A 57,671-nucleotide genomic window follows, 5' to 3' on the forward strand; every position below is an offset into this window, starting at 1 on the left:
ATTCGGGCGTAACGACACGCGTATTATTTTAACGCTACAACTACTCACGCTCGCTTTGTTATGGCAGGTAGGGGAATTAAATGCCTTTGGTTGGCCTTATCAGTTAGCGATGGTAATCGTTGCTGCACTTTTTAGTTATCAACAAATTTTGATAAGAAATAAAGCTCGCGATGCCTGTTTTAAAGCCTTTCTCAATAACCATTGGGTTGGCCTTGTGATTTTCTTTGCTATTGTCATTGAGTACTTATAAAAAAAGCCGCTTAAGCGGCTTTTTGCTTATCTAGCGATACTCTGCAACACTTCGATATCTATCAGGTTGTTCACTATCGTTTTTAGATGACCTAACGATTCTGTAGTGATCAGCTTTCCTTCGTCATTTTGCGCTATTAAGCCTAATTCGCGCATATGACTTATCAACACGGCTTGCGCTTTCTTATCAATGAACTCTGGCGCATTAATATCGTTTAATACAGACAAACGCTTAGCAATAGAAACAACATTCTCTTCAAAGTTTGACTTAGCAACCGGTGAAAGGCGCCCCATCAAATTAATAATAATGGCCAAACGCTGTAATGTTTCGTCACAAACCTCTGCCATAGCACGGGTTTGCGTAACATAGGCATTGGCGCCGACTAGTGACCAAAAGCCTGCTTTCGTGTGTTTAGCTACGCCTAATTCTTCATACCAAGCCAATGTTTGTTTAACTTGTTTTGACACATCTTTGTCTTGTTGCCACAAAAACAAATCTGGCTTTATTAACGCCATCAGCGCTTGTACTTGTTCAATTAATTCAGTTTCCGCAATTTTACTATTACGTAATAAAACTCGCGTCACTAGTGACGGCAATAAATATACTTGCACGATATTGTTGCGATAGTAGCCCATCTCTAATGAAGCTTTCTCGTCGAGCGACACAATATCACCGAAGCTATCTTGCGTCACAGAGACTTTATTAAGCTTAATTACATGCGCGAGCAAATCACGACCTGACTGCTGCGGGAAAACAATTTGCTTGCTATAAGGCGCTTTGTTCAATGTCTCTAAAAAGAAATCAAGCTGCGCTTCAAGTTCTACTTTTGGTAGCGCTTTGTTTTGTGCCTGATGCAGAACCATTGCCACCAAGGCGTTACCGCTCACTGCCGTCGCCTGGTTAATCGATGTCATAACATTGTTCGCTAATTTATTGACCGTTGGCGTTAACCAATTAGGCTTTTGCGGATCAATAGGATCAATCGCACTTTTCCAATCTTCAACATTATCATTTAAAAATTGGTTTAGATTAATCGGCTCGCCAAAGTTTACATAGCCTTTACCGTAGTTACGTAAACTTTTTATCGCCTTTAACACGCCAAATACCGACTCGTTTTTCTTTTGGCTACCACTTAACTCTTTATGGTAAGTGCCCACTTCCATCACGTGTTCATAACCTAAGTAAACAGGTACTAGCGTTAATGGTCTATCGACTCCACGCAGCAAACTTTGAATGGTCATCGCCAACATACCCGTTTTTGGTTGCAATAAGCGACCCGTGCGACTGCGACCGCCTTCGGTGTAGTACTTAACCGAATAACCGCGTTCAAATAACAAGCCGAGGTATTCTCTGAAGATAGTCGAATACAGACGATTGCCTTTAAAACTTCTGCGAATGAAAAACGCACCGGCTTTTCTAAAAATTGGACCTGCTGGCCAAAAATTAAGGTTGATACCTGCAGCGATTCTCGGTGTTACTAGGCCTTCGTGATAAATCACATAGGTCAACAGTAAGTAATCCATATGGCTTCGATGACAAGGCACATAGATGATCTCATGGCCTTCCTGCGCCACTTCTCTCACACGCTGTGCATTGGTCACTTCTATATCGTCATACAAACGATTCCAAAGTTTAGCCAATACTCGCTCACCAAAACGAATCATACTATCGCGATAGTCACCGGCAATTTCATCCATCATTTCCAGTGCTTTCTTTTTCACGCTTTCTTCAGTAACACCTTTACTGCGCGCTTCATCTTCGATGATTTTCTTAACGGCTGGATTAGCAAGTAAGTTATTAAACATCTGATTACGATGCATCAATCGCGGACCTGTGGCTGCAACTGTTTGACGGTGGAAATGAAAACGAGCAACGCGTACTAATTTATGGGCAGTTTCTTCATCGCTACCATGCTTGTCCGCCATATAACGCAGTTGCACCGCTTGGCTAAAACGCACGAAATTATGACGGCCTAAAAATAAGACAATGAAAAATTTTCGTAGCCAGCTTGGTGATTCTTGATCGGCTATCACAGTGCCAACATTAGCGTCGTTTTTCTCTTTGGTTGGCACTCGCCCCCAATTCAAATTAACCGGGACTAACTGTGCATCAAGTGATTCATCTTGTTCATGTGCTTGAAGTAACTCCAACCCCTGTGCAATCGCCGTGGTTTTAGTTTTCTTAAAAAAAGGAAGAACCGGACTTGGATTTTCCAAACAAAGGGTTCTATCAAAGGTCTTGTCACCGATAACCACGGGTGAAAGTGGATCTGGCAGATGAACTGCGCGACACGCTTTTTGTAACGTTAAAAGATCGCTCGCTGACTGGTGGCGAACAATGTAAAAAATAGGTCGTGTTGTGTCTATTGTTCTCGACGTTGCTACGTCGTCAGGCACAATTTTACTGCGTACTAATAACTTTAATGGATATTTAAGCAAAAAATACTGCAATGCTTTTAATAATGACATAAAAGTCTCTCTTCTGAATTCCCCAAAGGTGTTGAGCCGTTTTTTTATTTTAGTTTTTCGGTCATTTTACTGGCGCTCGCATAAAAACTTAAGCTTATGCAGAGCGGAAATAACAGCTAAGTTTAGCATTTATTGAATTAACACTACACGTTTAATCCTTGTATTTGCTGATTTTCTGAGCATACACATGTACGCTGAAATGAATACTAGAAAGGTATAGCACTATGGTAGTACTCCCAAATGACCAAAAAACGCGTATTTTTATAGGAGTAATAAATTAGATAGAGGTTTGTATGCTAAAGGGTAAAACAGCGTTGGTCACAGGTTCTACAAGTGGTATTGGCCTTGCAACGGCACAACATTTAGCAAGCGAAGGGTGTAATATCGTGTTGCACGGTTTAATGCCTGAAGCTGAAGGTAAGGCATTGGCACAGTCTTTTGAACAAGAATACAAGATATCTTGTATGTTCAGTGACGCCAATATTAAGTCAGTTGAAGCGATAAAAACACTGCTAGATAGCGCCATTGAAACATTTGGTGCAATCGATATTTTAGTCAATAACGCTGGGATTCAGCACACCGAAAACATTGTCGATTTCCCAGAAGAAAAGTATCAAGACATTATCGACATTAACTTATCATCGGCGTTTTACACGATGAAATATGCCTTGCCGGGCATGCAGAAAAAAGGCTGGGGGCGTATTATCAATATTGCTTCAGTTCATGGCCTAGTCGCGTCAATTGACAAAGCGGCCTATGTTGCTTCAAAACATGGTTTGGTGGGCATGACAAAAGTCGTTGCTATTGAAAATGCCGCAAACGGCGTCACTGCTAATGCGGTATGCCCAGGCTGGGTTGATACACCACTGATTGGTAATCAAATAGATTCCATCGCTGAGCAAAAAGGGATTTCCGTAGAAGAAGCTAAAGTGGCACTGATAACTGCCAAGCAACCTCGCCCGGAGATGGCCAAGCCAAGTGAAATTGGCGCCTTAATTGGATTTTTGTGTAGCGATGCTGCCCAAGGAATTACGGGCAGTGCAATGCCCATAGATGGTGGCTGGACAGCACAATAAAAAAAAGCGGCTAAGCCGCTTTTTTTTATTTGTTTACGAATCTGGCGATATGCTGATAAAGCTCATCACATTCATCTGTAACCAAGTCTTCAATATTCATAAAGGCATGAATCATACCATCAAACTGATAATGATTAACGTCGACGCCTTGCGCGGTTAATCGTCGCACAAATTGCTGCCCTTCATCTCGTAATGGATCACATCCAGCGGTAAAGATTAACGTCGGTGGTACGTCACTTAAGTCAGCAAATAATGGCGAAGCAACGCGTCTATCCGCGGCCGCATCAAAGTAGTGGTCGAAATACCAAGCGATACGATCTGATTCCAATAAGAAACCTGAACCATTCTCTTTGATTGAATCAGACTGCATGGTGTAGTCCAAACTTGGATAGATCAATATCTGTCCCGCTAATGTCGGCATTTTGCCAACACCACTAGATAACCCTAATGTACTTGAGATTGCACCGCCTGCGCTGTCACCAGCGACATAGAACGTATCAAGATGATTCACGCCCGCAAGTACCTCTCGATGATTCACTAACATCGCCTTACAATCATTCAAGCCAATCGGATACTGAAACTCAGGCGCTAAACGATACTCTGTGCTGACAACAATAGCATTAGCTTCGTTTGCCATGCGTCGGCACATAGGGTCGTATAAATCTACGCTGCCACACATGTGTCCACCACCATGGTAAAAAAAGATCACCGGCAATGCTTTGTCTGGTGCAGGGTGATAAAGTCGAAAAGCAATATCATGTTGAGCCACGGGTAAGACTCTATCCTCACTCCAGGCGATATCACTTTCTCTCGTCAATAAAGCAGACAATTTATCTAAGTTTTCGCGAGCCAGTGCTGGCGTTCGTTGAACATTGTCGGCTTTTGCTTGCGCTAAAGCTTCGTTAACCGTCGCTAAAAATGGCTCTAGTTTTTCGCTCGCTATACCTCGCATAACTATTCCTCTGCCTTATTTGTTTCCGGTAAAAAGAAGCTACCAAAGAAAAATGTACTACTGACGATAGCTATCAACAAGAATGAACTTGCATAGTCACCGTTGCTATCAGCCAGCTTACCAAACAACCACAAGATAAACGTCGCCAGCAAATAGCTGATGGAATAAAACAAACTAAATACAACAGTTAATCGCGCACTGTGCATGCCTTTTAATTCGTAAGGCAAGGTGACCAAAGCGGTGATTGGGAAGAATACAAAGAAGCCAAGTACCATAGCACTAATGGTTTGCATCAACGGATTAGGGGCAAAGGACAACCCAACAACTGAAATAGTAATGACAAGACCTGACCAGCGGATAACAGGAACTCGCTGCGTAATGTATTTACTATAAATAATCCCCGCAATGGTGCCGATAATGCCAAAACCTATTACCCACTTACTTTCACTGATGCCAGCCTTCGGATAAAAGGTAAACAAGCAAATATAGAAAGCCAAAATGCCAGAATAGGTAAGCGCATAAGCCCAATTAAAACGATCTTTTAGGCCTTCTGCGTAGCTATAGGTTTGCGCTTGTTGCTCACCAGATTGATCATCTGCTTTTTCGAATGAAACCAATATCCAAACCATAGCTAACGCTAAAGTGGCGATAGAAAACGCGATCAAGCTCCACTGCCAGTCACCGGTCATGGCGTTAATGTCAGCCATAAACCATAAAATAATTGCGGTACCAACATTAAATGCAACAGCATTTAAACCGTTGACGATAGGACGCTCTTTCGCATCAAACCATTGCATCACGATTGGGTTAAAGTAAACAATCATAAAGGCGCCACCGAGTCCCATTAGAAAGCGACTGACAAGCAACAACTCATAATTTGGCGCTACGGGAGTGATAATGCCGACAAAAATCAACAGACATGACACAAAGAATGCGTACTTCACACCAAGTTTTACCGCGAGCCACGCTGCGGCAAATGTGCCAACTATTTTTGCCAGCGTAACCGCGCCACTGATAAAGCTCGCGCTTGCGAGCGAATCGACGTCCATAGAGCGCATGATCTGATCCATGCTAGCTGTACCGCCGACCCACGCCATGGCAAACAACACGTAGCTTAAAAATACTAATGTCTCTACCAGGTATTTGTTCGTAATTTTCATATGTGATAACTTCATTACATCCTTTTGATTGCTTTCAGATTAACGAATCAGCTGTCAAAAATAAGTACTACCTTAGTGCTATACCCAGTATTCATTGAATCTATAACAATACTAATAACAGTACTTTACTTATCTTTTTATTGAAAAAGTACACTTTTAAATGAGGGCATTATTTTGGGTTGGCTATCTGTTAACGCTTGGCTAATTTCAGCATTAGCTATTGGTTATCTAGCATTGTTGTTTGTTGTCGCCTTTTACGGGCAAAAAATGACAGACAAAGATTGGCAAAAAAGGCCTTGGTTATATAGTTTAGCGCTCGGTGCTAGTTGTACTTCGTGGGCGTTTTACGGCATGGTTGGGCAAGTCGCTGAAAGTGGCGCGATTCTGGCGCCTGTTTATGTCGGCACCATATTACTGTTTGTTTTGATGTGGCCGATTTTGCTCAAAATTATTCGCATTGCCAAACAACAAAACCTAACATCAATTGCCGATTTCATTGCCTGTCGTTACGACCGTTCGACTAAGCTCGCCGCCTTAGTAACCTTGCTAGCATTAATAGCCACCATTCCCTACATCGCGCTGCAACTTCGGGCAATATCAACTAGCTTCGACTTATTAACAGGGAGTTATCGAACAGGTTTAAGTACTACCTTTGTTGTTACCATCGTATTAATTCTATTTAGTGTCTTGGTAGGTACAAGACAAATCGAAATAAGTAAGCAAAACAATGGTCTAATGCTAGCTGTTGCGTTTGCATCAATCATTAAATTAGTCGCGCTATCTGCCGTTGGTATTTTCGTTACCTTTTATTTATATGACGGTTTTGGCGCACTACTTTCACAGCGCGAACATGTCATCCCAACCAGTCAAAGTGGCCTCAATTACTTGGTGTTTGCGCAAGCCATTTTGGGGATTCTAATGATTTTGGTTTCTCCTCAGCAATTCCACTTAATGGTCATAGAAAACCATAGTGAAAATGAACTCAAAAAAGCGCGCTGGCAATATCCACTTTACTTAATTGCCATGAATATTTTTGTACTACCGATTGCAATCGCTGGTCTATTAACCTTTGTTGGCGGTAGTGTCGATGCCGATACCTTTGTATTAAGTTTGCCCCTGTTTTACCAACAAGCATGGCTAGCGGTGATCGTGTTTATCGGTGGATTAGCAGCTGCCACGTCGATGGTAATCGTAGCCACTATTGTATTAAGTTCGATGTTAACCACAGAGGTAATTACGCCTGCACTTCTTAAAATCAATTCTAGTGCCGGCAACAAAACCGATCACTATTCCACCTTCTTACTTTATCTACGTCGAATTACAATTGCCGTAATCTTGTTACTCGCCTTTATTTTTGAATTGCTTATCGGGCAGAAGAGTCACCTCGCGGCAATCGGCTTGTTATCCTTCGTGTTACTCGCCCAATTTGCTCCTGCCGTGCTTGCCGCCTTGTTTTGGCGTAAAGCGACAACAAAGGGTGCATATACTGGCATTATTGTTGGCAGTGTGGTTTGGTTTTATACGCTATTACTACCCGCGATTATGCCCAGCTTACCTTGGTTAGAAACAGGGCCTTTCAACATCGCTTGGTTAAAACCTACGGAGCTTTTTGGTACCGCCACATTAGATATAACAAGCCACGGGTTGTTTTGGAGTTTAGCTGCTAATTTAAGCTGTTTTCTGATTATTTCTGCTTTTACACAGCGAAGTATTGGCGAGAAGTTACAGGCACAAGTGTTTATCGATAAAGAGGCGCATACGCAAACCGCACATCTTTCTATTGCAGATTTATATAAGTTACTTTATCGCTTTACCAACAAGCAAACCGCTGAACAGTTTTTATTAGTTAGTAATAGCCACGAAAAAGACAAAACAGTGGCTAATGAACAACAGCTTATCATGTGCGAAAACTTACTCTCCGGTGTACTAGGCTCGGCATCAACGCGCATGGTAATTAATGCAGCTAGTGCCCGACAGCAAGTACAACTTGAAGATGTCGCTAGTATTGTTGACGAGGCATCACAAGTACTTCAGTTTAACCGCGAATTATTGCAGGCCGGTGTAGAGAACATTGAGCAAGGGATCAGTGTAGTAGACGCGGATATGAACCTTGTTGCTTGGAACAAACGCTATATAGAACTACTTGAATACCCTGGGGAATTAGTTCAAGCCGGCGTACCCATAGCCAAGTTACTCGCCTATAACGTGGAGCGCGGTATTATTCAAGGCGACAATACCCAAGCGTTAATTGATAAACGAATTGCCCACATGCAGTCAGGCCATAGTCATCATTTACAACGTAAACTGCCCAATGGCTTAGTAATTGAAATTCGAGGACAAGCAATGCCAGGAGGCGGCTTTGTATCAACATTTACCGATATCACCGCGCATATTGAAGCCGAACAAGCATTGCAATTAGCCAATGAAAACCTAGAAAAACGGGTGCAACTGCGCACACAAGAGCTACAAACGGCTAAAGCACAAGCAGAAGCAGCTAATAAAAGTAAAACGCGATTTTTAGCCGCAGCAAGTCATGACCTGATGCAGCCCTTTAACGCATTGGCGCTATTTACAGATATGCTTAAACAAAAGGCGACCGATAAGTCGTTGAGTCAACTGGCGGATAACATAGAAAACTCTCTCCATGTTGTTGAAGATTTACTCTCTGACTTAGTAGAAATTTCTAGGCTCGATAGCAACAGCGATAAAATTAAAACCCACGCCTTTGCACTTGCCGATATCCTGCAACCGCTCACTAAAGAATTTGAAGCGTTATCTACCAAGTACAACGTCAGTTTTAACTCGGTTAACAGTAGTAAGTGGACAGACACCGACCCTCGTTTGCTACGACGTGTAATTCAAAACTTTTTGTCGAACGCATTTCATTATTGCGAGCAAGGTAAAGTGGTACTTGGTGTTAGGCATCAAGCGGACAAACTTTGCATCGAGGTATGGGATAATGGTCCCGGCATTGCTGACGACAAAATCAATGCAATCTTTAAGGAATTTGAACGCTTAGAGCACACGCGTGAAATTCCAGGTTTAGGGCTTGGATTAGCAATATCTGAGCGTATCGCCAAACTGTTAAAACTAAAAATAAATGTACGTTCTACTGTGGGTCAGGGTACCTGTTTTAGTATTTCAGTACCCATGATACAACCGGTGAAACAGCCTATCCAACAAGCTGAAAAATTAGATGCGGATAAGTCAGCAGAGCTTTCCAGTAAACATATTCTATTAATCGACAACGATGAGCTTATGCTAACGGCATTGTCGCAACAGTTACGTGATTGGGGATGCGAAGTAGTAGCAATCAAAACACGTGAAGCTGCGCTAACATACGCACAAACTGCAACCCAACAACCCGATTTAATTATTGGTGACTATCATTTGGATAATGACGACAATGGCGTAGATTTAGTCTCAGAATTGCTCGCCACCTACCAGTGGCTTAGCCCATGTGTAATATGCTCGGCAGATCCTTCTGAAGCTGTCAGAAGCCACACTAGTGGCGCGCAATTTCAGTTTGCTCGCAAGCCATTAAAAGCGATTGCGTTAAAACGCATCCTTAAGCAATTGGCGCGCTAATCAAAGAAAGATATCAGTAGTTAAAGCCAGCCCCAAGTACAAAAAATCCCGCTTAACTGCGGGATTTTATTATTGCGTTTATAACTAATGGTTAGGCCGATGGAGTTAACATTAATTGCTGATAAACAAGTCCTGCTTGCGTGCGATTTAACACTTCAAGCTTAAGTAAAATAGCAGACACATGCTTTTTGACAGTGGTTTCTTTTATATCCAAATCGTATGCGATTTGTTTATTTAATTGGCCATCTGCAATTCTCGCGAGCACGGTGTATTGCTGAGGTGTTAATTGTGCAAGTTGCTTCGCTAATTTTTTATGCTCTTTGGCACTGTCATCATTGGCAGCATCAATACCTGAAGGCAACCAAACATCACCATCAAGTACGGTATTAATTGCACTCGAAATGGTTTCCAAATCTGCAGCTTTTGGGATAAAAGCACTAGCACCATAGTTAATCGCTTTTTGCATAATCTCTGGGTTATCGTCTGACGACACCATGATCACCACAATATCAGGATAATGATTTTGCAGCTGAGTGAGGCCGGTAAAGCCATCATTGCCGGGCATATGCAAATCGAGAAATATCATTTCTAGCGCTGGCGTACTTTCAACGATAGTTAATAAATCTTGAAAGTTATCTGCTTCGAGAATGTCTTCTTTGGTCACACACTCTACAACAGCGTGTTTTAATGCGGCGCGAAAAAGCGGGTGATCATCAGCTATCGCTACTTTTGTGGTACTCATGTCTAAATTGCTTTGGGCTAACATGCAAACCTCATTATAGGAATATCTGTTAAAACAAAACAAGCGCTAAATATAGCGCTTGTTTACATTTATAAAAAATGCCACATTGGCCGCTCACCGCAGTGGCACTAGGGAGGATTAGAAACTATAACCTACAGTAAGTGCGATAGTTCTTGGGTCACCGTAGTAACCGATTAACGTTGTATCACCGCCTAGACCAGGTGCAAAGCTACCGTCATCTTGAGGTGTTACGAACGCGTAGTTACCCACTAAGTATTCTTCATCCGTTAAGTTCTTCAAGTGAAGACCTGCAGTCCAACTACCTTCTGGGCTGTACCAGTTAAGACCTAAGTTAGCTAAGCCGTAACCTTCTTGCGTTAACAAGTTACCCGTGGTTGTTAGGTCATACTCACTACGGTAGTAGTAGTTACCGTTGATAACGAAATCACCAATACCTGTGTAGATATCATAACTAAAGCCAATGTTAGCCGTCGTTTCTGGTGTGTAAGTAATAGTAAATTGATCAGTAATATCAATTGGCAAGCCCGTATCAGGGTCAAATGACGTTACTTCTTCAAACGACGAGTCAATTAAGCCCACTGTCGCAAATAGGTTAAAGCTGTCCGTTACCGCCCATTGCGCTTCAAGTTCTAAACCTGATGCTGTTGAGTTACCGATGTTACCTAAACGTTGGTTAAGATCTGTTGAATCTTCACCCGGCAATACGGTTACGTATTGACGGTCTTGGTGGTCAAGATAGAACACAGTCGCATTCAAGCGAAGTGCGTCAAACCATTCACTCTTAACACCAATTTCAAATGAATCTACGATTTCTGGATCCGCTGCCGGCTCTGCTGTAGAAGCACGCGGGTTAAAGGTACCTGATTTGAAACCTTGTGAATAACTTGCATAGAACATCATGTCGTCCGTTGCTTGGTATTCAACGCCAACACGTGGTGTGAAACGAGACCAATCTTCAGAGTCATTTAATACTTCTGGTGTTAATGGACCGCCGTCTCCTGGACGAACATAGCCTGGAATCCAGCCGCTATATGGATAAACCGTTTCAAATAGCAAACCGTTGTTTACATTCGCTTCTTTTTCTTCATTAGTGTAACGAGCACCTAATGTAACAGAAAGCTGTTCAGTGAAGTTGTATGAACCTTGTGCATATACCGCAGTACTTGTACCGTTGTTACAACCACTAACTTCACGTGTTAGGCCAGGTGCACCGAGTGCATTACCTAATACTTCTAGAATTGCTTCGAATTGACCACAAGACTCTGAATCAAAATAGTAAACACCTGATACAAAAGATAAGTCTTCACCATCGTAGTTAAGCTGTAATTCTTGGCTCACCTGTTCATCGTCATAAACCGCTGGAACGTCGAAGATACGTAAGTCTGTGTTATCAAAATCGATATTTGTCGGTGAATAGCTTTCACGCGATGCTGTTACTGATTTTAATGTCCAGTTTTCCGACAAGTAGAATTCAGCCGTAAAACTAATACCTTCTGTTTCTACTTTGTTCCAAGTAGGTAAACTCGTGTAAGAGTCATAAACGCTATCTGGTACAGGCGCTTCCGTTAGGATTGAAGGAAGTAAACGGTAACCACCTTTTGAATTTGAATCATCTTCCGTCTTATCGTAATTCAAACGGAAGAACATGCTATCTGTTGGCGTCGCTTCAATCGTTAAACGATACGCTAGCACGTCTTTGTTATAGTTTTCTAAATCCTGACCATCTAGATCAGATTTTAAATATTCACCAAAACCATCACGATTTAATTTCGCAACAGCAGCACCAATATAAAGTTTGTCATCGATAACAGGAATTTGTGTTGCTACTTTGAAGTCACGACGTGCGTAATCACCAACTGTTGCATCTAAATCAAGTTCAAAGTCACCTGACATCTTCTTGGTAACATACTTGATAGCACCACCAATGGTATTCTTACCATATAGTGTACCTTGTGGGCCACGAAGTACTTCCACTCGCTCAACATCTAAAATGTCTAGTACTGCACCTTGTGGGCGAGCAACATATACATCATCAATGTAAATACCAACGCCTGGCTCATAACCCCATAGCGGATCTTCTTGACCAACACCACGCATGAATGCTGTTAGCGTTGAGTTTGTACCACGGCTAGCTTGAAGCGTTGTATTTGGAGAAAACTGTTGAATCTCAGTTAATACAGCAATACCGTTTTGCTCCATTTGCTGAGCGCCAACTGATGTTACTGATACAGGTACTGATTGTAAGTTCTCAGCGGTTTTACGCGCCGTTACTTCAATCACTTCTAAACCTGAAGATTCTTCTTGTTGTTGCGCTTGTTCTTCCTCTGCAATTGCAAAACCGCTAAATGCTGAAGAAACTGCTATTGCTAGCAAAGTGCGCTTCATACGTTGCTGTCTCATAGAGATACCCTTGTTGTAATTTTGTCACTATTTTTATTGTTCTTATTCACTCTATCGTAAAGTTTCAAAAAAAGAATTTGTACGATAGTAGTATATGGATCGATGACTATTTACCTATTGAAACATCATAATAACCCCATGATTTTTAATTATTTTTTCAAATCCAGCTGCCATCTGCTGACAATATCTTGAGCTGTAGAAAGCGAATTTTCGATAAAAAATGGTCCTGAAGTACCACCCATTTTTTCATCAGGATTGACGAAAATGCCATGCCCCTTTTCGGCAACTTTTATCAAGGTGACTGTCGCTTTATCCGCGGTTGGCCAAAAGGTCATTTTCATATCACCTTGCGCATCACTCGTTGACGTTTTCACTTTGTGTAAGTGCGCCCAGCGTTTTGCAATAACATCGGCATTAACCGCTGCTACTATGGCGTCCTTGGTGCCCGTCCACACAATAATGTTTGGGTAGGAACCTTGATATGTTGCATCGGCTTGAATAACACCTTGTGGATCATTTGGACCTGTTCTCATGCAAGCAATCGCTTTGATTAAATCATTAGCACAGCCAAAAGGTACGCCTGCTATAATTGCCCCTGCAGAAAACATAGAAGGATAATGAGATAACAAGACATCTGCCATTGCACCACCAGCCGAAAGACCGACAATGTACACTTGTTCACTTTCTGTATGTTGTTTCGCCGATAGAATAACGTTTTTCAGCGATAAGGTCTCGCCTTGATCTTTGTTTATATCCGCTTGAGAGAACCAATTAAAACAGCGTTTTACATTGTTTTTGTCGCTTTGCTGCGGTAGCAATAAGTTAAACTGATGCTGTTTTGCTAGCTCTGTGAATCCCGATTGTTCAGCAAACGCCACTGCATCTTGAGCACAGCCATGAAGCAAGACCACCAACGGGGCCTTATTACTGTTAACGATCAAGTTGCTGGTAAGTTCACCAGGGTTATCACCAAAATCATTAAAGGATTGCGCCGATACCTGCATTGCACAGATAAGGGAGATAACTGCAATGAATTGTTGTTTTATTCGCATGTTTGACACTCCATTTATACCCTTACCAGTGTGCACGGGAATTTTTGTTTATCCTATGGTACTTTAGTGCCCATTGGCGCTCGACTGAGACATCAAAGATAATTATGCAAGAATTTGGACAACCACAAATCACCTACGACCAAGGCATTGTTAGCTATACCTTCAATGAAGATTGGCAACAAGAAGATATCGCCCAACTCGCTAGCACGATACTAGGCAAATTAGACGGATTTAATCAGCTCGAACATATCGCTGGCGCTGACAGAGAAGATTTCAGACTAAAGCAAGGTGACATTGTGTTTAAATTAAGTTTTGACATGTACAGTCAATCGATTTGGCTTGAAGGTGAAGACCAAGCAGCGCGCGAATATCTAGCGACACTTTTCAACAAGGGTTAACGCAGCGATGGAAAAAATACTGATTAGTGCCTGTTTTCTTGGCGAAAAAGTCCGCTATAACGGTGAAATTAAAACAGCGCCAAATAGCATCATTGCCAGCTGGCACGAGCAAGGTAGGCTAGTTAGTGTATGTCCTGAAGTAAGCGGTGGATTACCTGTGCCAAGAGCAGCAGCGGAGCAGCAGGCAACTGGGCTAGTTATCACGCAAGCCGGTGTCGACGTAACCGACGCCTTTACCCGCGGTGCGAACATCGCCTTATCGCTTTGTGAAACACATAACATTCGTTATGCCCTGTTAAAAGAATCGAGTCCATCTTGTGGTAGTAACACCATCTATGATGGTAGCTTTAGCCATCGAAAAATACCTGGACAAGGTGTAACGGCAGCCCTGTTAAGCGCGCACGGCATAAAAGTGTTTTCAGAAGAGAATATTGACCAGCTAATTACTATATTAACTGCTTAACGCGTAGCTACCACCACCAAGGTGATTGCTCTGTAAAATAGCGCGCGAGGTTTTTATCATATACTCAGCACTTTCACGTACTGAATATTGACTAACACCAACGGACACATTAACGCGGGGTAAACTCAAGCCAGACTTACTGCTGACAAACTTGAGTTTAGATACGCCTAAACTAATTTTTTGAGCAATAACGTCGGCAACAGTTTTTTCAACTTCAGGTAATAAAATCAAAAATTCATCACCACCTGAACGAATAGGCACGCCACTGTCATCAACATAAGTACTGATTTTCTGTGCTACTTTAGCCAACAACACATCACTAATTAGCGGGCCAAACCGCTGCGAAAATTGCGCAAAGTCGTCGATATTAACGACAATAGCCGCTAACGATAGGTTTGGATTTTTCCCTTGCCAATGATCAATTTGGTTCACTAGCGCTTTACGATTGTAAAATTTGGTGAGCGGATCAAGTAAAGCTTCTTGTTTTGCTTTAGAAATATCTTCTCTCAAGCTATTTGCTTCTCTACGGGACTTTAACAAGTGCTGACGTAGTTTTAATTGTTCTGTTTTAATCGCACGGGTGGATTGCTTTAACTGCGCTACCGCCTCAATAACATCGTTGATGTCATCAGAATCAAGCTTCGCTAGATTGCCATCGATCTTATTGACAAAACCATCGATAGTTTTACTGGTGGTGACCGACGTTTCTTGCACACTGCGCAGCAGGTCGTCTAAGTCACTTAATAAGGCATGTTTTACTTTATTATGACCAAGTAGATGCTCACGATACACTTCTTCAATGAAAAAGCTGTCGATAGTTTTCTTGGCATCGATATGTTGGTTTATTGCGGCGATAAGGTCGGCATTGTGCAATGAAACATATTCATAGCACACAGAATAATTTATTGGGTTAGGCGGTAAAGACCACGTCTTGAGTTGAGCAAGCGATTGACGTAGCTTTTTTTCGGCTTCTGAAGCCGAATCGTGATATTTCATTACCTTGTCTTAACTCCATTTTAGCGCAATATTATTATTAAAATGCTCAATTACTTAGGTAGCAATGCACGTTAAATAGATAGTATAAGAAAAGTTAACGTAAGTTAAGTGATTTAATTCAGAATGGAGAGGCGCACGCAAAGTACCGACAAGAAACTGGGATAGAAACTAACAAACATAGATAAGCCCCCACTATATCTCATTTGGCAGTCCCGCTATCGTAGGTTTCCCCTTAGACCGGTAACTTTGCGTCTCTAGCTTTCACTAGATTTGCCCTTAAGAGCCAAAGCTCTGACTCGCATTATAGACTTAATTTCATTGTTGTAAATAAAAAATTTATATTTTTTATTTACCTAGCACTAAATTTGTTGAAAATATAGAAGACACGAGCGCTAGTTTTTGCTTCAATGAATCTCATGAAATGTTTCTCTTTTACTGCTTACCTATTGGCGTTATCTGTCTTAATATCGCTGGTTCTAAGCCCTATTAGCTATAGCCAACAAGCGCTTTCCAGCGAGGAAGTAGAAGCATTAGTGGAAGATTTGTATCTGCAAGAGGCAAGCAAACTCGATCAGCAGCAAGTGGTGGTGGCAGTGCGCAACTCGCTTAAAAATCGTCACAGCGTTTCGCCACTAACGCGCATTAAAGCCCATATCCTATTAATTCGACTAGCTAATAATCGGGGTGATTTTGCAAGTGCTTCGGAATTCGCCGGTTCAGGCCTTCTGCTACCCAACCTACCAGATCAGTATTCTGCCTTGTTTCATTTGCAACTCGCCAAAGGATATTACGTTCAAGGTCAATTTGAAAAAACATTAAGAGAAGCAAGCACCGCTGCGAGCTTTTTATCTGAGTATCAAGAATCGCAAGCACCGCTGTATATCGAGGCGTTAAGTTATCAAGCAATGGCGCATAGTCTAATGGGACAGGTTGAGCAAGCTGACGAATATTTTGATGCCTTGCAGGATGCTTTAGTTAAAAACCCGAGCGCTCAAGATGACGAGACGGTCATTGCCATTATCGCCAAAGCGAATTTTTATCAAGGCGACTACCAAAGCGCGATCAACCTCTACGAAAAGCTCCTTACAATTAAGTTTACTGAGCAAAAAACGGCAAATATTGACGAATATTACTACGAGCTTGGTCGCAGTTATATTCAACTAGGCAATTATGACGATGCGTATAGCGCTTTTTGGGAAGCCAAACTGCATGCAGAAACCAATAAAAGCAACATAAGAATGGCGTTTGCTTATCTTGGTCTAGGTAGCGTGCTATTGAATATGGAAGACAACCAACAAGCCTACAATTACCTAATAATGGCGCGTGATTTATTTAAAGGGCAAAACCAAACGCGTGGCTACTTATCGACGTTAATCTATTTGTCGCAAGCAGCACAGAGACTAGGTAAACCAAACGAACGTAAGAATGCTCTGAATGACGCCCAACGAATGAGCACAAGTATGCAGTTGTCAGCCGAGCAAATTAACTTATATTTGCTTTTAGCACGCAATGCTATTGCCGAAGGCAAGATGCAACTTGCCGTGAATTTCTATGAACAATACATTAACAGCTACAAAACCTACTACACCACACGTAGCGGAGCCGCGAGCTTTGCCGAGCAAAGTGCATTGAAACAACAAAGTCAGTTGATTGCACAAAATTTGCTTGAGAAAAACGAACTAAAGCAAACGTTTGCGATAGAAATGAATCAGCGCAAACAAGTCATTGCGGTACTTATCGCGTGTTTACTTATTGTGCTGTGCCTTTGTTTTGTCGCTTATGTTAAATACAGGCAGGTCAAACGCAGACTTTCCAATGTGAATTACCGGGGTATGGAGCAATTTTGGTTCGACACAGCGAAAACGAAAAATCTTTACCAAAAATACTACAACATGGCGCGTAAGTTCGATTTCCCACTATCGATTTGTTTAGTCAGTATAGAAAACTGGCAAGAGTTCAAATTTAGATTTAGCCAAAAATCACAACAAGAGTTTAACGAAAAGATAGCGGAAATATTTACCGAGTACTTAGAAGAGTTTGACTTGTCAGGCAACTTTTCAAGTGGCAGGTTTTTGATCATATTCCCACATCAGCAACCGCAAGATGTGGTAGCAAAACTTAAAAAATTAGTGACTGCGGTAGAGGTGAGATACTTCACCAGTTTGGGAGGGTTTCAAATTTCGGTCGACTATCAGTGCGATACACCGGAAGTACAAGACATTGACCCTTTCATCTTTCTTACTGAGCTAGAACAGTCGCTCGAAGAAAAAATAGCTAAGGGCCATGCCTTTACGATCTAGACGTAATACTGAGACTACGCGCTTCTTAAATTGATATCAGGGCTTGTGTCTATTTCGCCGTCATTAGCAATTGTTGCGGGTGCTTCATTACACATCAACACCGCCATTGCTCCAGCGCCGCTAGAACGAATAAATGCTAAGTCATAGCCAAACTGGGTTAGATTGCTCGCAGCAAACTTTTGCGCCAGTGACAATTTGCTCCAAAGTAAGGCTTTATCTGCTTGTAATTGCCTTCTTTCATTTGCATCTTCATGGGTAAACATAACCGATCCTTTATTATTAACGCACAGCTGTTTTGTCGGCGCCTTACGGCTATTTTTTAGACGCCAAACAAGACGTTATACGAGGATTGTATAAATTTCAACCTTTTATCGTGTGGTTGTACCAATAACGTAACTCTTCGTACGATATAAAACGTATAGAATGTACTCGTTATTAGTACGGCATTTGTTACACTAAAGTTCATCGCTGTAATAAAGAGAAATAACATGAGCAAAGCGCTTAAAGAGCTTTTAAAGATTCTAGAGCTCGAAACAATTGAACAAGGATACTACCGCGGCCAGAGCCAAGACTTAGGCTTTAAAGCCTTGTTTGGCGGTCACGTTATGGGGCAGGCAGTATCAGCCGCCTTAAAGACAGTACCAGAAGATCGCCATATCCATTCATTGCATTCTTACTTCTTAAGACCGGGTGATGCGCAGCATCCTGTCTTATATGAAGTTGAAAATATTCGCGATGGTAAAAGCATTAGTACAAGGCGCATTAAAGCGGTACAGCATGGAAAAACTATTTTCTTTATGACCGCTTCGTTTCAACATGAAGTGGAAGGTTTTGATCATCAAGACATCATGCCAAAGATGCCAGAGCCTTTATCTCTGCCATCTTATGAAGATTACATTAAGAAACACCAAAAACTGATCCCAGAGCCCATTCGTGAGAAATTCTTGGCGGAAAAGCCGATTGATATGCGCTGTGTGGAAGAATATGACTGGATAAAGCCAGCAGCAATGCCTGGAAAGAGCCATACTTGGATGAAAACCAATGGCGCTTTGCCAAACAATAACGCCGTACATAGCGCGGTGCTCGCTTATGCCTCTGATTTTCACTTTCTTTCAACATCGCTTTTTCCGCATGGCGCATCACACTGGCATCCAAACTTTCAGATCGCCACCATAGATCACGCGATGTGGTTCCATCGCCCTATCAAATTTGATGAATGGGTCTTGTACGCAGTGGATACACCGTCGGCATCAAGCGGTAGAGGATTAGTACGCGGGCAGCTATATTCCGAAAGTGGAGAGCTACTCGCGTCTACTATTCAAGAAGGGGTTATCAGGCAGCGCTAACTACTTTTGCCAATCAAATCCTGATGGTCGTTGATATATGCGTAAGGAGAACTCAGCGGCCATTGCATAGATATGGTCAAAAATATCTGCTTGGATATTCTCATAATTTACCCAGTTGTAGTCTTTACTAAAAAAATACAGCTCTAGCGGCAAACCATATTCCGTCGCTTTAAGCTGACGCACCATGCAAGTCATCTCTGGGTGCACCATTGGGTGTTGATGCAGAAAAGCTTCGATATATGCTCGAAAAGTCCCGATATTAGTTAGTTTACGCGCATTAACGTTTGTTTCATCAACGCCCTTTTCAGATCTATCTTTGTTTAACTCTGTTGTTTTTTGCGCCAGATATGGTTGTAAAAGCGCAATATCTTGAAGTTGGTCAATCATGGCTTGGTCATAGAAATGAATACTCGAAATATCCACTAAAATACTGCGTTTTATTCTACGCCCGCCACTGCGGTACATGTCGCGCCAGTTCTTGAACGAATCGCTAATCAATGCATAGGTAGGCACTGCCGTAACAGTTTTATCGAAGTTTTGTACTTTAACCGTGGTTAATCCTATTTCTAGTACATCACCGTCTGCACCATACTTAGGCAGCTCAATCCAGTCGCCTGGCGCTACCATCCGATTGGCAGAAATTTGAATACTAGCAACAAGCCCTTTAATGGCGTCTTGAAATACCAATAAAATAACCGCAGTTAAGGCACCTAAACCACTTAAGAGATAAACAGGTGAACGATCTAGAATAATTGAAATTGCCATAATAATGGCAACCAAAAAGACAATTAGCTTTATCACTTGTACGCTAGCTTCAAGTGGCAGGTATTTTTCTTTTGCTTTAGACGAATACGCACTTTTAACTACGTTTAAAAAGGCGCTGATGCTAAATGCTACTTGGAAACATATGCCCACTTTCGCTATCAGCACAATGAGCAAAGTAACTTTCGCGTCTTCAAGCAATATCAAGGGCGCCGCATAAAGCACTAAAATAAACGGAACTAACAACGCAAGCCTTGAAAACACACGATTATGAACTAGCAAGTCGTCCAATGAGTTTTTCGACATCACAACAAGCTTATGCACCGCTACAAGCAATTGATGCTTAGCTAAGTAATAAGACAGTAGGAATAGAACCACTAGAATAGACACACCAACTAAGGTACCTGCAAACGGTAAATATTCCGCGGGCAAGCCCATTTTTAATAAGCTTTCTAGTAATTCTGGATTCATAAAGCGCTGTCCTTATTATTTTGCGTCTTCAAACAATGCAATGCGTCGATCTTTTTCTTGCCAAAGCTCATTGAGCCACTTTTGAAATTGCTTTTTATGGGCTTTGTCATTGGCGTAATCACCCATCAAAGCGTCGGTAATTGGCAATGTTTCGATATAGACATTCACCTGCTTTACTTTGCCTGATAAAAAGTCGATAAAGTTTGGGATCTTCTCTGGATAATGAATCGTCACATTGACGATTTTGTTTAGATGCTCTCCCATCGCATCAAGCACAAACGCCATGCCGCCAGCTTTAGGACGCAGTAAATGCGAGAATGGAGATTTCTGACGATCATGCTTTTCGGGCGTATATCGAGTGCCTTCCACAAAATTCATCACGCTCACTGGCTTATGTTTAAATTTGGCACACGCTTTCTTTGTAGTTTCGAAATCCTTGCCAATTAAATGAGGATTTTTCTTCAAAAATGATTGGCTATAACGTTTCATGAAAGGGAAATCGAGAGCCCACCAAGCAACGCCTAAAAATGGTACATAAATAAGCTCTTTCTTTAAGAAGAATTTTAAAAACGGAATCTTGCCATGCAAAATGCGCTGTAAAACCACAATATCAACCCAACTTTGATGGTTTGAGACCACCATATACCAATCTTTTGGTGTTAGTTGATCAAGCCCAGTGACATTGACCTTCATCTTATAAAATAGGTTTTGAATCTGGCTATTAATCGCGACCCATGAGCTTGCCATTGCATCGAGTAAATAACTGAACAATGATTGCCAGGCGTTAAGTGGAATTAAGGCCTTCAAAAAAGACCCTATTAAAATAGGTAGCAGCCAAAACAAGGTATTAATGGCATAACAAGTAAACGATAAAATTAATGTAATAGGCGCTGGCAAAAAGCTCAACATGGTGAAATTACTCAAAAATAACAATGTATTTATTCTAATGCAGTGAAATTATATTGAAAGCAGAAATCACGCGATCTAAAAAAAATCATCTATCAACCGGTGGTCAACGGTTTAGGTTATAAAAAAGATAAAAATAGTCTTGCCAACATTAACCAAATATTGACATCCTTAAGCGTGTTAAGGGAATCACTATGCAATTTAATCGAATCGTTATAAAAGTTGGCAGTGCATTAGTTGCACCAGGCTCGTCTGGATGCAGCGGCGAGTATCTATTGGCTATTGCACAATTTATTACCAAGTGTCAGCAGCTTGGCAAGGAAGTTTTGCTTGTCAGTTCTGGCAGTGTTGCGGCTGGCCGCAACCTTATTCCTCATGGCAGCCCCAACTTAGCGATCCCCACCAAGCAAGCGATGGCGTCGGTGGGCCAAATGCAAATGATGGCAAACTGGCAACGCTTTTTTGATAAACCTTGCAGTCAACTGCTACTTACCCATGGTGATTTAAAAGACCGCCAACGTTATATCAATATTAAGAACACATTGCGTGTGTTGCTTGAAAATCAGATTCTGCCGATCGTCAATGAAAACGATACGGTGGCAACCGAAGAATTAAAAGTCGGCGATAACGACAACCTTGCCGCGCAAGTTGCATTGGTTAGCGAAGCAGATTGCTTGATCATTTTAAGTGATATTGATGGCGTTTTTGATAAGAACCCTAAGTTATTTGATGATGCCACGTTACTTCCGGAAATACCGGAGATTACCGCCGATATTTACGCGCTAGCAGGTAGCACCGCTAACCATATTGCTACAGGTGGCATGAAAACAAAAATTGAAGCCGCCGAAAAAGCAACGGAAAATGGTATCGCAACCTTCATTGTAAATGGCAAAAGTAATGACACCTTTAAACGTCTATTAGACGGACAAAACCCGGGCACTTACTTTGCGGCTCGGCAGCCAGCCGCCAAGGCTAAAAAATACTGGTTAAAGCACACATTAAAAAGCCATGGCCAATTGCACCTCGACCAAGGTGCTAGTGTCGCAGTACTGAAAAAAGGGGCGTCGTTGTTACCATCAGGTATAAGTAGTGTGAAGGGCCAGTTTTTAGCCGGCGAAAGCATTGATATTGTAGCGCCAAACGGCGATGTCATTGCAAAGGGCATCAGCCAATACAGTGCCAACGACCTAAATAAAATTAAAGGCGTCAAAAGCGACCAAATTGCCTCAGTGTTGGGGTATTGCCAAAGTAAAGTTGTCGTTCACAGAGACGACCTAGTCATAGTAGGAGTTTCCCATGAGCAGTCAGTTTAGCATTACTGATGCCGCCAAAGCGTGTAAACAAGCAAGTTTACGAATAGCACAATTAACCAACGCAGAGAAAAATAGCGTACTTGAAGATATCGCTAAAGCAATCATCGCCCATAGCGATGCAATTTTGGATGAGAATCAAAAAGATATTGATGCAGGTAAAGTAAAAGGTTTGTCCAATGCCATGCTAGACAGACTGCTACTTACGCCTGAGCGCATAGCAGATATTAGCGATGCCATTATCGATATTACCCGTCTCGACGACCCTACTGGTAGCATTAGCAATCTAGCGCTAAGACCAAATGGTATTCAGGTGGGCAAAATGCGCATACCGCTAGGTGTAATTGCAATGATTTACGAAGCGCGCCCTAATGTTACGGCTGAGGCGGCGGCGCTATGTTTAAAATCAGGCAATGGCGTTGTGCTTCGGGGCGGAAGCGAAGCTATTCATAGCAACAAAGCAATTGCGCGCTGCATTGGATTGGCGCTGAAACAACATAGCATCAATCAAGAAGCGGTTTTAATCGTGCCAGACACCAGCCGTGCAGTCATTAATGAACTACTAACCTTGCGTCAAAGCATAGACTTGGTTATACCGCGCGGTGGCGAGGGGCTGATCAACTTTGTTACCGACAATAGCGCTATTCCAGTGATTCAGCACTTTAAAGGCGTGTGCCACCTTTTTGTCGACAAGTTCGCCAACCTTGATAAAGCGTTAAACTTGCTGATAAACGGTAAAACCCAAAAACCAAGCGCATGTAATGCCATAGAAACCTTGATTGTTCATCAAGACATTGCCGAACAATTTTTACCTATAGTAGCAGCCAGCTTTGCCGAGAAAGGGGTAAAAGTGCATGCTTGTGATAAAAGCTTACCGTTTTTCCAAGGCGCAGAGCTTGCCACAGACCAAGATTATGACGCCGAATATTTGGATGATGAAATTGCCATAAAAGTGGTCAATAGCTATGAAAGCGCCATTGATCACATTAATCAATTTAGTTCAGATCACACCGAAGTAATCGTTACCCAAGACACTTCCAGAGCGCAGCAGTTTGTTCGCCGCATTAATTCGTCTGTTGTCATGGTAAATGCCTCTTCACGCTTTTCGGATGGTGGTCAATTGGGGCTAGGTGCGGAAATTGGTATTTCAACTAGCCGATTACATGCTTATGGCCCAATGGGGTTAGAAGCATTAACCACAGAAAAGTTTGTCGTCTTTGGCGACGGCCATACAAGGTAGTAGCAAGACACAAAAAAAGGCTGCATCATGCAGCCTTTTTTAATCTAACCGTAGACTTAGTCTAACGTAAGAAGATAATTAACAAGCTTTATGTAATCGTCTTCTAGTGCAGTACGTGAGCTTCTGTCTAAGCCTTGTGCTTCCACTTTATACTTACCATTTACGATTACCGTTGGTACACCTGTTAAAGCGCCCTTACGAGAAAAGTAGTCTTGTTGCTTTTTAAACTGTTTTGCTTGGCTGTTTACCGAAAAGCTCTTCATCAGTTTATCGAATTTAGCGCCGTCTGCACCGTTTACAACGAAAAGGTTACGCAAGTCTTTTTCTGACGAGAAAGGTGCGCGTTGAACATGAATGTACTTGAAAATAGCATTCATGATTTGCTTTTCCATTTTCATTTGTTGGGCAACAACAACGCCTTTAGAAAGCATTTGTTGAATCATTGGTGACGCGCCACGCAAAAAATCAACGTGGTTATAAACAAACTTAGTATCGCTTGGAAGTTGCTTTTTAATTTTGTCCATTAACGGCGAAAACTGATAACAATGCGGACAATAGAAAGAGAAAAACTCTCGCACTTCAGGCTTACTTGTTTTTTGTTCATTTACCTTAGTGTAATGCGTGCCTTCTTTATAATCCGCCGCCATTGCCGTAACTGGCAACATGAATAAAGCAACTAAGGCTAAAAATTTCTTCATTATTATGTTCCTACTTTGGGGTTAAGGCATTAACGTTAATGCCGGTTGTTGTAATGCGGCAAACTGTTCTTTTAGCGACAGAATTTGCTGCTCCCAATATTTCTCTGTATTAAACCAAGGAAAATTTTGCACAAATGCTGGATCTTGCCAACGATTACATAACCATGCCATATAATTAACCATACGCATTGTACGCAAAGATTCAATCAACACAAGTTCATTTGAATCGAATTCACAAAACTCTTCATAGCCACAGAGCAAGGTATCAAGTTGCATGGTTTGTTGACTTCGGTCACCCGATAGCATCATCCACAAATCCTGAATAGCTGGACCACTGCGACAATCATCTAAATCTACAAAATGAGGACCTTGATCTGTCCACAATATATTTCCTGCGTGGCAATCGCCATGCAGGCGAATACTAGCAAAGTCGCGATAATGAATTAACGCTTCCTGAATTACTTGGTCCAATATGACAGTAAAAGGTTCAATCAAATGTGAGGGAACATAACCACTAGCAAGTATTTGCTCACGCGCTGTTATTAAATAATCTTGTGCAGTTATCGCGGGGCGATGCTTAAAATCTTTAGTTTTAGCAATGGCATGAATACGGCCAATAAAGCGCCCCATCCATTCAAGCTGATCGAGGTTATCCACTTCAAAAATACGCCCGCCTTGGCAGGGATACAAGCTAAAGGTATAGCCTTTAATCTCAAATAGCGACTGACCGTCAATGACTAGCGGCGCAACAATTGGCAATTCATGATGGGCTAACTCAAGCGCAAAATCATGCTCTTCCTGCAACTGAGCTTGGCTCCAACGTTGAGGCCGATAAAACTTAGTGACATACTTTTTATCGTCACGCGCGGTAAATTGATACACGCGATTTTCATAACTGTTTAACGCCAGCAAACCGCTGTCGGCGATTAGTCCAACAGATTCAATACCATCTAGAATAAGGTCTGGCGACAAGTCGCCAAAATTAAATGCCGACATAATTAACGTTTGTTAAAGAACTTACTCGGTTGTGACACCGTTACCGAAGTATCATCTGCCAGCGTCACTTCAAATTCAATATCGTTAACGAAGCCTTTCAAATCGTATGGGTCGACAGTCAAACTGATAGGTAAGGTATAAACCGTTGCCGCTTTTACTACGACCTGTTGGTCGCCATTCCAAGTAACGTTGCTTAAACCTTTTACCGACAAGTTATAGGTTGCATCATATTGCGACTTATTCAATATCTTGAGGGTATAGACGTTCTCAATCTCACCATCAAAATTTTCTGTCGCAAGCGCTGTTCTGTCTCGAATGATATCGAGATCAACTGGCATGCGACTAATAATCGTCCACAACAAGGCGGCGGAAATTAGTACCATCATAAAGGCATAGCCAACTAACTTACCGCGAAGGAAATGCACTTTTTTACCTTCTAATTCATGCTCGGTGGTATAACGTATAAGGCCTTTGTCATACTTCATTTTTTCCATCACGCCATCACAGGCGTCGGCACATGCCCCACAATTAATGCACTCGTATTGAAGACCATTTCGAATATCAATGCCTGTTGGGCACACTTGCACACACAAGTTACAATCGATGCAATCACCGAGTCCTAAGGCTTTAGGATCTTGTTTGCGACCTCGCGGTCCGCGATTCTCACCGCGGTTTTTATCGTAAGAAACAGTTAATGTATCTTTATCGAACATGGCTGATTGGAATCGTGCGTATGGACACATGTGTAAACACATGACCTCCCGCATCCAACCTGCGTTGCCATAGGTACAAAAGGCAAAGAACACGACAACACCAACAGCGGTCAACGATGCGCTGAAGGTAAAGAAATCGATAAACAGTTGGTCAATAGGCGTAAAGTAACCAACAAAGGTTAAGGCCGTTAGTAGCGAAAAGAATAACCAACAAAAATGTTTTAGCGCTTTGCGCCAAAATTTGTCGAAATCCATCTTTCGACCATCGAGTTTTTTACGTTGGTTAGCGCTTCCCTCTATCTTTTCTTCAAACCAAATAAAGATGAAGGTCCACACCGTCTGTGGACACATATAGCCACACCAGACTCGCCCTAAAAAGGTGGTAACAAAAAATAATAGATAGGCGGCAACGATAAAGAGAAACGCAAGTAAGGTAAGGTCTTGAGGCCATAGCGTGAGCCCCCAGATAGTGAATCGTTGTTCACCAATATCAAACAACAGTGCTTGGTTGCCGTTGTATTGTAGCCAAGGAAGGATCGCAAACAGGCCTAAAAATACAAAATTCATCTTTCGGCGCAAGCGCTGGAATACACCTTCAACTTTGCGTACATATATCTGATCACGAGGTTTGTATTCAGCGACACCGGACTTTGCAGGTTCAATTGCAATGGTTTTTACAGGAATGCGTGTCGATTTTTTTGGTGCGTCTTCGTTTGTCACAGTGAGCCCTTAGCTGCTGCCTGATTGTCTACATTATCTTGGCTGCGTCACATCAATGTGCAAAGTGATAACAAAATATGTGATGCAATTGGTATTATTCAAGGATAATGTATAATCTCGAATAATTTTATTATCCTATAGTCTATATGACATTGTAAGATGAGCCATGAAAAAAATATTGATCTTAATCGTGCTTGCGGCACTTTATTTGCACTTTTTCCCAGAATCAGTAGCTAGTAAAAAATGGCACCAACTCACAGCAGACGCTAAAGCGTGGTTTGCTGGCGTCACTGATACTAATATTAGATTGAAAGCCGATAAAATTTATCGTGACCTGCAAAATGAATTCGACAGCTTTACCGCTGGCGAACAAGTGTTTCTCTCTGAAATAACACGTTCTCGAGATACAGTTACCGCTTTTTATACCGACTTCTGCCTAACTGGGAAGCTCAATCCTCGTTTTCATAGCGTAAACCAAGATAAGGTTTGCAATAAAATAGAAGAATATTCGAATTTGTTATAGTAACAATTCTTCTCTATAAAAAAGGTCGCACAAGCGACCTTTTTTTATGTCTGATAGCCTATGAAGACAAACGTTGTAGTAAGGCTGAAAATGCTTCGTGGCTTTGCGTTTCAAGATCATGCTTTTTGTCACGAATGACCCATTGCCCATTAACCATCACATCCGTTATCGCTTGCTCACCAGTAGCAAACACAAAACTATCTAGCAGGTGCTCGTCGGATTGTGCATAGCGGCCTAGCAATTGTTGATCTAGCACGAGCAAATCAGCTTGTTTACCAACAGCAAGTACACCCGTATTTTTGTTCGTTGCTAACGCGCCACCGCGATTCGCTGCTTGCCATAAGTTAAGACCAACTGATGCTTGCGCTTTGTTCGCCAGTACCGCTCTTTGACGCCTAGTTAAGCGCTGCGCATACTCAAGCCAACGAATTTCTTCGACTGCATTGACACTTATATGGCTGTCTGAGCCAATAGCAATGGTACCGCCTTCTTGCATAAATTCTGCGGTAGGAAATACGCCATCGCCGAGATTCGCTTCTGTTGTAGGGCAAATACCGGCAACGGCACCGGTATCGATGATGGCCTTTCTCTCATCAGCGGTGATATGTGTTGCATGAATCAAACACCAATTGGCATCTAAGCTAAGTTGTTCGCAAAGCCATTGCACCGGACGTTTTCCGCTGTGCGCAATACAATCGTCTACTTCTTGCGTTTGTTCAGCTATATGAACATGTATAGGCGCCTTACTGTCTAACGAGCGGACGTGTTTAACCGCTTGTTCAATCGCTGCAAAATTAGTTGCACGCAAAGAATGCGGCGCTATACCAACATTAGCATTGTTGTATTGCTTGCTTAGCTCATAACAGTCGGTCACCAATTGGTTGAACTGCTCGGTTGTATTAATGAAACGCTTTTGACCATCAAGTGGTGCTTTTTCACCAAAACCACTGTACTGATAAAGTACCGGTAGCATTGTTATGCCGATACCGCTTTCTTGTGCGGCATCAAATAAAGCTTTTGCCATTTGCGCTAGTGCTGGATAAGGTTCACCGGTTTGCTGATGATGTAAATAATGAAACTCGGCAACTGATGTGTAGCCTGCTTTCAGCATCTCTATGTACAGCTGCTTTGCAATAATATGAGCTTCAACATCGCTGATTTGAGCCAAGAATTGATACATGATTTTTCGCCATGTCCAAAAACTATCTTGTCCTTCACTGCCTTGTTCACTAAAACCAGCAAAAGCGCGCTGAAACGCATGGGAGTGACAGTTAATTAGCCCCGGTACAACGGGACCACTAGCAACTATTGCATCGTCTAATTGACCATCGACAATATCGGTAATCTCGCCGTTTTCTATGATGAGTGTTTTGTTTTTCGCCCAAGCAGAGTCGAGCAGTACACGATGTGCAAATACTTTCATGCGTTTCCTAAGCAAAGCCTTGTGTTTTATATTCGTTGCTATATGCAAGTACGGTTTCGATAATAGCCTTCAGATAAGGCTGCACTTGAGCAAGTTTATCTTGACTCAACCGCGCCAATTCTTCGTGCATATAGGTTGCTTGTGACAATTCTAGTTGAAGTGTAAAAATATGCTCGCTCGGCTGCGCATATTGCCTAGTGATATACCCACCTTTAAAACGGCCATTAGCCACTGCGCTATACGGCGTGAAATCTAAATCAAGCAACCTGTTGACTAGCGTTTCAGGGCAACTTTTGCCGTCAGCAGTGCCGAAATTAAAATCCGGTAGCGTGCCTTCAAAAAAGCGCGGCACTTGAGACGCAATGGAATGCGCATCATACAAAAACGCCATGCCATGAATAGCCTTAATGCGCGCCAATTCATCTATTATTGCTTGATGATATGGGTGCCAATACGCGTCTATGCGACGTTTTATCTCTGTTGAGTTGGGTTCTTTCCCGGCAAGATACAATGGCGCTTTATCAAATGATGTGGTCGGGCAGAGCTCAGTGCTATCTTGCCCGGGATACAAATTTTCGTCTTCAGGGCTACGATTAAGGTCGATAAGATAACGATTGTAGCGTGGTTTTAGCACGCTTATACCCATTGCCTGAGCAAAATCATACAAGATATCCATAGCCCAATCGGTATCTTTAACTTGTTTACCGGTGTCGGTCATTTGCGTACTAACGTCTTGAGGAAGTGCTTCGCCGTTATGTGGCATGCTAATGAGCAGCGGCAATGTACCTTGAATGAGCTGATAACTGTCTGACATAATCTTTCAAATTGTATATACAACTTGCTAAGTTTACCGACAATAGAGGTTCCCCGCAAGCGAGGAACACCGTTATTGGGCGATACGAGCAAATCGCGCAAGCACCAGATCATTGTCGGCTAATAGGACAAGTTGATCATTTTCAACGGTAAATCCTTTCACTTGCGTGAGCATCTGCAAATACAGATTCTCGTTCGTTTCATTATCTGGACAAGCCTTTCGAGTGCTAGCAAGGCCAGCGAAGCTTATCGCTTCTTGCTCTAACACATAGGTACCTGAATAGTAATTACAGCCAGAAAAACCATGGGCACGATGACTATTTTTATCAAACGCTAATTGAATGGCTTTCTCTGCGGCTGCCACCGGCTGTTCGTTCAAACTAACCAATTGCCATTCTTGGCCGGCTAGCGCGTCCTCACCTAAAGATACATCTTCATAGTCTGCAATGTACTGGCATGCCGATAATAAAAAGGCGCCGAAGATCACTAACAATTGATTTAAAAATTTATGTTTCATCACAATACCTGTTTAAAAAACAACAGCGTATTCTAACAAGTTATTGATTTAGCCATGTTTTAATTTGTAATCGAGGTAGAGTACGTGCGTCAGAAAGGAACGTTCTAATTTATATCACTTCTAGCTTTAAGCTCGTCGGTAATCCGTGTCACTATAGCGTTATAGCAAAAGTGACGGTAAGGCGTTTATGAACAATCAGTATATTTTAACCTGGCAGTGCCCTGACTCCAGCGGCGTATTAGCAAAAGTCACACAAGCGCTATTTGAACATGGCGCGTTTATCACTGAAACGTCACAGTACAGTGACCCTTATACTGACACCTTTTTTTCACGAATTGCCTTTGATGACAGACAGCTTAAAGTGCCGATGGAAGAGTTTACCGACGCACTAGAGGCCTTAGCTAAACCGCTACAACTGCATTATCAATTACGCAATGCCGCTCAGCTTCCTAAGGTAGTTATCGCAGTATCAAAGGACGAGCATTGCTTAGTATCACTGCTAACAAAATGGCGAGCGGGCGTGTTACCTATTGATATCGTGGCTGTGGTGTCTAACCACCAAAAATGTGAGGCGATTTGTCAGTTTCATGAACTGCCTTACCATTACTTGCCAATAGCAGATGATAAAGTGGCGCAAGAACAGCAGCTATTAGCTGTTTTTGAGCAATACCAAGGTGATTTATTAGTATTAGCGCGTTATATGCAGATTCTTTCAGATCAGCTGTGTACTCGCTTGGCTGGTAAAGCGATTAACATACATCATTCCTTTTTACCCGGTTTCAAGGGCGCTAGGCCATATCATCAAGCGCATAAACGTGGCGTTAAAATTATTGGCGCAACCGCGCATTATGTCACGTCCGATCTCGATGAAGGGCCAATCATTGTGCAAGAAGTAAAAGCGATTGACCACAGCTACACCATAGAGCAAATGGTGCACACCGGCCACGACATAGAAGCCATTGCTTTATCTAGAGCTGTGCGTTTGCACGCTGAGCAACGCATCTGCTTAAATGGCGATAAGACGGTTATTCTCACCTAACTGTCCGCAGCGAGTTTACACTGCCTGTAAACCTATCGAAACACCGAGGTGCCGTTACTAGACTAGACTTTAAGGATGACATTAACAGCCACTTTGTCTTTTATGATAAAAAGAGTCTAATTTTCGACAGTAAAGCACCTTTATGATCAAGATAGAAAAATTCCATCACGTAGCTTATCGCTGCAAAGATGCTAAAGAAACCGTTGAATGGTACAAAGCACACCTTAATATGGACTTAACGCTTGCCATTGCAGAAAATGAAGTCCCATCAACGAAAGCACCAGATCCTTACATGCACATCTTTTTAGATGCAGGCATGGGCAACGTATTAGCTTTCTTTGAACTGCCAAATTCACCTGATATGGACCGTGATCAAAACACGCCAACTTGGGTGCAACATATCGCTTTGAAAGTTGAAAACTTTGACGCACTTGTTAGCGCAAAAGAAAGTTTAGAAAGCAAAGGCGTTGATGTATTAGGACCGGTTAATCACGGTGTTTTTAAATCAATCTACTTTTTCGATCCAAATGGTCATCGTCTAGAGCTTGCTGCTGATGTCGGTACACCAGAACAATACAAGCAATTAAAAGCCGTTGCTCATGACATGATTGAAGAATGGTCGCAAACTAAACGCGCACCACGCCATGCCGCTTGGTTGCATGAATTAGACGAGTAAATACAGCGATTTACGCCAATTAAACCCTGAAATTACAGAAAAGTGCTTGATGATATTGTACAAAGGTGTAAAGTAAGGGACGGTTATTTATTGACCATGCGAGAAAAGGGAACACTGGTTAAGGAAGCCACATAACGTAAAAATGGCAACATGGATGGTTTAATGAGCACCGGAAGTGCAAGTAGTCCAGGAGCATGGAAGAACAATAAACGCTCGGAACGCGCATGAAAAAACTAAAATAAAAACGAGTTAGGGAAGCATTGTTAATAAAACAGGATAACTTCCAGTTACGGACGACCCATAATAAGGTTGGATGCCAAGTTGAGAGATAGGCCAATTGTAGGCCAACATAAAATATACTTAATAAAGCACTACTGTGAAGTAGTGCTTTTTTTATGTTTGTTAATACCCACTGCGCCACAATTGCGATAAAATATACACATTAGCGCAAAATTGAGGTGGTTATGACCCGCAAAAAGAAATCTAGAAAGCCTGGTGCAGGTTCGTCTGGTGTAGTGAAAGCAAGCACATTAGATGTGCGCATCACTAAAGACAAAAAACCGAAGAAGAAGACAGGTAAACCTGCTGGTACTCGCCAGTTGGAAGGACAGCAAAAAGCAAAACCGACGCAAACCGCACAAGGTAATAAAGACGCGCGCGTGGGCAGTAAAAAGCCTATCGACCTAGGGATACCAAACGTTCAGGTTAAAGCACCTAAAAAAGCAAAACAGGTAGACAGCCCTATCGCAAAAATTAAAGTTGTCGACACAGGCCCTTCTATTCAAGCGCAACTAGATGCCATTGAACAAGACCCACGTTTATTGGACATTCTTGATAAGCAAGAGCAAGATATTTCGCTTAGCGAACAAGAAGTCGACTTGTACAATGAGCTTATGGAACAACATGAGCAACTGAGTGCACAATTGACGCCAGAGGAAGACGCGCAAGATACTGAATTGTCGGAAGATGATTTATGGGACAAATTAGACAACGACGACTTGTCACGCTTTCAATAGGTTAGGCCGCAATGGACAACACAATGTGGATGATTTTAGCCGTAGTTGGCGCGCTAGTAATATTGGTGTTGGCGTTTTACGCCGGCCGATTGTTATGGCTGTTAAAGCAACAACAACAGCGCCAAATTGAACAAACCCTAGCGCTACAAAAAGCACATGCAGAACATGATAAGAAGATTCTCGATTCTGTGGTTATTATCGTTAGAGCGATGCAAGAGAAACAATGTGACATCTCTGAAGGTTGCTGGCGTTTGAGCGTTTTGCTCGATTCATTAAAGCTCAGCAATGAGTTAAATGCACAATTTCCTGCTATATTTGAAATGTATGGACGAATTCAACATTTGTCTATTATGGAAGCACGCAAGCAATTACCTAAGAAAGAACGGATGAAACAAGATTTTCAGCGCATGCAAGCAGAAGCAGAGCTTACTGACAAAGTGCTTGAAGACACAAAATCTTTGCGTCAATTTGCGCAGGATCAACTTAACAAACTTGTCGCTTCCTTATAATGGTGGGTGAGCATTAATGCTCACCAAACGCATAGGAGGCCAAATGCCAAGTTCATTGAAAGAATCGTTTACTCAACGCATTGTTGAGCTTCAAAAACGTATCGACTCTATTCATGCAGATTTTGCACAAGGAAGAAACGCCGACTGGGCGGAGCAAGCAAGGGAACGAGAAAACGATGAAGTGTTAAATGCACTGGAATCAGAAGCTAAAGTTGAAATTCAACAATTATCTGATGCCATCTTACGTATCGATGCTGGCACTTACGGTGTATGTGGAAGCTGTGGCGAAGACATCGCTAAGCAAAGGCTAGAAGTACAGCCATCGGCCACGCAATGCATTAAATGTGCAAGTTAAAGCATGTCTAAACACCTTGATCTACATCAAGCTACTTAACAAGCTGTAACAGTATAATACCGCGAAAAGGTTACAATACCCCCAGACTTTTCGCGGGACGTTACATGCAGATTCAACAGTGTTTTGATCAATCACTTTTAAATAAATACAACACCAGTGGCCCAAGATACACCTCGTATCCTACAGCGCTGGAATTTAATACGCAGTTTGATCATCAAATGCTACAACAAGCTATTAAGGTATCTAAAAATAGACGCCTATCGCTTTATTTACATATCCCTTTCTGCCATAGCCTATGTTATTACTGCGGTTGCAACAAAGTGGTCACCCGCCATCGTCACAAAGCTGATATTTATCTCGATTACCTAGAACAGGAAATTAAAGCACAAGCACCTTTGTTTAAGGACTATACCGTTGACCAAATTCATTTAGGTGGTGGCACGCCAAGTTTCTTAACAACGTCTCAATTAACACGTTTAACAGACCTACTAAAAGCACAATTTTCACTAAGCAGCGACGCTGAAATGGGGATAGAGATAGACCCTAGAGAAGTTGCACTTAGCTTACCGGCAGCACTGCGAAAAATGGGCTTTAATCGCATCAGTATTGGTGTGCAAGACATCGATGATACGGTTCAAAAAGCAATTAATCGCGTGCAGTCTACAGAATTCATCGAACAATTTGTCGCTCAAGCTAAAGCGGCAGGCTTCCGCTCTGTTAATGTCGATTTAATTTATGGTTTGCCTCATCAAAATGAACAAACCTTTAGTCGCACTATCGATAAAATGATTGCCATTGATGTCGATCGTATTTCTTTGTTTTCTTATGCGCATTTACCCAGTCGATTTGCCGCACAGCGCAAACTAAAAGATGAATGGCTGCCCAATGCCAATGAAAAATTTGGTTTAATGCGCCTTGCCATGGAAAAATTCACCGACGCAGGTTATGAGCTAATCGGCATGGACCATTTCGCCAAACCTAACGATGAGCTTGCTATTGCACAACAAAATGGGCAGTTACATCGCAATTTTCAGGGCTATACCACCCAAGGCAATTGCGACTTACTTGGCCTTGGTGTTTCCGCTATATCTGCAATTGGCGACAGTTTTAGTCAGAATATAAAAGAGCTAAAACCCTACTACCAACAAGTAGAGCAACTAGGACACGCACAAGAAAAAGGTATTGCGTTATCTCAAGATGATGTCATTCGAGGCTATGTTATTAAGCAATTGATGTGTAACCTGTTTGTCGACAAGCGACAGGTAGAGCAACTGTTTTCTATCAAGTTCGATCAATATTTTGCTAACGACCTTCCGCTGCTTGATTGCTTTATTGCAGATGGGTTACTAGAAAATAACGTTAACAATATTAACGTTCATCAGAAAGCACGACTGCTGATTCGCACTATTAGTATGAGTTTTGACGCGTACATGAAACGCCACATCAATCAGCAGCGTTTCTCTCGCGTAATTTAGGAATATACTCCGAAAAACTGACCGATAACTTCGGCAAAAAGTGCTTTAGTAAAAGTGTGCTAGTTCATTCGCATACGCATGCCACGCGCATATACGATATCTTTGCCGGGGCAAACGTCATCTAATGCTGAAAGCGTACATGTTTGTCCATAGCAAAAATCAAAGCGTGTTTGCGTTTTCGTTGCAACAGGAACCTTGTGTTTAGCTAGTTTTTGCCATTGCCATTTGGGAATTACCTCGGCTGCCGCCTGCCCAAATACTTTATTGCTCGCGGCAACTACCTGGATATCAACTATCTCTTTTGACTCAGTGATCACATATTCAACTGTCGCGCAGCCGGTTTTATTTTTATATACCGCTTCTTTTGGAAACCGAGGCGGAAACCGCTGTAATGTTTGCCAATCGCTAGAAAGCAACAAATCAGGGGTAACCGCGAGAGATGCATATTGTAGGGGTGGCGCGCTGGAGGTTGCGCAAGCAGTAATAAAGAACGTTAGAAGGCATCCTTTCAGTAGTTTCATTTTACTTTCCTTGTATAAAAATCAGTAACTTAGCTTAACCAATAATAGACAACTAATGCAACAGGTAAAGCAATAGGCACCACAAAAAGCATGATAAAATCACTTATCACCTTATGCTTCAACGCGCGATAACCATCAAACAAAGTAAACAGTGTTGTCCCAACAAAAAATAGGCCGGCCCAAAAGCTATAATCAGTTAAATCCTCAACACCTGCCCACAACAAAAAAGGGCATATGGTTGCCCCAATGTATATATGCGGCAGCGCTTTAACACTGACGATGCGTTGATACTGCACAAGCCTCCTAAATTTAATCTATTGCGCCCAAATCAAAAAACACCTGATTGGAATAAAAACCAAGGTGCGTTTTACCTGCAACTTCTTTTTGCTCTGCCATTTCAATCCATTGATAATACACATTGCGATGTACTAGGCCCTGCAAATTGTTGCGTACTGTAATATAGATATGCCCTTGTTCAGAAATTTCAAGTTGCTCCGCATCCTCAAGCCAACATACATCGCCAAGCTGCGTGGTTAACTGCATCACACCATTTATCATTTCCCACTGTGTTATCACATAGGGCTTTTCCACAACCTTGATTTTGACTTTTTCGACCGGTGTGACTAGAAAATAATCGTGCTGTTCGCGCTTTAACACCGAAGCAAATAACTTCACTAAAGGTAGACGCTTTATTTCTCCACCGTTATAAAACCACGTTCCGTCTGACTTAATTTCGATATCTATTTCACCGCAATAAGGCGGATCCCATAAATGTACTGGAGGGTATTTTGTCGTAGATTGTTCAGCTAATTGCTGGGTAATTTTGTCTAAGGACATAATCGCCCCTTTTACGCTACTTTTTCTATGATTTTAGCGGATTTTGCTTGTCTTTGTCGGCCTTTCTGGGATAGAATGCGCCCCGCTATCGAATAGCGCCTCTTGATGGTGGCATTAGCTCAGTTGGTAGAGCCCCGGATTGTGATTCCGGTTGTCGTGGGTTCAAGTCCCATATGCCACCCCACTTTCTCTTTCTGTTTACTTCTTGTAGTTTTATCCAGTTTTTTTGCCCACGAGGCGAAATCACTTGTGATTCCGCAAATACCGATTGGGCGCGGGTTCAAGTCCCAAATGCCACCCCACTTTCTCTTTCTGTTTACTTCTTGTGGTTTTATCCAGTTTGTTTGCCCACGAGGCGAAATCACCTGTGATTCCGCAAATACCGATTGGGCGTGGGTTCAAGTCCCATATGCCACCCCACTTTTCCTTTGTTCCGTAAGCAATTGCTTTCTGAAGTAAGCTTACGCGCTTTTCTTACTCAACTTGCCAAACGTCCTGATACAACCAGCGTAATCCCTTGGTTAAGCCAACCGGAAAAGTGCTGAAATGATCGGTGCCCTCAACAATTTCATCTTTCATGTTAAGCTGTGGGTAATCACGAGCGCGCAGGGCCTTCACGAAATCTATTTGTCCCTTTACCATTGGCTTTCGCTCATATTCAGGCGTTTCAACCGCTCCGGTTGCATAAAAGACATTGGCAGGTAAATCTTGGTGGTCTTTTGCGTAGCTGGCTTCCAAAGCAAAAATCATGTCATTCTTAAACCAATGGGAAGGGCTAGTAAGAATATAGCTAGAAAACAAGGCTGGTCGAGTAACCAATACCCAGGAGCCAAACGAACCGCCCAATGATTGTCCAGATAAAATCCGCTTACTTGAATCTATGCGGTAAACATCTTCGACAAAAGGAATCACTTCAGATTCGATAAACTTGAGGTATTGGGGTGCACCACCCGTTTCATACTTACGCCACGTCGGATCGTTCTCTGGCGTTAGATCTCGCACTCGACTGTGTTGACCATGTTCGCCATGAGCAAAGCCAATCGCCACGATAATCGCTTTATCCATTTTAGGAAAATGGGTTACGCCCAATGCGACTTTAAAGGTATAAGGGGCATCATTTAAATACAACACAGGGTAATGCTTGTGCTGATTTTCTTTATTTGAATAACCTTTGGGTAGTTTTACATGGATATCGTAGCTGCGGTTGAGTACTTTTGAATTGAACTCAAATTTTTGAGTATTATCAGCTTGGTATGGGGAATCCACTTCCTTGAAGTTTTGTTGTGAGTATGCATTTGCACTCATTACCGTTAATAGAAACAGCATCGACTTAATCAACATTAATTGGTTTCCTTGATTAATAGCCATTTGAAGTAAATGGGTGAAAGCGATAGATTTCACTCCATCGCTTAAATCTAACGTAAGATTACTCGCTTTGAGCGACTTCTTCCGATGACTCCCTAGCAGATATTGAGAATGACTTCTTCAACAGTAAGTTAAGTGAAATATCATAAACTTCCAAGGTGTATATCTTATCCGTTTCTAATTCTTTTACTGACTTCAATGCATACCAGTCATAGTGCGGAGCACCATACAATAAAGACGCGTCGAAAGGAGATACGTTTTCTGGATTGCCTGTTGGGGCAGACGACCATTTAACGATAACTGAAAAGTCATCTCTCTTGCTATTTATACCCTCTGGATCAACTTTAAATATGGCACCAACATAATGGTTTTCATCGTCAGTTTTAACGATAGATTCTCGCCATTTCCTTTCAATATACTTACCATTACGACCAAACTTTTCATGTTCTTTGTAGTAAAGCTCACCAGATTGCTCTATATCTAACTCAATTGGTAACGTTTTAAAGTAGAACTCTCTTTTTGCAAAAGAAATCAAACGATTGCGATCGTTTTCATTAAAGTTGTCTACAGTTAGGATATCAGCTAAAAACTCTTTTCTTAACTCGTAAGCAGCTTTTCTATTGTTTTTATGCGTAACGTTATCAATAGTTTTAGTACTCAAGTTTTTAATACAAACATCTAGGTTTCGATTTGCTGCATCTTTACACGCCAAACTTGCCTTTATAAACAATAATTCGGCGGTAATATCTTTTGCTTCAGCTAACTCCAAATAGTATCGCCCTTTTTCAAAGTCCATCTCGACATAACGACCAAAGGTATACATACGAGCTAGCCTAAGATGCCCTCCTTCATAACCAGCTTCACCAGCTTTTTCATAGTATGAAATAGCTTGTTTGATATCTTTGTCAACAACGATGCCACGATGGTAATAAGAACCTAAATTGAAAAGCGCTCGAGAATGACCTAATTCACCGGCTTTTTTGAGATAGGCAATAGCCATCTCGGTATCTTGATCAATATCCCAACCAAACTCATAGCTATCAGCAATCACCATTTCTTCTTCTGCGAGAATCGATTTTTCGTCATCATTCGTAGCTAGCGCAGTTTTATCGAAACCCAATTTACGATACAAGAAATCTACAACTGCAATAATTTCTCTTCGTTGCGCGCTTAATGATGAAACACCATGACCTGCTTGATGATAAAAAAGAGTTTCAACGTCTTTATTTCGTTTTTTCAACAAATAATAGAATCGATGGCTTTGCTCAAAACCTGAAATGTAATCTTTTTTACCTGCAATAACATAAATCGGTACATTCAATTGGTCGATCAAATGGACAGGAGACTGTTCTTGTGTAAGATTCTCTTTGTCACCTATCGTTTTTGTAACGCGTTCTTGAAAGTCTTCATCACCACGCAGGTTACTTGGCGTAAACAACAAAGGTAAATCGTAGACACCATAAGCTGCTACAACGCACTGATACAGAGCTGGATTCTTTGCAGCCAACATAACCGCAGAGTAACCACCGTAGCTGTAGCCCATGCTGCATACATGCTTGAACGATTGCTCTTTAATTAATTTATCAACAACAAGTGATATATCTTCTTCTATCGCTAAACCAAATTGCCCAACACCTGCTTCCTGGAAACGCTTACCGTAGCCGGAGGATCCTCTAAAATTTACTCGCAGTACGCTAAAACCACGATTAACTAGGTATTGGATATCATTAGAAAAATAGTCAAACTCCTGAACGCCGACTGGCCCACCGTGTGGCATAACTATTAAGGAATTGTGATCTATACCATCTTTTTGAGGCTTAATTAGCAAGGCTTCTACATCGTTACCAGCAGCATTTTTAACCGTCAATGTTTGCGATTTAGGGAATTGGTATGCTTCAAGAGACGGATAAGCGTCAAATAGCAACGACTCTGAGTCTTCCGTAACATCATATAAATGATACGCTAAAGGCAATGACGAAGATGACAGTGCAACTACATATCTGTTTTTATCGAGGTCATGATCAATAGGCAATGCCGTGTAACCAGGAAATTTCTTCGACAAAACAGCCATAATGTCATTTTCTTTCTGGTTAATTGGCTCTCGCGTGTAAAAACCATGCTTAAAGTAAGAAACGGCTATCAGCTCTCCATTTTCGTCTAGCTCAGCACCAACAAGGTCATATTTATCATGCTCAAAAATCACCTCGCCTAATGTTTGTTTTTCGATATCAAACGAGTTCACCGATACCTTATCTGTGTTCGTATTTGAAAGCACAGCCATAGTGTTTTCATTAATAAAGCCTATAGGCAAAATAGCTTCTGTTTCTTTATTAACAGTAAACATCTTACGCCATTCCACGCCGTCAAAATCTCGCGTATATATTGCGACTTCTTCTTCGCTTTCTATTTCAATAGACAACAACGATTGATAGGTTGGATCGTAAAAGAACATCAATACATTTTCTCGAGTATCATCTAATAACTCGGCATCACTAAATGATTCCACACCTATGAGTTGATTGACTTTTACGCGAAACAATTCCTTGTACTCTTCGTCATCAGTCTTGTTGCGAGAATATAGAACGCTGTATGGATCTTCTGGATACAGGTCAACAATACGACCTTTGCTAATGCGGTAGAATTTCCCCGATACTTCATCACCCTTGATTGAAAAATCGTAGATAAATTCGTCTAATTCGTCCTTTTTTTCTCGCTGAAAATATACTTGCTGATCGTTTATCCAATCGAGATTGGTAATAGTAAAATTGCTTTCGTTAAACGAGAGGATTTCAATATCCGTTCCCGTTTCAATGTTTCTTAACAACACTCGAAGAGCATCACCTTTGTTTTCTCTAAACAGAACATGCTTACCATTAGGAGACAACGCTACACCGTCATTAACGGCTGCTTTATAAAGCTCTTCGGCAGGTATAAGTGTGTTGGCTACTGAAGATACTGAAAACGCCCAAAGACACAGGGATACTGATAAAAATTTACTTAGCTTCATTGTATTTCCCTATATACTGAAAAAAATCATCTTCGCCAAAACCGCCGTAGATTAATTCGCGTTTGCTTAAAATATTTGGATAATATTCTTCCATGAAAACGAGCGCTTCACTGGCGCTGTTAATCAGCTCAACATGAGATGATGTGAACCAATAAAAACCTTCACTGTAAATGTTTAAATTACCTACATAACTGACTTTTTGATCCTGAATATCAAAGCTCCAGGCATCGTCATCAATCGTTTCATCTGTCCAGAAATTGTTGTAACGGATCTTATCGATGGTGTATGTACCACTCGGCAAATCAGTAAGAATATATTTAGTACCTGCTTTTAAATCTTTATGGGTAAGAAATATATTTTTAGGACCACTAATAGAAATGGACTTAATATTTCTATTTGTAGAAACACCAATGAGCAAGTAGCCCGATTCATTTGTAAGTTGTTTATCTTCGTCGGCTGACAAAGATGTGACGGGTTTAGCGCAGGCAGACAAAAATACTGCCAAAACTGTTAGCATCAAATACCGCATAAAGTTCCTTTTCTTATTCTTATGCTGTTCGTTAAATCGCCTCTATTTTAATCACTTATTAAAGACAATGTATATCAACTTTCGATTTTTAGCGTGTTTTATCAAGGGGTGTAAAATTACTGTTATTTTGCTGTAAATGGCATTTACGCAATTGCTACAACTATAAGATTTAGCCAACTTGCTATCGACAATTGCTGAGCTCAAGCAATTTGCACTTGCCTCGCCTTGCATCCTGTTTTTAGTATTCTTCATTACCAATAGCTAGATAGAACGCAAATCATTGACTATGCTCAATTTACTGCTTAATTTCATCTAAATGTATGCAAGCATTTTCCATTACCAATACGAATTGCGAGATAACCTATGTCATCAATAAATATGATCAAAACACTGTCGATTATTCTGCTCTTTGGACTCACGGCATGCTCCGAGAATCAGCAAATATCCAAGCCAAAAGAAAGCGAACAAATCATTGCTGATGCCGTTTATACCAATGGCATGATTGTGACTGTAAACGACAAGCAACCTAAAGCTCAGGCGGTTGCAATCAAAGATGGTTTGATCATTTATGTAGGTGATTTAAGAGGCGTAAAACCTTTGATGGGTGACGCTACCGTCACACATGATCTCAATGGCAAGACCATGGTGCCTGGTTTTGTCGATGCCCATGGTCATGTAGTAGCAGCTGGTTTACAAGCCGCTAGCGCAAATTTGCTGCCTGCACCAGACGGTTTAGTTAATGACTTTAATGCTTTGGTTAATACCCTCAACGAATGGAAGGCAACTGATAATGGTCAATCATTTATCGAAAATACCGGTTGGCTGCTCGGCTTTGGCTTTGACGATTCACAGCTAGCTGAGCAAGTGTTCCCAACGGCAAATGAGTTGAATAAAGTAAGCATGGATAAGCCAGTAATGATCATTCACCAGTCAGGTCATTTCGGTGTATTTAATGACGTTGCCTTAAAGATGGCGGGCGTAACAGACTGTACCAAGAAAGTCCCTGGCGGCATTATTCGATGTAAAGACGACAAAAAAACCCCTAACGGCGTGCTAGAAGAAAATGCATTCTTTAGCGTGTTGTCGGTCTTCCAGAAAAATATTAAGCCCGCATTTAACCTGAGTTTGTTTGAACAAGGCATGCATAATTTTGCCCGATTTGGTTACACCACAGCGCAAGAAGGGCGGGCATTTGCTCCAACTGTTGATGTCGCAGAAAGCCAAGCACAAAAAACTGAGTTACCTATCGATGTGGCGCTTTATGTAGATTACACAGCCAAAGATAAGCTAGATAATTCGCCCTATTACACGGGCAGTGGTTACGACGGCATTAGCTATAACAATGGTCTGCGTATTGCAGGCATAAAACTCACTTTAGATGGCTCACCACAAGGTAAAACTGCCTGGCTTTCGTTACCTTATTACGTGCCGCCAGAAGGAGAAAGCAAGGATTATGCAGGTTACCCTGCAATGACCGCAGAGCAAGTTGAAAATGAATTGATGGATGCTTTCGCAAAAAATCGACAAGTGCTTGCCCATTGTAATGGCGATGCAGCAATCGAGCGCTATATCTCAGCGGTAGGTAAAGCTACAGAAAAATACGGCGATCGCGACCGTCGCATTGTATTGATTCACGGACAAACACTAAGAAAAGACCAAATACCGCGTTTGAAAGCGCTTGGTATTATGCCTTCGCTGTTCCCGATGCACACTTTCTATTGGGGGGACTGGCATAAAACGTCAGTGCTTGGCCCTGACCGTGCCAAATACATTTCGCCTACCCGTGATGTATTAGACGCTGGTATGATTTTCTCGTCTCATCACGATGCACCGGTAGCCTTACCTGATTCAATGCGCGTTTTAGGTGCGACTGTAACTCGCGTTACACGTTCAGGTGAAATCCTTGGTCCTAATCAGCGTGTAACGCCTTATGAAGGCTTAAAAGCAATCACCATCTGGCCTGCATATCAGCACTTTGAAGAAAAACAAAAGGGTTCGATTGAAGTTGGAAAACAGGCTGATTTTGTTATTTTATCAGCCAATCCATTAACGGTGGATCCTTTGACCATCGCCAGCATTAAAGTGTTAGAAACCATCAATAATGGTAAAACAGTTTTTACCTTAAACGACCAAGAGCAAGTGGTTGGAAATGACAAAGACGAGCATGGCTGCATAGCTTCAGCGGGTTATCAGTGGTGTGCTAGCCAACAACAATGTATTCGCCCTTGGGAGCTTGCTAAAAACGAAAATCTTGCCAATGAGCAAGATGCGGTTACCGATTTTTGCAAAGGCTAACGAATTAAAGTGCCGCGCGTTGGAGCCTGTTACAGACTCGACTGCGCGGCCGCTTTCACTTGCTTTGCGTGGGCAATTGCTAGCGTAAACTTTTCTTTCGCATCAGCAAGCTTTGCTTCATCACCTGCCGCTATCACGATGTTTTGTGACAACGCCTGATAAATACCTTTTACCTGTGCTTCAAATGCTTTATCAATCGCTTGTTCGATAAGTGCCTGATCTTCCATTTTGAACTTCCTCTTCTTATTTTAACGAGTCACCTTAATACTGGTGGCTGGGTTTAAATCTTCTCTTGGGTCTGTCAATAAACCTTGTGGAAATGAAACTTTAATAGGTGTGCCATCCTGATCTAAGCACAGCTTATGAATGTTATCACCGTCGCCTAAATCGCCCAGTGCAAAGGGAGTAACCACCTCGGATTTGCCATCATTGCCTTGTAGTGTCACTTGATAACTATTTTGCTCTAACTCATCTACTTCAGCGCCGCCTGGCTTAGTAATGCCACCATTCCATACTGCACGAACTATTTGCTTGGTGCCTACTGGGCAGCCACTGCCACCGCCAAATGGCAGCATTGTTGCGCTTTTATCAAGTTCCCAATGTTCCTTTGAAACGGGTTCTGCGATCACCAGTGATGGACCGTCAAGCAAAGGGATAACAGGCGCTTTCTTTCCTTTAAAGTTAAATTGATTGTCTGCAGAGAGTAAATTACCCACTACAGTTACCGACTCGGCTGGATTTTCTATTGAACCAAAGTCACCGATCAATAACATCGTTCTTAGTTCGCCTTGGTCGAATGCAGGAGCCGGTGTTACACAAATTAACGACCCCTCAGTGCCATCCTCGCGAATAACGCTAAAGTCAGCCATTTGTAGTGTAGAAAGATCTAGCTCTACCGGAAACGTTACAGGCATAGCGTCCTTACCGCTAGCACCACGACAAACAAACAAGCTAGACAAAAGGGGGGATTCGCTATTAAAGCCCCAAAAAGCCGACAAGATTTCAGGTACCATTTGGTTTGGCTCAATCGTTACCGGCAAATCAACTTGATCATAATTTGCCAACTTTAATGAGTCGGCACATCCCGATAGAAACACTAGCATAAGCAAGGGTTTAAGATGTTTCATGTTTGTCTTCCTCATTCTTGCTAGCAGCCTTCTTTATGTGTCAGCCGTGATGCCTGCGAATGTGTTTGATAAGCCCTGAATCATTGAATTCCAGCGACATAATATTAGTGCTGGTGTATTCAATCACTTTGTCCATATGACTTGGTTTAACTTTAGCGTGTTCCGTGTACTTAACAAATACCACATTCCGTCCTACCATTAACTGATCGATACGTATATTGGAAAAATATACGTCGTCTTTCATTTTAGCGATCATGCCTTGTCTTAACGCGGCTTTGTCAGTCACAGTTACATTGAACTTAATATGTTCATCAATAAAATCGTCTGCTAAAAAACCTATAAAATGATCAATATCCTCTACCGTTGTGTCGGGCTGTTGCCTCGCATTTTTAGCAGCAATAAAAGCTTTGGTTTTGTCTGTTAAGTAAACTTCCGTCAACGCGGTATTTGCGATTAGCATGGGAGACATTAACAAAAGTAACGAATACAAAAGTGGTTTCATGTTTCATCCTTAATTATCAAAACACGGCACGAACAGTACAAAAGATTAAAATCAGCAACGGAATATTCGACAAGATAAATACCGCAAAACGCAGTTCAATGATGTTAGACAACGCCTGCACTAAGCTGTGTACAATACGTAGGGCGACATAAGCCCATGCGGCATATCTAGCAAGCATGGAATCAACGCCTAAATAAGCGAGTGAAAGCACCAAAGCATAAAAAATGGTAGGTTGTTCCATCAAATGGTTATAGTTGTCGGCTTTCCAACGCACATTGGCGGGTAATTGCGACATTTGTTCGCCTGATGGCGCCTTGGGATCTAGATGCATTTTCATCGCAGTAATCGCTGGAATGCGGGTAATATACATCCAAAGCCACATCACCATAGACCAAATAACGAGCGCGACTAACGGCTGAATAAATTGAACGTTGGTAGTCATATTTCCTCCCTGACACGGTTGCTAGTTAAAGTTGCCAGAAACCTTGTTCTGAGCCCCCTTGGATATAGATAGCGAATGTGCCTTTTGCGGGTATTTCCATAGGAGGAACAGCTATTTCTGCCCCTTGCGTCTGCACAGCGTTTACTGCAGATTCTATATCTTCAACAAGCCAATAAGGACGAACCACTGGCACCTCTGTATCGCGAAGTGGCCCGCGCACACCAACAATACTACCGTCTTGTAACTTGCCTGTTCGAGCGCCACCAAGCATTTCATCTGGCGCATTAAACTGCACCTTATGCGTTAGCTCATAAGCAGCACACACCGCGTCAACATCTAAACATACGATTTCTAAATAATGTAGTTTCATCTTATGCTCCTATTTATGTTGTTACTTTATTGAATTGCTACGCTCGACTTTACCGTAATTAGCAAGGTTCCCATTACAATCAATAACACACCTGAAATGGCGAAAACATCAAATTTTTGTTGCCAAATAAGGACTGACGCGATACAAACGAGCGCAATCCCAACGCCTGACCATACAGCATAAGCTAAGCCAACATTCATAGACTTTAATACGAAAGCAAAAATAACGCCCGATAGCGAATAGAAGAAAATCGACGCCATGCCAAATTCCCACTTCTCCCAACCATGAGAAGCTTTCAGTAAAAGTGTGGCGACTACTTCTGTTACAACCGCTGCCGCGAGCAATAGGTATGTCATGTTTGTTCCTGATGATACTTACTTAGAAAAAGATGAATCGCACATGCGTTGCACCTGAATCAAAAAAACCTAATAGAGCCTATTGCAAGTAAAACAATAGCAACAAGAAAATACTTATAGCTGTCTTTATGCATACCCACGTTTTGCTTAAACCAATCTCGTGTTGGGGTGCTAAACATTAGTGACGATAGTAACAAACCTCGTAGCAATGACAGCAATCCGATATTGGTCGCAATTGATCCCATACTAACAATACCTGATTGATATATACGCATTCCTTCAAACACGATAATAAACATCATTGCTAGCTTAATTGCGACATTACTGCGCTTGATTTTTATTGCATGTTCTTCCAAAACTAACTACTCACCATCCATTAAATACTACTAACTACTTAACTTTCGAATTAAATTTTTTAACGAATACTTTTTAAAATACCCTGTTTTGTATCGCCAATCAGTGCAGTCCCAACCTAACATTTGCTCTAGTTGTGAGATTTCACTAGTAAAGACCTCATTAAGATATTGGCGGTCTGATTCATTCATTGCTTCTACATAAGGTCTGACATGAACCTTTTGCTCTTTTATTGGATCCGATTCCGAAACACACAAAAATTGACATATCCTCTTAATTACGACATTTGGATTCAACTTCAAATCTTCATATTTAATAAATAATGTTTGCTTCTTAGGAAAATAGCGCCAAATATGCCTTATCTGTTCTGTATAAAACCCTCTATCACAATAAGAATAAACCCTATGTTGCAAAGGAAGCGCTTCTCGACACCTATGAGATTCCGTTCTTATTGCCGTTGAAAAATCTAACTTATCGGAATTTCTGTCTCTTTCCATATTCCAATGGGAATAGGCTCGATCTATTGGACTTCTTAATACAGCAATTATTTTCATTGACGGATTATATTCGTAAATTCTTTTTATAGCTGGGCGCCAATACATATATATAGGTGTGCATTCACCTTTAGCTGTCCTGCTTGACTCTGCAAAAAATTGATAATATTTGGTGTAGTCGACTTCACTCGAATAGTATTCTTCATTGTCAAAAAAATGTACTTCTTTTTTCTTAGCAAGTTGAATATCTGGATGAGCTTCCAGATATTTTTCCAATGCAGACGTCCCTGATTTTTGTGCTCCTACAATTAGAAAATTTACTTTATCTACCATCTGTTTATATCTTTACCTATCTTTCACTCAATGGACGAATACATTCTTTGTATGTCGTATTAACGTTGAATTGAGTCACGTATCTATAGTTTGCATAGTCGGTGAATGCAATCTTTCCACTGAAAGGGCTAGCGCTGTTCGAGTACCTGTTTCCACTAGACAAGCTATCCTTTCGCTAGCTTCTTTCCAGGTGGCAAACTAAGGTAAAACTCAATCACCGTATCACTCTCTTGAGCATTCTCTTGCTCATATTTCCATTTTTTAAGCGCCCGTATCGCTTCCTTTTCAAAGCCATACCCTTTAGGACTCACGTCAATAACTGTGATATCAACAACACCGCCGTCTTTATCAATTCGGAATCCTAAATGCACCCACCCTTCTTGGTTTCTTTTAGCCGCTTTGCGGGGATACTTTGCCCAAACCATGGTGGTAGGTTTTAATTGAGAATTAGACTCTGGCACAGGCCTAACCTCACTTCGTGTAGAAGAAGTGGTTTGGCAGCCCACACACAAGAGAGCCACTAATAACAAATTTAAAAATTTCACCCTTACTCTTTCCCTTTTAAAAACGGATTAAATTAATATTCAGCCATTGGACTTTACCTCTATTGAATAATTTAACCAAGTATCTGATCTCTAATATTTTTTGAGGGTAACTTATCTTTCTGACTCAAGCATTGATATGCAATAAATTGTCGACTCCGAGAATTCAAAACTAGAAATAATATTTGGGGCTAACAACTACCATCATCGTTCGCTTCACGTTGCTTTAATTCTTCCACGGTATAGGAGTGTTTTGGGGTAAAGGCAGGGCAAGGCTTAAATTCCGGATCTTTTTGGACACAGCCTTTCTCACATAGCAAGAAAGTCGCCTGATCTTCGAGAGAAATTACCCAAAATCGCCCTCCTGGCGTCGCGACATAGCCATCAATACCTTCTGAGAAGTCTGCTACTAAATCATCTACAGATGGCGTTTCTGTATCAGCGTCTGCCGAATAGCTACCGTGAGTATGATATGAAGCGATGACATCGAGCTCACCATCATCTATCGGCTCACAGCCGTCCGCATCACCTGCATTAGGTGTAGTCGCCACGAGACTTCGCTGATGGTCATAACCAATAAAGCCGCAGTACTCAATTTTATCGCGAAAAGAGAGCAACTGTGCATTCTGAAACACCTTTTGCGCAAAACGGTCAACTTCGTCCATTTCAGGTATTGCATTGTTATGAGCGTTAGCACCGAAAAACACAAACGTTAACACGGTGGCCAAGCTGGCAACGCGCAGATACTTCTTAGTAAGCATTTGACGGCCTCTAGTTAAAGTGGGATTAGACAATACTTAGCACAAGCATTAACTAATTTGCTGCCAAACTAAGTAACCTAAAGTCGACAATATCATGAGTGCGGAGGTATAAAAACAGAGTGTAAAACCAACGGCTCTTGATGGCGCGCCTTTTTGATATCCTTTAAAAAACAAGATACGACCTAAACCAAAAGCTAATGCCGCTATTGGCACAACAGAAAGCCAGTGTGACGGCATTGCGACTGACCAAATGAAGTATGCCATTACAGCCAAAATAGTTTGCTCTAACGTGTTTTGAATAAGCGCTTGTAGCAACTTTGCTTGTTCAGTCCCTTCAGTAAGGCCGCTACCATCAATATCTTGAGGCGTGAAGAATCTATGCCGAGCTAAACGACCAATTGATACAGTAAGAAACAATATAGGCACCAAACACCATAAAATAGCTATTTGTAACCTGTCTATGACCCCAAGGCTTTCGTTAAAGTTAAAAGGATTTAAATTACTACCCAGCACTAAAATTGAAAGCGCTAATAGAAAACCAATTAGCATCCCTTTAAGCACGCCTTTTTGTTTTGCAGTTAGACTCATATTATTTCCTTGTGTTTAACGATTAACGCCCCGTTTAGGCACAAAAAAGTTAACTTAACTATCACGCCCGGCCCAGAGGCTGATAATTGATTGTGGCTTTTGGGGTAAAGTGACAAAGCTACCCCAAATGGCGCGAGCTGTTAGCAGTCATTTTTGCTGCCGCTGTTATGAGTATCCATCAGCCTTTTCTGTAATGTAGGTCTGTAAGCTTTGAACAGTATCGAAAATTATACTTGATGGAAATTTATCCGGATAAGCGTCAATTTTTCCGTGCCAGACTAAATGCACACAAGCAAACCTGCCATCATTGAGCTGAACTATCACATCATCATTTGCATCGGTTTTAGCAATTGCAACAGGCTTTAGTTGCCATAAAGGATGTTTAGGCCCAACTTCAGATTCGAGTTCTTTTTGTATACTGGCTTTAATCTTTGCATTCTCATTTAAATGCCACCACGGTTCTATCCAATTGATTTTTTCATCCATAGCTAGACTCTGACTGACACATAAAAGTTTTTTAATGGGGATTCCCTATAAGTCCTAACCAATTTGAACCAAATCTTAATAGCTTCCACACTAAATCATTAATTAAAACAGGAAGATAACAGCTATAACATGACTAATCAATCTCGCAAACACAACGAGCAGTGCAACATAACCCATTCCCCATTGAGGGTTGCCGATAGTGTTTTTTGATGATCATGTATAAATGCTTCATGGAAGAAGCATTAAGGTGAAATAGGACAGGGATGTGCTATTGAGACGGTACATCGACATCATTGAAAAACAATAGCGGAGTCGTCAAACCGAGTTGGGGCGTGGGGGTACGTCCTAGGGGTGTCACGCAACACCCCTGGACTATTACTCCTTTAGGAGTGATACAAGTTCAAAGTGAAAAAAGAGATTCCGTGTCACAGGTTTTCAGTTCCAGACAAAACCTAAGTACCTACATCCTTGTAGGCACGCACGGAATGACGCTGATTAGATACTCTTTCAGTTGTAAGTTCTAGAGCTATAAGCAATAAAGTAAAACTACAAAATAGCTCCACGTTCCCTGTCCCTTGTTCCTTGTTCCTTGTTCCTAAACTACATCACCACTTGTGCACTCCACGTTAGTGGTAAACAAGACGTGTTATTAAGGTAAGGAAGTAGCGGTGCACGCTGCTTTTGAATTAGCTCTACTTCTAGATAAAGTGGCTTAGTCATAGTGCTGCGCCAATACTTCTTATCTTGATCAAAATGAATATCGTCCACTGAAAACTTATACTTAACGCCACCCGCTAACACCTTAGCCACTTCCGATTTTTTTTCACACATCACGATAAACGACAGCTGATGCTCCTCAACAATATTGCTACCTAACTCCGCTAGCGTATCTATCAATTGTTGATCGGCCTTAGCATAGTTAAATATTGGCGCTTCATCCTGTGCTTGTTTAGTGGGTGCTGTCGATTGACAGGCTAGTAATGCCGCACTTGCTAGTAATACAGTTAACAAACGAAAACGCATTATAATGCCCTATAATCGGCTAGTTTTGATAATAGCCACTGCTCACTTTTTACTGGCTTTTGTGACGGGCAATGCATCATATAGTATTTACCTGACATGGTACTTTTAGTGGCAGATAGCTTGATAAAGTCTTCGGCGGTTTCAATATCAGCCTCGAAATAGTCATACTTTTTCTTGATATGTTTTACCGCATCTTTCGCTTCGTATTTCTTGCCATTACGCTCAAATTTGCAGTTGCTACTGCTGACTTGCGCCAACAAATAGTTAATTTCAGCTTGGGTGTCTGCAATACTCACTGCAGAGAACAATACCAAAGCGGCGTACACTAATTTTTTCATATGTTTCCCTTCATCATGACAACGTTAAACTTGGAGCACTAGTGCAGTAAATTAGTTCCCGTAAGGTAACTCAATACCCCCAAAATAACCGCGCCGGCAACGTAAAACATTATGTGAATGTTAAATCGTCGCAGCAATATAAAGCCAACAAAAGCTATGGTAATCGCCAGCCAAGAAGTAGAAATACTTAGCAGAACCGGCGTGTAAAACGCCGCTAACAAGAGTCCTACAACTGCCGCGTTGATGCTTGCAGCCGTAGCAGCAAACTTGGCATGTTTGGCTAAGCTTTGCCAACTAGACACGAACGCCAGAACCAATAAAAAGCCAGGTAAAAATACGGCAAATGTTGCCACAACAGCGCCCAATAGTGGCGCGTCTGGGAAGGCAACAGCACCTAGGTAAGTGGCGATGGTAAACATTGGCCCCGGCACGGCTTGCGCACTGGCGTATGCCGACAAAAACTGATCGGTTGTTACTGTGGGTAATGCCTGTTGCAGCAGCGGCAACACCACATGACCACCACCAAATACAAGTGCGCCAGCGGTATAAAACTGGCCAAACAAAGCGAGGATATCTACCGACACCACAAAAATAGAAACAAAGCCAAGGAAAAACAGTACTAAATAGCTTGGTTTGACGCGTTCTAAGACAACTTTTTGTGAAGCCTGAGCGCTTGCAAAGCCAACCATACCAGCAATGAGTATTACTGCGCATTGAGTAATCAAACTTGGCATAAAAAGCACGGCGATGGCGGCAATGATGGCAGTGATGCGATGCACCGTTGATTTACAAAAACTCGAAAACATGGTGACGACAGCATCAGCAACCACGATAGCAGCCAGTATTTTTAATGCACTAGTGATGTGATCAACAATGGGTACGCCTGCTGTAGGAACTAGCGCCAATGCAAACATGATAAGAAAAGACGGTAAGGTAAACCCTAAAAACGCTGCGATGCCGCCCAGCTTGCCACCGCGTTGAAGTCCAATAGCAAAACCTACTTGGCTCGAGCCTGGGCCCGGTAAAAACTGACTCAGCGCAATAAGCTGCGCGTATTCTTGTTCAGATAACCAGGCTTTCTTAACAACAAAATGTCGATGAAAATATCCGAGATGTGCTGCTGGGCCGCCAAAACTAGTTAAACCAAGCAGGAAAAATTGCCAAAATATCGTTGCCATAAAAATACGAATAAAGTGCTTTACTGATACTCTACCGTATTTTTATGACAGAAATAATAGTTAGGCGGTTTCAGGCGAAGTTATATCTTTGATCACAAATGTCGGCGCATGCTCTTTTATAATGCCGCCCAGTTCTGCTTTACACGAACCACAGTTGGTACCACATTTTAGTTTTTCACCCAGTTTGTCAACGCTGTTACAACCGGTTTTGACCGCCTCGATAATAGTTTTTTCGCGCACATTAAAGCAGGAACAGACTTGTCGTCCTAAATTGAATTCTTCAGATATTTGGCCGTGAAGCAGCAGATGAAGATTTTCTAGCGACAACAAATTCTGTGCAAACAAAGAATTTATCCAGTCTCTATGCAAGGCAATTGGCGCGTTAGCAAAATAACCAATAAACACCAATTGTTGGTTTTGCAGACACACAATATAGGTGCCGTTTTCACTACTTTGACTGAGCCATTCACCTGTTAGTTGCGTGCTTTCTTTACACCAAGCAAAAATGTCTTGTGGCGCTGTTTCAAAAGCAATATTGGTTTGAAATGATGCCTGCCCAATGCTTTTTACAAAGTAGTCAGCCTGTACTTCTAGCGTTTGCTTTGACTGTATCGTGCCATAGTAGGCAAAAGGATGTGCTGAGATTGCTACCGGCGCATGTTTACTTTCTGGCTGACCTGAAATCGGGTCGACAACATCTTGATACAATTGGCTAACATTGGCGTGGCTGGCAAATTGCTGGTTCCAATGTATCGCCATAAACAGCTCGCCCACGCGTACTGTATTTGAGACGTTTAGTGGCGCAATAACATGCCCTAAATCATTACTCACGCGCACAAGTTCTCCTTGGCTCAAGCCCTTCTGCTCAGCATCAAATGGGTGCATCATGACCTCAGGTTGGGTTTGATGCAAACCAAGCTTGTCGGCTTTGCCCGTGCGAGTCATGGTATGCCATTGATCGCGCACACGACCACTGTTTAATACAAATGGTAGTGCTTGTGTTGTTTGCTGCACTGGCGCTTTAGGCGTGATTGCAAATAGCTTTGCTTTGCCATTGCTGGTACTAAACTTGCCATTAGCAAATGGGCGCTGTCCATTTAACGGCCATTGCACAGGCTTCATCGTTTGATATTGCGAAGTGCTTAGCGAGGCCAATGGCGACAAATCAAGCACGCGATTAAATTGCTGAGCGACCCCAGTGAGTTGTGCATATTCTACAAAAACTTGATGAGGCGACTGATAATCAAAGCCACTAAAACCCATTTTTTGTGCTACGTCACTAACAATTTGCCAGTCATGTTTTGCTGCTCCAGCAGGGGAATGCACACCGCGTTGACGCGAAATAGTGCGCTGCGCATTGGTCACCGTACCGTCTTTTTCTAGCCATGACGTTGCAGGCAATTTTACCGTAGCAAAATCCATGGTATCGGTATGTTCATTACAATCAGAGACAACCACAGTTTCACAGCGACTTAATGCTTGCTCCACGAGTGCACGATTAGGCAAACTTACCATTGGGTTGGTTGCCATAATCCAGACAAATTTTATCTCACCATTTGCCATTTTTTGGAACAGATCAACCGCTTTAGCGCCAGGCTTACTTGCTATCGTCGGTGACTGCCAGAAAGATTGTACCGCCGCTGTATGGGCGCTATCTGTTAACGACAAATGTGCGGTTAATTGGTTGGCCATACCGCCAACTTCTCTGCCGCCCATGGCATTGGGTTGGCCAGTAATAGAGAAAGGGCCACTCCCTGGTTTGCCAATTTTGCCACTAGCTAAATGACAGTTAATAATGGCTAAACACTTTTCAACACCAGAGCTAGATTGGTTAATACCCATCGAATAAAAGGTAACGGCTTTATCGACTTGGCAAAAGGTTTTGTAAATGTCGGTTAAGCTATCCGCAGGTACTTGGCAATAAGACGCGACTTTGTCGATAGTCCACTCGCTAGCGGCAGTAATTGCAGCTTCAGCGTCGTCGGTATGGCGCAGTAAAAACTGCTGGTCGAGACCGTCATTGTTGGCTAAGTAACACAGCAAACCGTTAAAGAACGCTGCATCGCTTCCTGGTTTTATTTGCAAGAAATGATCGGCGATATCGCTGGTAAACGTGCGTCTTGGGTCGATAACAACAATCTTAAAATCTGGATTAAGCTGCTTCGCACGTTCGATGCGTTGATACAACACAGGATGCGTCCACGCCGCATTTGAACCCACCATGATCAGCAGGTCAGTTTGTTCCAAATCTTGATAATCGCAAGGCACCACATCTTCGCCCAATGCCATGGTATAGGATGCGACAGCAGACGACATACAAAGTCGTGAATTGGTATCAATATTAGCGCTACCTAAGTAGCCCTTCATCAACTTGTTGGCTACGTAATAGTCTTCGGTTAACAGTTGCCCTGATACATAAAACGCGACCGATTCTGGACCATATTGCTCGATGGTACGTGCAAGTTTATCTGCAACATGATCAACCGCCGTTGGCCAATCGCATGGCGTGTTATCGATCTGTGGGGTAAGTAAACGGCCGCTTAAGTCTATGGTATCGAGCAAATGACTGCCTTTTACGCACAGCCTACCGAAGTTCGCGGGATGATCTTCGCTACCTTTGATAGCCTTTGCTTGGCCATTTTCTAGTTGAATATCGACACCACAACCTACGCCACAATAGGCGCAGGTGGATTGAGCCAGTAAAGGCACTTTGTCTGCCACGCTATACCAACCCTCTAAAAGAACACCTGTACCCTGTCGCTATGTGTGCGAACAGGGTAAACAGGCACAAATTGATCAGGTTGTTGAATACATTCGCCTGATCGCAGAGAGAAATGTTGTTTATACAGTGGCGAGGCAACGATCGGCTCTTCGCCTGCGCTTCCGACAATTCCGCGATACAAAACATTGGCTTTGCCGATAGGGTCAAAGTTACCAATGGCAAAAATATCAGGTTCAAGTCCTGTTATTTTAAATAACGCGATTTGCTGTTGATTTGGCAATAATGCGGCTACACCTGTGTTTTCGACAAGTGCCGAGATGTCACATATATCATGCCATTGTTTCGTTTCTGCAATACCCATGTGACCCCCTTATGCCATCTCTACTTTTACTGGTATTTTTTCTTCTTCTGTTGCAGGTCTAATTTGCCCGCGCTCTTCAACAAACTGAATATTGCTGTCGCTTTGATCCGAGTTAACAAACGGCTTAAAGCGTTTTAATGCCTCTGGATCTTCTATCGTTGTTTTCCATTCACATTGATACGTCGACACGATATGCGCCATTTGCGTTTCAAGTTCGTCATTTAGACCTAATGAATCCTCTACAACTACTTGTTTTAGATAATCTAAGCCGCCTTCCATGTTTTCCATCCACACAGAAGTACGTTGTAATCTGTCACCTGTTTTGATGTAGAACATCAGCACACGGTCGATGTATTTGATTAGCGTTTCATCGTCTAGGTCTGTGGCAAACAAATCTGCATGACGAGGCTTCATACCGCCATTACCACATACATATAAGTTCCAACCGTTTTCAGTGGCAATAATACCGATATCTTTACTTTGTGCTTCTGCACACTCACGGGTACAACCTGACACCGCGAATTTCAATTTGTGCGGAGCACGTAAGCCTTTGTAACGATTCTCAATAAAGATGGCCATCGATACGCTGTCTTGCACACCATAGCGGCACCAAGTGCTACCAACACAAGATTTTACGGTACGTACAGATTTGCCGTAGGCATGGCCTGTTTCAAATCCCGCATCGACTAATTCTCGCCAAATTTCAGGTAACTCTTCTTTACGCGCGCCGAACAAATCAACACGTTGTCCGCCGGTTATCTTGGTGTATAAGTTGTACTTTTTCGCCACTTCACCTAAAACTATGAGCTTGTCTGGGGTAATTTCACCGCCAGCAACACGCGGTACAACAGAGTAGGTTCCGTCTTTTTGCATGTTCGCTAAATAGGTGTCGTTGGTATCTTGTAGCGGTTGATGCGCTTTTTCTAAAATATAATCATTCCATACCGACGCTAAAATAGAGCCTACTGTCGGTTTACAAACGTCGCAGCCTAAACCTTTACCATGTTTGGCTAACAATTCATCGAAAGATTTAATTTCTTCTACACGAACAATGTCGAATAGTTCTTGGCGTGAATAAGCAAAGTGCTCACAAATATCTTTCTTCACTTCCATACCAAGATTAAGCAATTCGCTATCGACGATATTCTTCAATAGTGCCGCACAACCACCACAGCCGGTGCTTGCTTTAGTGCACGATTTAACGTCAGACAAATCGGTATTGCCCGATTGAACCGCCGAAACAACATCGCCTTTGGTTACGTTATGACAAGAACAAATGGTTGCGCTGTCAGGCAGTGCATCTGCACCTAACGCTGGCGTTTCTGTTGCCATAGGCAAAATCAGACTTTCAGGCATTTCAGGCAGATCTAAGCCGTTCAACGCATATTGCAGTAAAGTATCGTAATCACTGTTGTCGCCAACCAGTACAGCGCCAATCAGTTTGGTTTTGTCGTTAGACACCACCATTTTTTTGTAGATACCTTCGGCTTGGTTTTCGTAAACATAACTAAGTGCACCAGGTGTTTTGGCATGCGCATCACCAATACTACCAACATCGACACCCATCAGCTTTAACTTGGTGCTCATATCGGCACCGGTAAAACTGGCTTGCTCACCTAGCATATCTTGCGCGGCAACTTTTGCCATGCTGTAGCCAGGAGCAACTAAACCAAAAATAAAGTTATTCCAAAGGGCACATTCACCAATAGCGTAAATGTTTTCGTCGCTAGTACGGCATTGATTGTCGACCACAATACCGCCACGCT

The 57,671-nt window shown here is 42.1% G+C and carries 57 protein-coding genes, 1 tRNA gene and 1 riboswitch (2 of these 59 only partly in view); of the genes, 18 read left to right on the forward strand and 40 right to left on the reverse strand.

The window, feature by feature from the left end; translation table 11 throughout:
* Positions 1-250 carry the end of a 4-hydroxybenzoate octaprenyltransferase gene (gene ubiA, locus QUD85_RS14250; RefSeq protein WP_093328573.1) on the forward strand. It extends 590 nt beyond the left edge of the window, so the window shows 250 of its 840 coding nt (coding positions 591-840); its start codon lies off the left edge, out of view; the stop codon is at positions 248-250.
* Between the two features lie 26 nt (positions 251-276).
* Here the strand turns inward: ubiA and plsB are convergent, their stop codons facing one another.
* Positions 277-2,718 carry a glycerol-3-phosphate 1-O-acyltransferase PlsB gene (gene plsB / locus QUD85_RS14255; protein ID WP_093328575.1) on the reverse strand — a complete coding sequence of 814 codons (2,442 nt, stop codon included), beginning with the start codon at positions 2,716-2,718 and terminating at the stop codon, positions 277-279.
* Positions 2,719-3,011: 293 nt separating this feature from the next.
* On the opposite strand from plsB, the gene QUD85_RS14260 reads away from it, so the two are divergent.
* Positions 3,012-3,794 (forward strand): 3-hydroxybutyrate dehydrogenase, encoded by a 783-nt coding sequence (locus QUD85_RS14260; RefSeq protein WP_093328577.1) that lies wholly within the window; start codon positions 3,012-3,014, stop codon positions 3,792-3,794.
* 25 nt (positions 3,795-3,819) lie between these two features.
* Here the strand turns inward: QUD85_RS14260 and QUD85_RS14265 are convergent, their stop codons facing one another.
* Positions 3,820-4,746, reverse strand: a complete 927-nt coding sequence (locus tag QUD85_RS14265; protein WP_093328579.1) for an alpha/beta hydrolase — start codon at positions 4,744-4,746, stop codon at positions 3,820-3,822.
* Positions 4,747-4,748: 2 nt separating this feature from the next.
* Positions 4,749-5,906 carry an MFS transporter gene (locus tag QUD85_RS14270; protein WP_093328757.1) on the reverse strand — a complete coding sequence of 386 codons (1,158 nt, stop codon included), beginning with the start codon at positions 5,904-5,906 and terminating at the stop codon, positions 4,749-4,751.
* 174 nt (positions 5,907-6,080) lie between these two features.
* Between QUD85_RS14270 and QUD85_RS14275 the strand changes: the two genes are divergently transcribed.
* Positions 6,081-9,494: a PAS domain-containing hybrid sensor histidine kinase/response regulator gene (locus QUD85_RS14275; protein ID WP_322787111.1), complete on the forward strand. Its 3,414-nt coding sequence runs from the start codon at positions 6,081-6,083 to the stop codon at positions 9,492-9,494.
* Between the two features lie 91 nt (positions 9,495-9,585).
* On the opposite strand, the gene QUD85_RS14280 is transcribed toward QUD85_RS14275, so the two are convergent.
* The 3 genes from QUD85_RS14280 to QUD85_RS14290 all read right to left on the reverse strand — a co-directional run bounded on the left by QUD85_RS14280 (position 9,586) and on the right by QUD85_RS14290 (position 13,709).
* Entirely contained in the window at positions 9,586-10,236 is a 651-nt protein-coding gene (locus tag QUD85_RS14280) for a response regulator transcription factor (RefSeq protein ID WP_093328759.1), read from the reverse strand.
* Positions 10,237-10,374: 138 nt separating this feature from the next.
* Positions 10,375-12,657, reverse strand: coding sequence for a TonB-dependent receptor (locus QUD85_RS14285; RefSeq protein ID WP_093328582.1), 2,283 nt, complete (start codon positions 12,655-12,657; stop codon positions 10,375-10,377).
* Between the two features lie 149 nt (positions 12,658-12,806).
* Complete coding sequence (locus QUD85_RS14290; protein ID WP_093328584.1) at positions 12,807-13,709, reverse strand: extracellular catalytic domain type 1 short-chain-length polyhydroxyalkanoate depolymerase; 903 nt, start codon at positions 13,707-13,709, stop codon at positions 12,807-12,809.
* A gap of 104 nt (positions 13,710-13,813) precedes the next feature.
* On the opposite strand from QUD85_RS14290, the gene QUD85_RS14295 reads away from it, so the two are divergent.
* Positions 13,814-14,107: a DUF3630 family protein gene (locus QUD85_RS14295; RefSeq protein WP_093328585.1), complete on the forward strand. Its 294-nt coding sequence runs from the start codon at positions 13,814-13,816 to the stop codon at positions 14,105-14,107.
* Between the two features lie 7 nt (positions 14,108-14,114).
* Positions 14,115-14,570, forward strand: coding sequence for a DUF523 domain-containing protein (locus QUD85_RS14300; protein ID WP_093328587.1), 456 nt, complete (start codon positions 14,115-14,117; stop codon positions 14,568-14,570).
* On the opposite strand, the gene QUD85_RS14305 is transcribed toward QUD85_RS14300, so the two are convergent.
* On the reverse strand, positions 14,559-15,566 hold the full coding sequence (locus QUD85_RS14305; RefSeq protein WP_093328589.1) for a GGDEF domain-containing protein: 1,008 nt from the start codon (positions 15,564-15,566) through the stop codon (positions 14,559-14,561). The genes QUD85_RS14300 and QUD85_RS14305 overlap by 12 nt on opposite strands.
* Before the next feature lie 202 nt (positions 15,567-15,768).
* A riboswitch (cyclic di-GMP riboswitch) is annotated at positions 15,769-15,851 on the reverse strand.
* A 131-nt stretch (positions 15,852-15,982) separates the two neighbouring features.
* On the opposite strand from QUD85_RS14305, the gene QUD85_RS14310 reads away from it, so the two are divergent.
* Positions 15,983-17,866: a tetratricopeptide repeat protein gene (locus QUD85_RS14310; RefSeq protein ID WP_093328590.1), complete on the forward strand. Its 1,884-nt coding sequence runs from the start codon at positions 15,983-15,985 to the stop codon at positions 17,864-17,866.
* A gap of 14 nt (positions 17,867-17,880) precedes the next feature.
* On the opposite strand, the gene QUD85_RS14315 is transcribed toward QUD85_RS14310, so the two are convergent.
* Entirely contained in the window at positions 17,881-18,129 is a 249-nt protein-coding gene (locus tag QUD85_RS14315; RefSeq protein ID WP_093328592.1) for a hypothetical protein, read from the reverse strand.
* Between the two features lie 225 nt (positions 18,130-18,354).
* Here QUD85_RS14315 and tesB point away from each other — a divergent pair, with 225 nt between their 5' ends.
* Entirely contained in the window at positions 18,355-19,212 is an 858-nt protein-coding gene (gene tesB, locus QUD85_RS14320) for an acyl-CoA thioesterase II (RefSeq protein WP_093328594.1), read from the forward strand.
* On the opposite strand, the gene QUD85_RS14325 is transcribed toward tesB, so the two are convergent.
* Positions 19,213-20,445: a mechanosensitive ion channel family protein gene (locus tag QUD85_RS14325; protein WP_093328595.1), complete on the reverse strand. Its 1,233-nt coding sequence runs from the start codon at positions 20,443-20,445 to the stop codon at positions 19,213-19,215. It abuts the gene before it with no gap.
* Positions 20,446-20,460: 15 nt separating this feature from the next.
* The gene (locus tag QUD85_RS14330; protein ID WP_093328597.1) at positions 20,461-21,354 is read right to left on the reverse strand and encodes an acyltransferase; all 894 of its coding nucleotides are present in this window, start codon (positions 21,352-21,354) and stop codon (positions 20,461-20,463) included.
* A gap of 191 nt (positions 21,355-21,545) precedes the next feature.
* On the opposite strand from QUD85_RS14330, the gene proB reads away from it, so the two are divergent.
* Both proB and QUD85_RS14340 read left to right on the forward strand, forming a co-directional pair.
* Positions 21,546-22,664 carry a glutamate 5-kinase gene (gene proB, locus QUD85_RS14335; protein WP_093328598.1) on the forward strand — a complete coding sequence of 373 codons (1,119 nt, stop codon included), beginning with the start codon at positions 21,546-21,548 and terminating at the stop codon, positions 22,662-22,664.
* Positions 22,648-23,901, forward strand: coding sequence for a glutamate-5-semialdehyde dehydrogenase (locus QUD85_RS14340; RefSeq protein WP_093328600.1), 1,254 nt, complete (start codon positions 22,648-22,650; stop codon positions 23,899-23,901). The genes proB and QUD85_RS14340 overlap by 17 nt, the downstream gene beginning before the upstream one ends.
* Before the next feature lie 56 nt (positions 23,902-23,957).
* On the opposite strand, the gene QUD85_RS14345 is transcribed toward QUD85_RS14340, so the two are convergent.
* From QUD85_RS14345 to ccoG, 3 genes are read right to left on the reverse strand one after another with little or no spacing between them, the layout of a single operon-like run.
* On the reverse strand, positions 23,958-24,599 hold the full coding sequence (locus tag QUD85_RS14345; RefSeq protein WP_093328602.1) for a thiol:disulfide interchange protein DsbA/DsbL: 642 nt from the start codon (positions 24,597-24,599) through the stop codon (positions 23,958-23,960).
* Between the two features lie 21 nt (positions 24,600-24,620).
* Positions 24,621-25,595 (reverse strand): serine/threonine protein kinase, encoded by a 975-nt coding sequence (locus tag QUD85_RS14350; protein WP_093328603.1) that lies wholly within the window; start codon positions 25,593-25,595, stop codon positions 24,621-24,623.
* Between the two features lie 2 nt (positions 25,596-25,597).
* Positions 25,598-27,028: a cytochrome c oxidase accessory protein CcoG gene (ccoG, locus tag QUD85_RS14355; protein ID WP_093328605.1), complete on the reverse strand. Its 1,431-nt coding sequence runs from the start codon at positions 27,026-27,028 to the stop codon at positions 25,598-25,600.
* Positions 27,029-27,194: 166 nt separating this feature from the next.
* Here ccoG and QUD85_RS14360 point away from each other — a divergent pair, with 166 nt between their 5' ends.
* Positions 27,195-27,551, forward strand: coding sequence for a hypothetical protein (locus tag QUD85_RS14360; protein WP_093328606.1), 357 nt, complete (start codon positions 27,195-27,197; stop codon positions 27,549-27,551).
* A gap of 58 nt (positions 27,552-27,609) precedes the next feature.
* On the opposite strand, the gene QUD85_RS14365 is transcribed toward QUD85_RS14360, so the two are convergent.
* From QUD85_RS14365 to QUD85_RS14375, 3 genes are all read right to left on the reverse strand, one after another.
* Positions 27,610-28,974 (reverse strand): formimidoylglutamate deiminase, encoded by a 1,365-nt coding sequence (locus tag QUD85_RS14365; RefSeq protein WP_093328608.1) that lies wholly within the window; start codon positions 28,972-28,974, stop codon positions 27,610-27,612.
* A gap of 7 nt (positions 28,975-28,981) precedes the next feature.
* Positions 28,982-29,788 (reverse strand): N-formylglutamate deformylase, encoded by an 807-nt coding sequence (hutG, locus tag QUD85_RS14370; protein ID WP_177168863.1) that lies wholly within the window; start codon positions 29,786-29,788, stop codon positions 28,982-28,984.
* A gap of 72 nt (positions 29,789-29,860) precedes the next feature.
* Entirely contained in the window at positions 29,861-30,304 is a 444-nt protein-coding gene (locus QUD85_RS14375; RefSeq protein ID WP_093328611.1) for an META domain-containing protein, read from the reverse strand.
* A gap of 187 nt (positions 30,305-30,491) precedes the next feature.
* On the opposite strand from QUD85_RS14375, the gene purU reads away from it, so the two are divergent.
* The 6 genes from purU to hemN all read left to right on the forward strand — a co-directional run bounded on the left by purU (position 30,492) and on the right by hemN (position 35,374).
* Entirely contained in the window at positions 30,492-31,343 is an 852-nt protein-coding gene (gene purU, locus QUD85_RS14380; RefSeq protein ID WP_093328612.1) for a formyltetrahydrofolate deformylase, read from the forward strand.
* Positions 31,344-31,485: 142 nt separating this feature from the next.
* On the forward strand, positions 31,486-32,019 hold the full coding sequence (locus tag QUD85_RS14385) for a VOC family protein (RefSeq protein WP_093328614.1): 534 nt from the start codon (positions 31,486-31,488) through the stop codon (positions 32,017-32,019).
* Positions 32,020-32,483: 464 nt separating this feature from the next.
* Positions 32,484-33,035 (forward strand): Der GTPase-activating protein YihI, encoded by a 552-nt coding sequence (gene yihI / locus QUD85_RS14390; RefSeq protein ID WP_093328615.1) that lies wholly within the window; start codon positions 32,484-32,486, stop codon positions 33,033-33,035.
* Positions 33,036-33,046: 11 nt separating this feature from the next.
* Positions 33,047-33,544: a DUF2489 domain-containing protein gene (locus QUD85_RS14395; RefSeq protein ID WP_093328617.1), complete on the forward strand. Its 498-nt coding sequence runs from the start codon at positions 33,047-33,049 to the stop codon at positions 33,542-33,544.
* Between the two features lie 43 nt (positions 33,545-33,587).
* Positions 33,588-33,899 carry a TraR/DksA family transcriptional regulator gene (locus QUD85_RS14400; RefSeq protein ID WP_093328618.1) on the forward strand — a complete coding sequence of 104 codons (312 nt, stop codon included), beginning with the start codon at positions 33,588-33,590 and terminating at the stop codon, positions 33,897-33,899.
* A 104-nt stretch (positions 33,900-34,003) separates the two neighbouring features.
* A complete protein-coding gene (gene hemN, locus QUD85_RS14405) occupies positions 34,004-35,374 on the forward strand; it encodes an oxygen-independent coproporphyrinogen III oxidase (RefSeq protein ID WP_093328620.1) in 1,371 nt (456 codons plus the stop codon).
* Positions 35,375-35,433: 59 nt separating this feature from the next.
* Here hemN and QUD85_RS14410 read toward each other — a convergent pair whose 3' ends face one another.
* Genes QUD85_RS14410 through QUD85_RS14420 form a run of 3 tightly spaced genes read right to left on the reverse strand, consistent with a single transcriptional unit; the run spans position 35,434 to position 36,732 of the window.
* A complete protein-coding gene (locus QUD85_RS14410; protein WP_093328621.1) occupies positions 35,434-35,895 on the reverse strand; it encodes an energy transducer TonB in 462 nt (153 codons plus the stop codon).
* A gap of 29 nt (positions 35,896-35,924) precedes the next feature.
* Positions 35,925-36,191, reverse strand: a complete 267-nt coding sequence (locus QUD85_RS14415; protein WP_093328623.1) for a hypothetical protein — start codon at positions 36,189-36,191, stop codon at positions 35,925-35,927.
* Positions 36,192-36,204: 13 nt separating this feature from the next.
* Complete coding sequence (locus tag QUD85_RS14420) at positions 36,205-36,732, reverse strand: DUF1285 domain-containing protein (protein WP_093328625.1); 528 nt, start codon at positions 36,730-36,732, stop codon at positions 36,205-36,207.
* Positions 36,733-36,840: 108 nt separating this feature from the next.
* Here QUD85_RS14420 and QUD85_RS14425 point away from each other — a divergent pair.
* Positions 36,841-36,916 (forward strand) — tRNA-His (locus tag QUD85_RS14425).
* A 290-nt stretch (positions 36,917-37,206) separates the two neighbouring features.
* On the opposite strand, the gene QUD85_RS14430 is transcribed toward QUD85_RS14425, so the two are convergent.
* The 3 genes from QUD85_RS14430 to QUD85_RS14440 are packed head-to-tail and all read right to left on the reverse strand — an operon-like array spanning position 37,207 to position 41,621.
* Positions 37,207-38,133 (reverse strand): alpha/beta hydrolase, encoded by a 927-nt coding sequence (locus QUD85_RS14430; protein WP_245732085.1) that lies wholly within the window; start codon positions 38,131-38,133, stop codon positions 37,207-37,209.
* Positions 38,134-38,158: 25 nt separating this feature from the next.
* Positions 38,159-41,104, reverse strand: coding sequence for a prolyl oligopeptidase family serine peptidase (locus QUD85_RS14435; RefSeq protein WP_093328626.1), 2,946 nt, complete (start codon positions 41,102-41,104; stop codon positions 38,159-38,161).
* Positions 41,091-41,621: a hypothetical protein gene (locus tag QUD85_RS14440; protein WP_093328628.1), complete on the reverse strand. Its 531-nt coding sequence runs from the start codon at positions 41,619-41,621 to the stop codon at positions 41,091-41,093. Before QUD85_RS14440 ends, QUD85_RS14435 begins: the two co-directional genes overlap by 14 nt.
* Before the next feature lie 375 nt (positions 41,622-41,996).
* Between QUD85_RS14440 and QUD85_RS14445 the strand changes: the two genes are divergently transcribed.
* Entirely contained in the window at positions 41,997-43,928 is a 1,932-nt protein-coding gene (locus QUD85_RS14445) for an amidohydrolase (RefSeq protein WP_093328630.1), read from the forward strand.
* Between the two features lie 29 nt (positions 43,929-43,957).
* On the opposite strand, the gene QUD85_RS14450 is transcribed toward QUD85_RS14445, so the two are convergent.
* The 18 genes from QUD85_RS14450 to nirB form a co-directional block, all read right to left on the reverse strand.
* Positions 43,958-44,155, reverse strand: a complete 198-nt coding sequence (locus QUD85_RS14450; protein ID WP_093328631.1) for a hypothetical protein — start codon at positions 44,153-44,155, stop codon at positions 43,958-43,960.
* Positions 44,156-44,176: 21 nt separating this feature from the next.
* Positions 44,177-45,055: a hypothetical protein gene (locus QUD85_RS14455; RefSeq protein WP_093328633.1), complete on the reverse strand. Its 879-nt coding sequence runs from the start codon at positions 45,053-45,055 to the stop codon at positions 44,177-44,179.
* A 40-nt stretch (positions 45,056-45,095) separates the two neighbouring features.
* Positions 45,096-45,557, reverse strand: a complete 462-nt coding sequence (locus QUD85_RS14460; RefSeq protein WP_093328634.1) for a nuclear transport factor 2-like protein — start codon at positions 45,555-45,557, stop codon at positions 45,096-45,098.
* 16 nt (positions 45,558-45,573) lie between these two features.
* Complete coding sequence (locus QUD85_RS14465) at positions 45,574-45,999, reverse strand: MAPEG family protein (RefSeq protein WP_093328636.1); 426 nt, start codon at positions 45,997-45,999, stop codon at positions 45,574-45,576.
* 25 nt (positions 46,000-46,024) lie between these two features.
* Positions 46,025-46,369, reverse strand: coding sequence for a VOC family protein (locus QUD85_RS14470; RefSeq protein WP_093328637.1), 345 nt, complete (start codon positions 46,367-46,369; stop codon positions 46,025-46,027).
* A gap of 26 nt (positions 46,370-46,395) precedes the next feature.
* Entirely contained in the window at positions 46,396-46,725 is a 330-nt protein-coding gene (locus QUD85_RS14475; RefSeq protein ID WP_093328638.1) for a DMT family transporter, read from the reverse strand.
* 59 nt (positions 46,726-46,784) lie between these two features.
* Complete coding sequence (locus QUD85_RS14480; RefSeq protein ID WP_093328640.1) at positions 46,785-47,081, reverse strand: hypothetical protein; 297 nt, start codon at positions 47,079-47,081, stop codon at positions 46,785-46,787.
* Positions 47,082-47,111: 30 nt separating this feature from the next.
* Positions 47,112-47,906 carry a sulfotransferase family protein gene (locus QUD85_RS14485; protein WP_093328642.1) on the reverse strand — a complete coding sequence of 265 codons (795 nt, stop codon included), beginning with the start codon at positions 47,904-47,906 and terminating at the stop codon, positions 47,112-47,114.
* A gap of 164 nt (positions 47,907-48,070) precedes the next feature.
* Positions 48,071-48,367 (reverse strand): energy transducer TonB, encoded by a 297-nt coding sequence (locus tag QUD85_RS14490; protein WP_245732086.1) that lies wholly within the window; start codon positions 48,365-48,367, stop codon positions 48,071-48,073.
* A 272-nt stretch (positions 48,368-48,639) separates the two neighbouring features.
* Positions 48,640-49,209: a DUF4329 domain-containing protein gene (locus QUD85_RS14495; RefSeq protein ID WP_093328644.1), complete on the reverse strand. Its 570-nt coding sequence runs from the start codon at positions 49,207-49,209 to the stop codon at positions 48,640-48,642.
* 48 nt (positions 49,210-49,257) lie between these two features.
* Entirely contained in the window at positions 49,258-49,797 is a 540-nt protein-coding gene (locus QUD85_RS14500) for an MAPEG family protein (RefSeq protein ID WP_093328646.1), read from the reverse strand.
* Positions 49,798-49,962: 165 nt separating this feature from the next.
* Complete coding sequence (locus QUD85_RS14505) at positions 49,963-50,283, reverse strand: hypothetical protein (RefSeq protein ID WP_093328648.1); 321 nt, start codon at positions 50,281-50,283, stop codon at positions 49,963-49,965.
* Positions 50,284-50,883: 600 nt separating this feature from the next.
* Positions 50,884-51,306: a ribonuclease E inhibitor RraB gene (locus tag QUD85_RS14510; protein ID WP_093328650.1), complete on the reverse strand. Its 423-nt coding sequence runs from the start codon at positions 51,304-51,306 to the stop codon at positions 50,884-50,886.
* Positions 51,306-51,644, reverse strand: a complete 339-nt coding sequence (locus QUD85_RS14515; RefSeq protein WP_093328652.1) for a DUF5329 family protein — start codon at positions 51,642-51,644, stop codon at positions 51,306-51,308. The genes QUD85_RS14510 and QUD85_RS14515 overlap by 1 nt, the downstream gene beginning before the upstream one ends.
* A gap of 38 nt (positions 51,645-51,682) precedes the next feature.
* Entirely contained in the window at positions 51,683-52,822 is a 1,140-nt protein-coding gene (chrA, locus tag QUD85_RS14520) for a chromate efflux transporter (protein WP_093328654.1), read from the reverse strand.
* A gap of 60 nt (positions 52,823-52,882) precedes the next feature.
* The gene (locus tag QUD85_RS14525) at positions 52,883-55,543 is read right to left on the reverse strand and encodes a nitrate reductase (RefSeq protein WP_093328656.1); all 2,661 of its coding nucleotides are present in this window, start codon (positions 55,541-55,543) and stop codon (positions 52,883-52,885) included.
* 14 nt (positions 55,544-55,557) lie between these two features.
* Positions 55,558-55,905: a nitrite reductase small subunit NirD gene (gene nirD, locus QUD85_RS14530; protein ID WP_093328657.1), complete on the reverse strand. Its 348-nt coding sequence runs from the start codon at positions 55,903-55,905 to the stop codon at positions 55,558-55,560.
* A 9-nt stretch (positions 55,906-55,914) separates the two neighbouring features.
* Positions 55,915-57,671, reverse strand: the 3' portion of a protein-coding gene (gene nirB / locus QUD85_RS14535) for a nitrite reductase large subunit NirB (protein ID WP_093328659.1). It continues 790 nt past the right edge of the window; only the last 1,757 of its 2,547 coding nucleotides appear in the window; its start codon lies beyond the right edge, outside the window; it ends in the stop codon at positions 55,915-55,917.

Origin of the sequence: Thalassotalea agarivorans, assembly GCF_030295955.1 — a bacterium.
GTDB lineage: Bacteria > Pseudomonadota > Gammaproteobacteria > Enterobacterales > Alteromonadaceae > Thalassotalea_D > Thalassotalea_D agarivorans.

What these genes read in the sequence shown, in the direction of transcription:
- QUD85_RS14505 (WP_093328648.1), bottom strand. Translation starts at nt 50,283, where the DNA reads ATGGATGAAAAAATCAATTGGATAGAACCGTGGTGGCATTTAAATGAG.
- QUD85_RS14455 (WP_093328633.1), bottom strand. Translation starts at nt 45,055, where the DNA reads ATGAAACATCTTAAACCCTTGCTTATGCTAGTGTTTCTATCGGGATGT.
- QUD85_RS14375 (WP_093328611.1), bottom strand. Translation starts at nt 30,304, where the DNA reads ATGAAACATAAATTTTTAAATCAATTGTTAGTGATCTTCGGCGCCTTT.
- QUD85_RS14435 (WP_093328626.1), bottom strand. Translation starts at nt 41,104, where the DNA reads ATGAAGCTAAGTAAATTTTTATCAGTATCCCTGTGTCTTTGGGCGTTT.
- QUD85_RS14440 (WP_093328628.1), bottom strand. Translation starts at nt 41,621, where the DNA reads ATGCTAACAGTTTTGGCAGTATTTTTGTCTGCCTGCGCTAAACCCGTC.
- QUD85_RS14470 (WP_093328637.1), bottom strand. Translation starts at nt 46,369, where the DNA reads ATGAAACTACATTATTTAGAAATCGTATGTTTAGATGTTGACGCGGTG.
- proB (WP_093328598.1), top strand. Translation starts at nt 21,546, where the DNA reads ATGCAATTTAATCGAATCGTTATAAAAGTTGGCAGTGCATTAGTTGCA.
- QUD85_RS14270 (WP_093328757.1), bottom strand. Translation starts at nt 5,906, where the DNA reads ATGAAAATTACGAACAAATACCTGGTAGAGACATTAGTATTTTTAAGC.
- yihI (WP_093328615.1), top strand. Translation starts at nt 32,484, where the DNA reads ATGACCCGCAAAAAGAAATCTAGAAAGCCTGGTGCAGGTTCGTCTGGT.
- QUD85_RS14515 (WP_093328652.1), bottom strand. Translation starts at nt 51,644, where the DNA reads ATGAAAAAATTAGTGTACGCCGCTTTGGTATTGTTCTCTGCAGTGAGT.
- QUD85_RS14450 (WP_093328631.1), bottom strand. Translation starts at nt 44,155, where the DNA reads ATGGAAGATCAGGCACTTATCGAACAAGCGATTGATAAAGCATTTGAA.
- QUD85_RS14475 (WP_093328638.1), bottom strand. Translation starts at nt 46,725, where the DNA reads ATGACATACCTATTGCTCGCGGCAGCGGTTGTAACAGAAGTAGTCGCC.
- QUD85_RS14310 (WP_093328590.1), top strand. Translation starts at nt 15,983, where the DNA reads ATGAAATGTTTCTCTTTTACTGCTTACCTATTGGCGTTATCTGTCTTA.
- plsB (WP_093328575.1), bottom strand. Translation starts at nt 2,718, where the DNA reads ATGTCATTATTAAAAGCATTGCAGTATTTTTTGCTTAAATATCCATTA.
- purU (WP_093328612.1), top strand. Translation starts at nt 30,492, where the DNA reads ATGAACAATCAGTATATTTTAACCTGGCAGTGCCCTGACTCCAGCGGC.
- QUD85_RS14410 (WP_093328621.1), bottom strand. Translation starts at nt 35,895, where the DNA reads ATGAAACTACTGAAAGGATGCCTTCTAACGTTCTTTATTACTGCTTGC.
- tesB (WP_093328594.1), top strand. Translation starts at nt 18,355, where the DNA reads ATGAGCAAAGCGCTTAAAGAGCTTTTAAAGATTCTAGAGCTCGAAACA.
- QUD85_RS14395 (WP_093328617.1), top strand. Translation starts at nt 33,047, where the DNA reads ATGGACAACACAATGTGGATGATTTTAGCCGTAGTTGGCGCGCTAGTA.
- QUD85_RS14345 (WP_093328602.1), bottom strand. Translation starts at nt 24,599, where the DNA reads ATGAAGAAATTTTTAGCCTTAGTTGCTTTATTCATGTTGCCAGTTACG.
- QUD85_RS14325 (WP_093328595.1), bottom strand. Translation starts at nt 20,445, where the DNA reads ATGAATCCAGAATTACTAGAAAGCTTATTAAAAATGGGCTTGCCCGCG.
- QUD85_RS14265 (WP_093328579.1), bottom strand. Translation starts at nt 4,746, where the DNA reads ATGCGAGGTATAGCGAGCGAAAAACTAGAGCCATTTTTAGCGACGGTT.
- QUD85_RS14295 (WP_093328585.1), top strand. Translation starts at nt 13,814, where the DNA reads ATGCAAGAATTTGGACAACCACAAATCACCTACGACCAAGGCATTGTT.
- QUD85_RS14385 (WP_093328614.1), top strand. Translation starts at nt 31,486, where the DNA reads ATGATCAAGATAGAAAAATTCCATCACGTAGCTTATCGCTGCAAAGAT.
- QUD85_RS14365 (WP_093328608.1), bottom strand. Translation starts at nt 28,974, where the DNA reads ATGAAAGTATTTGCACATCGTGTACTGCTCGACTCTGCTTGGGCGAAA.
- hemN (WP_093328620.1), top strand. Translation starts at nt 34,004, where the DNA reads ATGCAGATTCAACAGTGTTTTGATCAATCACTTTTAAATAAATACAAC.
- QUD85_RS14500 (WP_093328646.1), bottom strand. Translation starts at nt 49,797, where the DNA reads ATGAGTCTAACTGCAAAACAAAAAGGCGTGCTTAAAGGGATGCTAATT.
- nirD (WP_093328657.1), bottom strand. Translation starts at nt 55,905, where the DNA reads ATGGGTATTGCAGAAACGAAACAATGGCATGATATATGTGACATCTCG.
- QUD85_RS14300 (WP_093328587.1), top strand. Translation starts at nt 14,115, where the DNA reads ATGGAAAAAATACTGATTAGTGCCTGTTTTCTTGGCGAAAAAGTCCGC.
- QUD85_RS14360 (WP_093328606.1), top strand. Translation starts at nt 27,195, where the DNA reads ATGAAAAAAATATTGATCTTAATCGTGCTTGCGGCACTTTATTTGCAC.
- QUD85_RS14510 (WP_093328650.1), bottom strand. Translation starts at nt 51,306, where the DNA reads ATGCGTTTTCGTTTGTTAACTGTATTACTAGCAAGTGCGGCATTACTA.
- hutG (WP_177168863.1), bottom strand. Translation starts at nt 29,788, where the DNA reads ATGTCAGACAGTTATCAGCTCATTCAAGGTACATTGCCGCTGCTCATT.
- QUD85_RS14485 (WP_093328642.1), bottom strand. Translation starts at nt 47,906, where the DNA reads ATGGTAGATAAAGTAAATTTTCTAATTGTAGGAGCACAAAAATCAGGG.
- QUD85_RS14315 (WP_093328592.1), bottom strand. Translation starts at nt 18,129, where the DNA reads ATGTTTACCCATGAAGATGCAAATGAAAGAAGGCAATTACAAGCAGAT.
- QUD85_RS14260 (WP_093328577.1), top strand. Translation starts at nt 3,012, where the DNA reads ATGCTAAAGGGTAAAACAGCGTTGGTCACAGGTTCTACAAGTGGTATT.
- QUD85_RS14350 (WP_093328603.1), bottom strand. Translation starts at nt 25,595, where the DNA reads ATGTCGGCATTTAATTTTGGCGACTTGTCGCCAGACCTTATTCTAGAT.
- QUD85_RS14290 (WP_093328584.1), bottom strand. Translation starts at nt 13,709, where the DNA reads ATGCGAATAAAACAACAATTCATTGCAGTTATCTCCCTTATCTGTGCA.
- QUD85_RS14340 (WP_093328600.1), top strand. Translation starts at nt 22,648, where the DNA reads ATGAGCAGTCAGTTTAGCATTACTGATGCCGCCAAAGCGTGTAAACAA.
- QUD85_RS14460 (WP_093328634.1), bottom strand. Translation starts at nt 45,557, where the DNA reads ATGAAACCACTTTTGTATTCGTTACTTTTGTTAATGTCTCCCATGCTA.
- chrA (WP_093328654.1), bottom strand. Translation starts at nt 52,822, where the DNA reads ATGGCAACGATATTTTGGCAATTTTTCCTGCTTGGTTTAACTAGTTTT.
- QUD85_RS14285 (WP_093328582.1), bottom strand. Translation starts at nt 12,657, where the DNA reads ATGAGACAGCAACGTATGAAGCGCACTTTGCTAGCAATAGCAGTTTCT.
- QUD85_RS14280 (WP_093328759.1), bottom strand. Translation starts at nt 10,236, where the DNA reads ATGAGTACCACAAAAGTAGCGATAGCTGATGATCACCCGCTTTTTCGC.
- QUD85_RS14420 (WP_093328625.1), bottom strand. Translation starts at nt 36,732, where the DNA reads ATGTCCTTAGACAAAATTACCCAGCAATTAGCTGAACAATCTACGACA.
- QUD85_RS14465 (WP_093328636.1), bottom strand. Translation starts at nt 45,999, where the DNA reads ATGACTACCAACGTTCAATTTATTCAGCCGTTAGTCGCGCTCGTTATT.
- QUD85_RS14400 (WP_093328618.1), top strand. Translation starts at nt 33,588, where the DNA reads ATGCCAAGTTCATTGAAAGAATCGTTTACTCAACGCATTGTTGAGCTT.
- QUD85_RS14305 (WP_093328589.1), bottom strand. Translation starts at nt 15,566, where the DNA reads ATGAAATATCACGATTCGGCTTCAGAAGCCGAAAAAAAGCTACGTCAA.
- QUD85_RS14495 (WP_093328644.1), bottom strand. Translation starts at nt 49,209, where the DNA reads ATGCTTACTAAGAAGTATCTGCGCGTTGCCAGCTTGGCCACCGTGTTA.
- QUD85_RS14330 (WP_093328597.1), bottom strand. Translation starts at nt 21,354, where the DNA reads ATGTTGAGCTTTTTGCCAGCGCCTATTACATTAATTTTATCGTTTACT.
- QUD85_RS14445 (WP_093328630.1), top strand. Translation starts at nt 41,997, where the DNA reads ATGTCATCAATAAATATGATCAAAACACTGTCGATTATTCTGCTCTTT.